Source organism: Desulfogranum marinum, from assembly GCF_016918565.1.
Lineage (GTDB): Bacteria > Desulfobacterota > Desulfobulbia > Desulfobulbales > Desulfobulbaceae > Desulfogranum > Desulfogranum marinum.
In genome coordinates, this window is sequence record NZ_JAFFQD010000004.1 from 57,672 (window position 1) to 115,342 (window position 57,671).

Here is a 57,671-nt window from a genome sequence, read left to right on the forward strand (position 1 = left end):
GTTCCTTCCTGGGTAGCGACAGCGTCTGGATGGAACAACAAACAGAGAGGTTCACAATGAAAATTCTTAAAATTAATCATCTTGGTATTGCCGTTAATAGCATTAATGAAGGAAAGAAATTTTGGACTGACGTTTTAGGCCTTGAATTCGAAGGAGCAGAAACGGTTGAAGAACAAAAAGTCACCACAGCATTTTTTCCTGTTGGCGAAAGTGAAATTGAACTGTTGGAGTCAACTTCTCCCGATGGACCAGTAGCCAAGTTTATAGAGAAGAAAGGTGCTGGTTTTCAACATGTTGCTTTTCAAGTGGAAGATATTGCTGCCGCCCTGGACGAATTAAAAGAAAAGGGTGTTAAGCTCATCGATCAAACGCCACGAATTGGCGCAGGAGGAGCAAAGATAGCATTTCTTCATCCTAAAGCTACTGGCGGCATTCTTGTTGAACTCTGTGAAAGAGGATAGCAAGAGCAATGCTCTTTTAAAATGTGATCATGATATTGCAGTACCCGTGATTCCGGTTCACTGTGAGTGTTAGTGGTAGTCTTTTTTTGAGTAGGAAGTCTCAGCAGGAATAAGCAGTGCACCACATGCATGTAACCTTTACCTAGGAGAATAGTATGGCAGAAGAAGCTGAAGTTGGATGCGCACGGCCAACCGGTGGCCCAGTGGGTGAAGAGCAAGTTGAAACGCAAGAACAACAACAAGTACAGCCAAGGGAGGAACGTTCAATGGTAATGGTCGGTCAAAAAGCCCCTGATTTTGTTGCCCCAGGGTATCAAAAAGGTAAATTTGTTAATGTGAAGCTCTCGGATTATCTTGGCAAATGGGTGGTCCTTTGCTTTTATCCGGGCGATTTTACCTTCGTCTGAGCTACTGAAATTTCAGCGGTCGCTGAAAAATATCCAACTTTCCAAGAGCTTGGTGTAGAGGTTCTTTCCATGTCCATCGATTCCATGTTTGTTCATAAAATGTGGGATGATAACGAATTATCAAAAATGGTCGACGGAGGAGTGCCCTTTCCGATGTTGTCGGATGCGGGTGGCAAGGTGGGTAAAATATTTGGTGTGTTCGATGAAACAGCTGGTGTAGAAGCCCGTGGCCGTTTTCTCATCGACCCAGACGGCGTTATTCAGGGATTTGAAGTGCTGACGCCACCTGTAGGCAGAAATGTAAGTGAAACTATCCGTCAGATACAAGCTTTCCAACTTATTCGCGAAACTAAAGGTGCCGAGGCAACGCCTTCCGGCTGGAAACCCGGCAAGAAAACCTTAAAACCAGGTCCTGAATTAGTAGGTAACGTGTGGAAAGAGTGGAACACAAGTATGGCTTTTGATTGATCAACTACTCTCCTAAAAATAAAGCCGGACATTCCTGCTCCGGCTTTATTTACTTTTTTTTATGTAGTTACAACTTGTTGAGCAAAATTACATCATTGCCGAAAAAGCTTACTTTGGCGCTGAAACGTTTTGCAATGTACTCAAAAGAAGAGCGGTTATAAAAACAAATATGTGTCAGGTCGCGGATATAGTGCCAACTCTGAAAAGCCTGTTTGTCGATTACCATCTTCGTCATAATACCCAGCCAGCCGTGTTGTTTTAGTACCTGAAACAATGAGGTAAACGTCGCGCTGGGGTTGTGTAGATGTTCCACGACTTCTGTGGCACATATAAAATCATACGACTTAAAAAAAAGAGAAGGATCATCGTAGTAAAAAGGGTCATATAAATCGACTTGGTGGCCTTGCTCTTCTAGAATGTACGAAAGAGTTGGACCTGGGCCGCAACCAAAATCCAACCCCTTTTGTTTTGAGTTGAGCCGTTTTAATAACGGATTGGTCAATCTCGATAAAAAAATCCGATACCCTTCATCAGATGGAAAATTCTGGTGCAAATCATAGATCGCTTTTTCATTAGCGGAATTAAGCCAGTAAAATTGAGGGACGAAAACGAGTTCACAGTCTGAACAACGCAGGTATTTTCTTGTGGTATCTTGGTAAAATAGGCTGCAGGTTTTACAGCCGCATAAAGGGCAAATGTGGGCGTTGAGTTGGTTTTTCATCAATATCGATCCTTCTTTTTATGACTGCATTTAGGATTTTATTTACTCAGCTCTTAGCCTTTATAGCAAACCAGCACGCCTTTTTTCTTAAAATGGCTATACGCTTCAGTTGCCTATCATATTTAATCCATCCTTTGGATGGAAATCTTGGCAGTTGCATAAGTGCATCGTTTCTTTTCTGGATTATAAGATGTATGTAGTTTTTGATGTAGCTATATCTCTCCTTTCATGCAGTCCTAGAACAATGCATTCCCTTACCATTCTGATTATGCTTTTCAATTATTTACTTTTGTCTTGCAACATTAACTGTTCTTGCTAAAGCGCTGAAATAATGTTTTTAATTTTATTCTTTTATAGTGAAAAAGTATCTCTTCTTGTAATGTTATTATCTTGTTGACAAAACCAAAAGGCTCCTTTATACAGGAAGCCATCGCTAGGGGTGCTGTCTCTGCTGAGAGGAATTTATCCAACCCTTACAACCTGATCCGGGTAATACCGGCGAAGGGAAGCGGCTTATAACGAATTTACAAAATTATTTTATAATTTTTTTATTTTTTCAAGCCACTTACCCTAATTGGGGTAAGTGGCTTTTTTCGTTTTAAGGGGTGAAATTATGCAGTTTTCTATCAATGGAAAAATTGAAACCAGTAATGCGAGCACTATTGATGAACTGGTGAAAGAGCTAGGACTCGATTCTAATTCGTTGGTTGTTGAACACAATGATCAAATAATTCGACAGGAACAGTGGCCAGCAACAAAGCTTCAGGAAGGTGATGGACTGGAACTGCTAAATTTTGTCGGTGGAGGGTGAACCATGGTGGAACAAGGGCTAAAAATCGGCAATAAAACCTTTACAAATCGTCTCTTTACCGGAACCGGAAAATTTTCGACAAACGCGCAGATCCCTGAGATGCTTGAGGCCAGTGGTTCCCAGATGATCACCGTAGCCTTGAGGCGGATAGATTTCGGTTCAAAAACAGAAAACATCCTTGATTTCATTCCTGATAACGTCATTCTTCTTCCAAATACCTCGGGTGCGAGAACCGCAGAAGAGGCAGTACGGGTAGCCCGAATAGCAAGGGAGGCCGGCTGTGGTGAATTTGTCAAAATTGAGGTGATCACCGACTCCAAATACCTGATGCCGGATAATTACGAGACGCTCAAAGCTACGGAGTTGCTGGCTAAGGAAGGATTTGTTGTACTGCCTTATGTCCTTCCCGACTTGCCCCTTGCCAAACGGCTTGAGTCCGCAGGTGCTGCTGCAGTCATGCCGCTTGGTGCACCGATTGGTACAAACCGTGGCCTGGAAACAAAACCGCTAATCGCGATGCTGATTGAAAACTGCACCGTCCCGGTAGTTGTTGATGCGGGGATAGGGATGCCTTCTCAGGCCGCGGCAGCAATGGAGATGGGTGCAGATGCGGTGCTTGTAAATACTGCTATTGCTACTGCAAACGATCCGAAGACAATGGGAAACGCTTTTGATTTGGCAGTTCGTGCTGGCCGAGCTGCTTACCTGGCAGAGGCCTCGGGTACGAGCACAACAGCTCGGGCATCCTCGCCATTGACAGGGTTCCTAAATTGATGAGGCTATTTTTACAATGTACTCATTTCCCTTTCACAGGAGTGAACCATGTCCTTCTCTCAAATAGTTGAGCAGTATAAAGAATTTCCTTTTCCAGATTTTTTTGCCCAGGTCACGGATGAAGAGATAGAGCGTATCGTTGCCAAAGATTCAATCCAACCCATGGATTTTCTTGCCCTGCTCAGCCCCAAAGCGGCTGAACATTTAGAGCTGATAGCTCACAAGGCGCAACGTCTGACAGTACAGTACTTTGGTAAAACTATTCAGTTGTTTACCCCGCTTTACATATCTAACTTTTGCTCTAACCAATGCATTTATTGCGGTTTTAATAAAACTAATCATATTGTCCGTCGCAAACTGTCTATTCAAGAAATCGAGAAAGAGGCCCAGTCTATTGCTGCAACAGGATTGCAGCATTTACTGCTGCTTACCGGTGAATCAAAACATGCGACCCCCATGGATTATTTGGTTGAAGCCGTTACCTGCCTTAAAAAATATTTTGCATCGGTTTCAATAGAAATTTTTCCAATGGATGTTGATGAATACAGGCAGTTGAAGCAGGCAGGGGTGGATGGGCTTACTATTTTTCAGGAAACCTATGACCAAGCGATTTATGCTGAGGTCCATTTGGCAGGAAAGAAAAGAGACTACCATTTCAGGCTCGATGGGCCTGAACGGGGAGCAAAAGCTGGTTTCAGATCTGTCAATATCGGTGCCTTGCTGGGTCTAGGAGAAAAGCGGAGTGAGTTTTTCTTTACCGGCTTGCACGCAGCTTACTTGGATGAAAACTATCTTGATACTGAAATTTCCGTATCCCTCCCCCGCTTTAACGAAGCTGAGTGTGATTTTACTCCTAAGTATCCTGTTAACGACAAGACCTTTGTCCAGTTTTTGCTCGCATTACGGCTTTTTCAACCACGCGCTGGCATTACTGTTTCCACTCGGGAAAATCAGCTTATGCGTGATAATTTAATCCAGCTTGGCGCCACTCGCCTTTCAGCCGGGGTATGTACCAGCGTTGGTGGTTATACGCAAAACGAAGAGACCGATACCCCACAGTTTGAAATTACAGACACGCGGAGTGTGTGCCAGGTCGCAGATGCTATTGCTGCCCATGGTTACCAGCCTGTTTACAAAGACTGGGACGCAAGTCTATGAAGATCGGGATAGCTGGTGCTGGCGGGATTGGGTCCAATGTTGCGGTGAACCTCGTTCGTAGCGGCATAACTGCATTGAAAATTATTGATTTTGATCGGGTTGAATCGTCCAATCTGGATAGGCAATTTTATTTTGCTGATCAGGTTGGAAAAATGAAGGTCGATATGCTGCGTTACAACCTGATGCGCATCAATCCTGACATCGAAATTGAAATAAGCACTGAACGCATTACACCTTCCAATATTGATCAGCTTTTTATTCACTGCGACACCATTGTCGAAGGGCTGGACAAAAAAACTGACAAAAAATTGGTGCTTGAACATTTCGGGCAAAGCAAACGGTTGGTTGTTTCTGCAAGCGGTATTGCCGGGAGCGATATTGCAACCATCCAGGTCAAAAAAATTGGCAACACACATGTTGTTGGCGATTTTATCACTGACTGCTGTCACGCAACTCTGTATGCCCACAAAGTTATTACAGTGGCTGCCGGCATGACAGCGGTCCTTCTTTCTTCTTGGAAAAGGCAATGACAAATAGAAACTTACTTCTTCCCTCAGGAATTTACGGCATTACAGCAGAAAAGTTTTCCTGTGGCCGTTCCAATATTCAGGTTGTTGAGGAGATGATCAAGGGCGGCATTAAAGTTATACAGTACCGAGAGAAAAGACACCTGAAAGATTATTGTGACATTTTATCAGAATGCCAGACGATCAGAGAAATGACCCGGGAGCATGAGGTGACCTTTATCATCAACGATTTTGTCGACATTGCCCTCCTGGTAGATGCCGATGGCGTCCATGTGGGCCAAGAAGATTTACCAGTGGATGCGGTTCGTCGTCTGCTCGGACCTGACAAAATTATCGGATTGTCGACCCATTCCCCTGAACAAATGCACAAGGCTCAAGAGGTGGGGGCAGATTATATCGGGGTCGGCCCGATTTATGCCACTCAGACCAAGGAAAATGTCTGCGCACCTACCGGGTTCGACTATTTGGAATATGTAGTGGAAAATGTCGCCATTCCCTTTGTCGCCATCGGCGGCATTAAACAACACAATATTGATGAGGTAGTAAAACGCGGTGCTCAGTCAATCTGTTTGGTAACAGAGATTGTCGGTGCAGACAATATTACCCAGACTGTGAAAAACTTAAACAATGCCTTTTCGGCCTGATGTATTTATCAAAAACGAGAAACATATACCTTTCGGAGTGAAAAAAATGACCACATACACAACCCAGATGGATGCAGCCAGGCAGGGTATTGTCACCAAGCAGATGCAGGACGTATTGGCTAGCGAAGCGATTACAGAAAGCGATCTTTTGACCAAAATGGCCAACGGTCATATCGTTATACCTGCCAATGTGAACCACACCAACCTTATTGGTTGTGGTATCGGCAGTGGGCTGCGGACGAAAATTAACGTCAATCTAGGTGTGTCTGAAGATTGCTGCGATGTTGAAGCAGAGCTGACGAAAGTTCATCGCTCGGTGGAACTCAAAGCAGACGCTATTATGGATTTAAGTACCTTTGGCGATACCCAGACGTTTCGTAAACGAACTATAGAAGTTTGCCCAGCTATGATTGGGACTGTACCGGTATATGATGCTGTAGCCCGTTATGGAAAAAATGTTGGTGCCATTACTGTAGATGATTTTTTTGATGTCGTTAAAATGCATGCAGAAGACGGGGTGGATTTTTTAACTATTCATGCCGGGCTGAATCGCACTGCTGTAGAGCGGTTGAAAAACAACCCACGTCTCACCCACGTAGTCAGTCGCGGCGGCTCGTTATTGTTGCATTGGATGGATGTTAATGATGCGGAAAATCCATTTTTTGAACACTATGATCGTTTGCTTGAAATGTGCAGAAAGTACGATGTGACCCTCAGCCTTGGAGACGGCCTGCGCCCCGGAAGCTTAAATGATGCTACCGATGCTGCTCAGATACAGGAATTGATTGTCTTGGGTGAGCTGACCAAACGATCATGGGAGGCCGATGTGCAGGTAATGATCGAAGGTCCTGGCCATGTACCGCTCAACGAGGTGGTTTCTAATATGCAGATCGAAAAAAAACTCTGCCATGGAGCGCCTTTTTATGTCCTTGGGCCCATTGTCACCGATATCGCCCCCGGTTACGATCACATCACTTCTGCCATTGGCGGAGCGCTGGCTGCAACCTATGGTGCAGACTTTTTGTGTTATGTTACTCCAGCAGAGCACCTGCGCCTGCCCGATCAGGACGACATGAAGGAAGGCATTATTGCCACTCGTATTGCTGCCCATGCCGCAGACGTAGCTAAAGGCATCCCCAATGCAATTGACTGGGATAACAAAATGAGTCATGCCCGAAAAGAACTGGACTGGGAAAAGATGTTTGATCTTGCCATTGATCCTGAAAAGGCACGTGCCTATCGTGCCTCTTCCCAGCCTATTGATAAAGATGTGTGCACCATGTGCGGCGATCTTTGTGCGGTCAAGCGCAGTCGTGAAATACTGGAGAAGGTATAGACTTAATATACTGCATTATGTAGGCAGGATAAAGCCACGTTATTTTGTTGAAAAGTGATGCTGCCGTAGATGTCTATTCTAAGCCATAAGAAAAGCGCAACATTTCGAGGTAGCAGAAATGTTGCGCTCAAAATAAATATAGGCTTTAGGAACTAATCCCTATTCGTTCCGCTGCTATTATGCTTTATTGTTTACCTTCATCTATGCAAGATCGAAACGATCAGCGTTCATAACTTTGGCCCATGCTGCGACAAAGTCCTGAACAAACTTTTCCTTGTTGTCATCTTGTGCATAGATTTCAGCATAAGCTCTGAGAATAGAGTTAGAACCAAATACAAGATCCACTCTCGTTGCCGTCCACTTAACTGTATCAGTCTCACGATCACAGATTTCATAGAGGTTATCACCGACCGGCTTCCATGTATAACTCATGTCAGTCAGGTTAACGAAAAAATCGTTCGTCAGGGTACCTTCACGATCTGTGAATACGCCGTGCTTTGTTCCACCATAATTGGAACCAAGCACGCGCATGCCACCAACCAGTACCGTCATCTCCGGAGCAGTAAGCCGCATCAGTTGCGTGCGGTCAAGCATTAGCTCCTCTCCACTCACCACATAGTTTCCCTGCAGATAATTACGATATCCGTCATGGAGTGGCTCCAGAACTTCGAAGGATGCGACGTCGGTCATTTCATCGGTTGCATCTCCGCGTCCGGGCGAGAAGGGTACACTAATATCAAAGCCGGCTTTCTTGGCAGCTTGCTCGACCCCGACGTTACCTGCCAGAACAATTACATCCGCAACACTTGCACCACTTTCAACTGCAATCGGTTCAAGTACGCCAAGCACCTTGGCTAGACGCTCGGGTTCGTTGCCTTCCCAGTCTTTCTGCGGGGCCAGGCGAATACGTGCTCCGTTGGCACCACCACGATAATCTGAACCGCGGAAAGTTCGAGCGCTATCCCATGCAGTAGAGATCATTTCGCTGATGGTCAAACCACTGGCAGCAATTTTTTCTTTTACAGCCTGTACGTCGTAATCGCTGCTTCCAGCCGGAACCGGGTCTTGCCAGATAAGTTCTTCCTGCGGCACATCGGGCCCGATGTACCGTGCTTTTGGCCCCAAGTCGCGGTGGGTCAGTTTGAACCATGCGCGTGCGAAGACTTTAGAAAAATATTCAGGATCTTTGTAGAAACGTTCAGCTATTTTGCGATACTCAGGATCCATCTTCATGGCCATGTCTGCATCGGTCATCATCGGGTTATAGCGAGTGGTCATATCCTCAACATCAACAGGCTTATCCTCTTCCTTGATGTTGACAGGCTCCCACTGCCAGGCGCCGGCAGGACTTTTCTTTAACTCCCACTCATAGTTGAGTAGTAATTTAAAATAGCCATTGTCCCATGTGGTTGGATTCGTGGTCCATGCCCCTTCGAGTCCGCTCGATACAGTGTCACGACCGATGCCGCGTTTTGTCTTGTTGTTCCAGCCCAGGCCCTGCTCTTCAAGACCGGCTGCTTCAGGTTCCGGACCAAGTAAAGAGGCATCGCCGTTACCGTGACATTTACCCACAGTATGTCCACCGGCTGTGAGTGCAACGGTTTCCTCGTCGTTCATCGCCATACGTGCAAAGGTTACACGCACATCATGAGCTGTCTTCAGTGGATCCGGGTTACCGTCTACACCTTCTGGATTAACATAAATCAATCCCATCATCACTGCGGCCAGAGGATTTTCCAAATCACGTTCACCAGAATAACGACTGCCTTCGCTGCCACTAGGGGCAAGCCACTCCTTTTCCGCCCCCCAGTAAGTGTCCTTTTCCGGATGCCAGATATCTTCACGTCCAAATGCGAAACCAAAAGTCTTCAGTCCCATGGATTCATAGGCAATCGTACCTGCATAAGCAATCAAGTCCGCCCAGCTGAGTTTATTGCCGTATTTTTTCTTGATTGGCCAGAGCAAACGGCGTGCTTTATCCAGATTCACATTATCAGGCCATGAATTAAGTGGCGCAAAGCGCTGGTTGCCGGTACCGGCTCCACCACGACCATCAGCGATACGGTAGGAACCAGCCGCATGCCACGTCATGCGAATCATAAGACCACCATAATGTCCCCAATCAGCAGGCCACCATGACTGACTGTCGGTCATCAGGGCATGCAGGTCTTTTTTGAGAGCGGCTACATCGAGTTTTTTGACCTCTTCACGATAGTCAAATCCAGTCCCCATCGGATTGGTCTTTACATCATGTTGATGGAGAATATCGAGGTTTAGAGATTTGGGCCACCAGTCCATGTTCGACATGCTGCTTTCTGTTGCACCACCGTGCATTACCGGGCATTTCTTTTCTTCGCTCATCAAAATACCTCCTATTGGTATGAAGAGTTTTGGGGTGTTTTTTCCGCAACGCAATTTGGGCAGACGCCATGCACCTCAAAATGAGTTGTTTTTATCTTCCCCTGTGAGTCAACGACTGCATCAGGCAGTGTAAAATTATCAAGTTCAGTACTGTAAAAGTCACGAATAATACCACACTGATCACAGACAAAATGGTGATGGCCGCTGAGATTGGCTTCAAAACGGGAACGCTCGCGGCCCAACCCAAGTGTTTTGATCAGTCCAAGATCGTTCAACAACCAAAGTGTCCGGTAGACAGTATCTAATGACACCGTTGGCAAACGTTCTCTGACTCGCTGAAATATCTTCTCGGCATCTGGATGATCACCGGAGCAGGCAACTTCTCGATATATCAAAACACGCTGTTGTGTCATCTTGATCCCTCTCTTCCGACAGATCGTCTCGAAATGGGCCATTCGCTTTTCTATTTCCTGTTTTTCGATTTCCATAGCTGCCTACGGTTAAGAATGAATTATTATCTAGTATCTAATCATCAATAATAGGCTGTCAACACCTGAACTCAATCATTCTGTTTAAGGACTTGACATTTATAACTGAGACAAAAATGATAAGGCCTTATTTCGGATATATCCATAATACGCACGGTCGTAGGTTGATGATGACCTTGGAAGTGACAATACTTTTCCTTACACCTTTGACATTCAAATAGTGTTATCGGATAATACCGAATAAGGGTACTTCACGGGTTGATAACTCTTTGATTTAGTATGTTTAAAGCTTTACCTACTTACAGGTGCTTCACGGAGTCTCTCGTTGGTCGCTTCTTATTTGGACAGCCACGATTTTCGCAGGAAGCGAAGACTCCGGTAGCCCTCTATGCAGGAGATCGTGACCGTCCGAAAGGTAAGCGGCCAACGAGAGACTCCGTGGGGTGCTTGTGAATAGTTATGACTAGAAATATTTGAGGAGAATGCAATGGCAAAAACAATAAGACTTGTACTTGACGTCCTTAAACCTCACCAACCAAATGCTCTTGATTTTGCATCCACTTTGGCTGAAATCGATACAGATTTTCGAGTGAAATTAACTGTTACTGAAGTTGATAAAAAAACTGAAAGTACGATAATTATCATAGAAGGATCAAATATCAACTTTACAGAAATCAAAAACTCAATTGAAAAAATGGGAGCATCGGTTCACAGTATTGACGAGGTTGAGATCGTTGGGGATATACAAGAAGAATAACTCACCCATCATTTAGAAACCAACTATAAAGTTTCCTTCAGCTGACGTGTAAGATTGTCCGGACCCGATAATATGATAGAGAATAAAAAATATATATTGTTGCACATCAGCAGAGCGAAAGCCATTGCCCGAAGATATTTCGTCACAAACGGCTTTGATGGAGCTTTGACGATGTTGGGCATGGTTACAGGGTTTCATATAAGTGGAATGCAAGAACTAACAACAGCTATTAGCGCCTGCGTAGGAGCCTCAATAGCATTATTTGTTAGTGGTTCGTGTAGTGCTTACTTGAGCGAGAAAGCAGAAAGAGAAAAAGAATTGCAAGAGATTGAACAGGCTTTGGTAAGCGAGCTCAAGGAAAGTTACTATGGAGAGGCAAAATTATTTATTCCAATATTTGTAGCGCTGGTTAACGGGTTATCTCCTTTATTGTTCTCCCTTGTAATCATTATACCAATTTTTTTAGCTGAGCATGGCTATCTTTTACCTCTTCCACCTTTTATTTGTTCTATTGTAGTTGCTCTTGTATGTATTTTTCTTCTCGGTGTTTTTCTTGGAAGAATCAGCAAAAAATTTTGGCTCTGGTCGGGTATCAGTACCTTACTCATTGCATTGGTTACAATAGCTGTTATTATCTTTTTAGGTGGTACCTATGATATATAGTTAATTTGTAAATCGTATGTGCTACCAGCCCTACCCTAGCTCATAGCGCATACATTTATTCGGAGATGCCAACATAGCGAGTGAATTATTTTCTCTTCCTATCTTACAACAACAAGCCAATCTACTTGGAGATACCCTTTTTCCTCTCTTCCTGATTATCGAAACGTTATTTGTTGACATTTCACTCTTTGTCGAAACCATCGACAACAATCGCTCCCATTGCTGCCGGCATTGATATTACAATCATTCTTTTTATTGCGATTAGTGGCTCTATTCTCAAGGGGAACTTATCGATTGAGAACAGTACAAGGGCAACGATGCACGCCGTGATCAAATAAGCTGCTACTATCCGAAAAACGAATACTGGTATCCGGTTTTTTATATCTCCTTGAAAGACGCTTTGGTAGGAAAAAAAAGAGAGAAATATCATTGATAAAGTAAAAATGAAAAGCAAATTGAACGTAGGAAGCGATTCCCCTAATTTCCAGGCCTCTTCTGAAAAGGATATAGGCACGGCTAATGCAAAAGCCCCTACGGATATCTGGCTTATATCCTCTAAGTTAAAATTTAGTTGCATTCGTTGTAACCCAAATTGTGTTTTTTAAGATACCCCTTATCCTTTACCCCCAAGTTTTTTTAAGGAAATTTTCCCGGCCGGAGCCAACGCGATACATTTTGTACCTGGTTGGGCTTTTGAGGTAGTAATCCTGATGGTAATCCTCTGCTGGGTAAAAAGCCGGAGCCGGAAGGATGGGTGTTACTATTGGTTTGTTGAAGACGTTTTGTGCTTCAAGTTGCTTTTTTGATTTTTCTGCTGCCACCCGTTGTGCTTCGTCGTAATAAAATATGGCGGTAGAGTACCCGTGACCGCGATCTACAAATTGTCCACCTTCGTCTGTGGGGTCAATCTGTTGCCAGAAAATGCCAAGTAATTGCTCGTAGGTTATCTTGTCAGGGTTATACACGACTTCCACTACCTCTATATGACCGTTTCTGTGGTAGTTCTCATAGGTTGGTTTGACGGTTGTGCCACCAGCATATCCAGCAACGGCTTCATACACGCCATTCATCTTTTCAAAAGGGGCTTCCATGCACCAGAAGCAGCCCCCTGCAAACATTGCTTTCGCCTGTTGTTGTGCGTCGTTTTGCATGGTCAATGTGTTCCCTCCCTATTACCTTTTCGTATAGATTTTAATCGGATTAAAAGTACTTATGTGGCGCATGGCAAATAATTTGCCTTAGACTCAATCTAAAACTGTTCGGGTAAACAATGCTCATTATCTGCTAACTGGCAAGGAGGGAGAGAGGTGTGTCGAAAAGGGCGACACACCACAAATTCACAATTGTGGAGTGTCGTGAGGGTGTTATTTGTCAAATCCGGGTAGTCCCGGTGCGGTGAGTGGTTGTTTACGGGGAGTGCCGGTGAGATTGCTCACCCGCCGTACAACCCGATTGGAAACGCGCTTGCCTTTGGCGTTTGCGCCCTTTATCAGGTAGTCGTCAAAATCCAGTTCCAGGCTGTTGTACTTGGCTCTGGAGGAAGGAACCAGGCTGACCCTGGCACGGATCTCTTTTTCCCCAGTCATCAAAAAAAGGATGGCAGAACGTTTATGGTCCTCAAAAAGGTGATACTCACGATTGAGAATAAACTTGGGCGTGGTGAACCTTTTTATATAGGTAAGGTTTTCCAGTCCGTTACGATAAATAAGATTAAAGGTCTGCTCCGGTACGACCAAACCCATCCAGACAAGATCACTACCGATAAAAAGTTTTTCCTGCACGCTGACAACCTTATACATCCCGTTTTTGAATATAAGCAAGATTCGATCGTATTCAGAACAACTCAGCTCAATGTCCTTACGTGGATTTTCAACTTTCAGTTTACAGCCGAGAAAACCACTTTCCTTTTGATAAACTAAATTAAGGTTGGAAAGGGCAGCTGCTCTGGCATCAACCTCACCCAGAATACCTAACTGACTTTTTCGCGGATATTCGGGGCCGTACTTATCAAGCAGTTTTTGAATATAGTTGATGGTAAAGGCCACAATATCTTTGAGATCATTTTTAATGAGTTTGATGTTCTTTTCGATCTCTTTAAGCTCTTTTTCCTGTCGGTTGATATCGTACCTGGAAATGCGGCGGATTTTTATTTCCAGCAGGCGCTCGATATCTTCGGTGGTGACTTTACGCTGCAGTTCCTCCGCAAAGGGGAGGAGTCCTTTGCGGACCACACTGATAACAGCCTTATAATTGGTTTGCTCTTCGATTTGCTTGTAGATCCGTTCCTCAATAAAAATCTGCTCCAGCTTGCGTGCGTGCCATTTTACAAGTAATCGCTCAAGCTCAATTTCCAGTTCCTTTTGCAGGTTGGTAACCAGCTTATCCGTATTTCTGCGCAAGGCGTCCTCAACTTTCACCACTCTAGGCATGTTGTCTTCAATGGCGATAAGGTTGGGTGATACGCTTATTTCGCAGTCGGTAAAGGCATAGAGTGCATCTATTGTCTCCTCTGCGTGAATGTTACGAGGTAGTTTTATTTCTACCTCAACTTTTTCCGCAGTATAGTCGTTGACCGAAGAAATTTTTAGCTTTTCGCTTTTGGCGGCTCTCTCAATGGACTCGATAAGCGAAAGGGTAGTGACGTTATAAGGCAGTTCCGTAATGTGAATAGTTTTACTGTCAGGTTGTTCTATCCGTGCCCGGCAACGTAACTTGCCGTTGCCATGGTCATAATCGCTGACATCAATGATACCGCCTCTGGGAAAATCAGGGTAAAGGGTAAAGTCCCTGCCCTCTAGATAATCTATCTGTGCCTTGAGCAGTTCGTTAAAATTGTGAGGCATAATTTTAGTGGCCATGCCCACTGCAATGCCTTCAGCACCGAGCAAAAGGAGCAAGGGTATTTTCACCGGAAGACTGACCGGTTCCTCCATCCGCCCATCGTATGAATCAATGAATTGAGTGAGATCCTTGTTAAACAGGGTTTCTCTGGCAAGCGGAGAAAGCCGACATTCGATATACCTGGGAGCAGAGGCCTGGTCGCCGGTGAAAATATTACCGAAATTTCCCTGCCTATCGATAAGGAAATCTTTATTGGCCAGGTTAACCAGGGCTGCAAAAATAGATTGATCCCCATGTGGGTGGAGCTTCATGGTTTCTCCGACCACATTGGCTACCTTATGGTAGCGGCCATCATCCATATTGTGCAGTGTTTGCAACAGTCTTCGTTGCACCGGTTTAAGGCCGTCGTCGATATCAGGAATGGCTCTTTCTCGGATAACGTAAGACGTGTATTCCAAAAAATTGGAATCAAAAAGTTTTTGCAGCTTACCGGGCTTTAATTCAAAGGATTCGGTCATACCGGCTCCAGAGTGAGATGATCCATAATATACTGACGGCGTTCAGGAGTGTTCTTACCCATGTAAAATTTGAGTACTCTGCCCACTTCGCTGAGCGAATCCATTCTAATTTGTTTTATGCGCATATCATCGCCGATAAACTGTTTAAATTCCGCCGGCGAGATTTCTCCTAAGCCTTTAAATCGTGTCACCTCAATACTTCTGTCCCCCTTGCCTTTACCCTTAAGCAAGCTGATAGCCTCGTCCATCTCTTTATTGGTATAGCAGTAATGAGTTTTTTGTTTATTACGTACCCTGAAGATGGGTGTTTCCAAAATATACAGATGACCGAGCTTGATCAGCGGTTCAAAATAATGCAGGAAAAAAGTAAGGAGCAGGTTACGGATATGGAGGCCGTCAACATCAGCATCGGTTGCAAATATTACTTTGTCAAACCGAAGGTTGGATATGGATTCTTCAACGTCCAGTGCTCGCATGAGAGAATACATCTCATCGTTTTTATACAGTACGTCCAGTCGTTGTCCATAGACATTCATCGGCTTACCTTTGATGGAAAAAACAGCCTGGGTCATGGGGTCTCGAGAACTGACAATGGATCCTGCTGCTGACTGACCCTCGGTGATAAAAAGCATGTTTTCCCTGCCGTCTTTTGACGGCTTGCCCCTTGAAGGGTGATATTTGCAGTCTTTTAACTGGGGGATTTTGAGAGCAACTTTTTTGGCCTTTGCCTTTGCCTCTTTTCTTACGGACTGCAACTCCTTGCGCACCCTTTCGTTTCGCTGTATTTTGTCGAGCACCAACTCCGCAGACTCGGGATGCATATACAGGAAATTGGCAACTGCATCCCTGGTGGCGTTGACAATATCGGAACGGATGTCGGTGTTGCCGAGTTTGTTTTTTGTTTGAGATTCAAAAACCGGTTCTTGCACCTTGACTGCCAACACAGCGACAAGACCGTCGCGAACATCCTGACCGGTGAATTTTTTGTCACTGAACTCATTGACTCCTTTTAAAAATCCTTCGCGAAAGGCAGACAAATGGGTTCCACCTTCACTTGTGTAGGTTCCGTTGACAAACGAAAAGTAGAGTTCCCCATAATCATCGGTGTGGGTAAAGGAAAACTCAAGGGCATTGCCGCTGAAGTAGCCCGGTTCGTATATCCTTTTGCTGTTGACTTCTTTTTCCAATAGATCCTGTAGACCTTTTTTAGAAAAATATTCAGTGTCGTTAAAGTACAGTTTCAGTCCTGCATTAAGATAGGCGTAGCGCCATAGTCGTTGGTCAACATATTCATGGTCAAAGGTGTATTCCGGAAACAGATCAGGATCAGGCAAAAATTCGATCAGGGTGCCGTTTTTTTCCTTTGTCTCCCCTTCCTCTTCTTCTTGAAGGTTGCCATGATCAAAAATCGCTTTTTTATATTTTCCATCACGAAAGGCACATACCGAAAAAAAGTTTGAAAGCGCGTTTACAGCTTTTGTCCCGACCCCGTTTAAGCCGACAGAGAACTGAAAGACATCGGTATTGTATTTGGCACCTGTATTGATAACGGAAACACACTCGACCACCTTACCAAGAGGAATGCCTCGACCATAGTCACGTATACGGCAGAGCCCTGATTGTTCAATGGATATGTCGACTGTTTTGCCGTATCCCATAATGAATTCATCCACGGCATTATCCACCACCTCTTTAAGAAGGATATAAATGCCATCATCCGGATGACTGCCGTCACCCAGTCGCCCGATATACATACCCGGTCTTTTTCTTATATGTTCAAGGGAACTGAGGGTTTTAATTTTTGATTCGTCGTACAGATGATTTGACATAGGCAGACTTTTATCCGGTGATCTTAAGATTTCAATCTCGTAGTTATAGAAGGTGCTTTTTTTGACAGCTGGGATATCGAGAAGGATTATTCCATCATGTGCACCCGTTCACAGTCCGGGCAAATCCAGGTGGGCCCATTGCTCATACCCCACTTGTTTTCGGCAAAGCATTCGGGGCAGATCTGGAAGCCACAGGTGCAATTCCAGCAAAATGGCTTTTCCTGTTTGCAGCAATGACACTTAAATTCCTTACGACGCCGTCTGCGTTTGTTTGATGGAGCGCTGTTACTCATTAAATTACTCTGTTCTTTTATATGAAAAAATGCTCAATATATTTATGCCGCATCCACATTCTGCAACTCACCAGCAAGCCAATCTAAGTAGGTTGCGGAGCCGAGTATGATTGGAGTTGCAATAATTTCAGGTTCGTCATAGGGATGGATCTGTTTAAGAGTCTCTTTTAGGCGGTTAAAAAGGCTGCTGTGCGATTTCATGGTACAGAGATATTCTTCCTCCTGATGTATTTCGCCCTGCCAACTGTAGACAGACATGCACTTGCTTATCTGGACACAACCGGCAAGCTTTTTTTTAACCACTTGTCCGGCGATTACAAGTGCGTCTGTTTCGTTGGCAACCGTTGTCTGTGCTTGAATATATGTTGACACTATTTACACCTCGTCAAATAACTGGTACAGAGTTTTCAAGATACGGGGAAGAGAGTCCACAATGTCGTTTTGCCAGAGGTATATTAACAACCTCGGTCAAAAAAAACAAATATTGCCCAAGGGTAAAGTAAACAGCTGGAGAGAAAATGCTTTTTACTGTTGATGTCGGCAACTCCCACACTGTCAGTGGGGTGGTGCACAACGACAAATTTATAGCCAATTGGCGACTGCAGTCCAATCAGGATAGAACAGCCGATGAACTTGCTATCCGTTACAATGCCCTCTTTCAGATGGCGAATATCGATCCTCGGCAGATTACCGGCTTTATTGTATCTTCCGTCGTGCCGACTTTGGAAACAAGCTGGCTCAATTTTGCCATGAGTTACCTGGTTGAACTCAAGCATCCGCCTCTTGCTGTTAATCATCTTTTGGATTTGGCCGGTTTAACAATTAAAATTGAAAATCCGGCTGAAGTTGGTGCAGACCGGATTGTCAATGCGGTGGCAGCCTGGGATCGTTTTCATTCGGCTTTTATAGTGGTTGATTTTGGGACAGCCATCACTTTTGACTGCATCAATGCTCAACATGAATATCTTGGCGGCACCATTCATCCTGGAATAGGTATTTCTCTGGATGCCCTGGCCTCAAGGACTGCAAAATTACCACGGCTGGATATTGATGTTACTCCGGAAAATCCCATTGGGACGACTACTGTAAAAGCAATACATTCCGGTATGTTATATGGGTTTGGCGGTTTGATAGATCGTATGACCGCCATTCTGGGGAAAGAAATTGCTCCTGAACAGGAAAAAGTGCAAACCATTGCCACCGGCGGGATGGCCGATGTTATACTGCCTTATGCCAATTCTCTGGACATTGCTGATAAGCAGTTGACCCTTTTAGGATTAAAACATCTGTATGCCATTAACACCAAATAGTATGAAACCTGTCCTGCCTCCCAGACTCAGAAAAGGTGACACCATTGGTTTGTTTTGTCCTGCCGGACCAGTCAGGGACATCAGAGCATTTGAGGGGGGAATCAATCTTATCAAAGAGCTCGGTTTTCAGATTAAACTACAGGGAGCCTTCCAGAACAATGACAATTACCTTGCTGATGGTGATGCGGCCCGCGCGCAGAATTTTCACGCCCTATGGGAGGATACTCGTGTACAGGCGGTTATGGCAATACGCGGCGGGTTCGGCTCGGTCAGGATGATGGAGCATATTGAGCTTGATCGACTGCAGCGCAATCCTAAAATGCTGATAGGTTTCAGTGATGTCAGTGCTCTTATCAGTGGAATGATTAGCCACGCAAATCTTGTGGCCGTGCATGGACCAGTTGTTACTTCCCTCACCTTGCATGATCAACAAAGTGTTCACCAACTATTCTCCCTGTTGACCGGCGAAGCAGAAGATTTGATTGCCGGTAAAGGTATGGAGATTTTACGCGGTGGCAATCGGAGAGGAAGAATTATGGGTGGTAATCTGACCACCTTAGTGCACCTAATAGGTACTCCTTGGGACTCTTCCTGGGAGAATGCTCTTCTTGTGCTTGAAGATACGAGTGAATCCTTATACCGACTGGATCGGATGTTAACCCAGCTTGCCTTCAGTGGCCGTTTGGACCGTTTGGCAGGACTTATTTTAGGCACTTTTGATCCTGGCAATTCTGATCGTCTGGAAACTCTGCGTTTGCAGGAACAGGTATGGCAACGTGCGCTGGAACTAACCCAGCGTTTTGATTTTCCTGTGTGGGCGAATTTCCCAGTCGGTCATCAAGCGGCTAATTTTGCACTCCCCATGGGGATGGAGGCGACCATGGATTCACAGACCGGCAAGCTGCGACTGCATACAGACTCTGTGCAGGTACTATGATGTTTTACTTTTTATGATAAAACGTTATTTTCTCACCATCATTTCCTTTCTATTGCTGTTGCTGGGATACGCTGTAACCTTGACACCCCTGGTCGTCATCGGAACCGGCCTGGAACAGCAAACCCATTTGCTTGCCTTTGGTATATGGGGGGTACTTGTATTTGGTTCACTGATACCGTTTCTGTCAATGATCATGCGCAAAATCTGGTTTTTTCGTGGACATGGAGAACCTGTGGCGCTGAAAATGCTGCAAGAAAAACTCCTTGCCGTTAATCATGGTAAAGGACCGGTCCTGGTGCAGGAAAAAAAGAAAAAATTTATCGTGACCTGGCACTACGCAAATCCTCAATGGTGCGAGTTGATGAACAGGATCGGTATGGATAGGCTTTATGAACTGCATCTGTTCTTTGACAATGCCACTAAAACAGTTGTTTTTTCTGACAAAAATCGTTCACTACGCTTCGTAGCTTGTCCTGAAAAGGTAAGGACTGGTTTTATAGCTAAGCCAAAGCTTTTTTTGAAAGTAAGTTTAGGGGAGCAATGGAGTGTCGATAATTATACCGGAGCGGAACCGCAGGACTACAGTTTTCTCCCGGGGGAAATTAAATCACCGGTCTTAGGAACAGTCCTGAAGTGCGGCTGGAATGTCCGGTTCAGTTTTTTTTAAGGGGTTTAAAGCTGCCTGATGCATGGCTCCGGACCAGATGAGCTGCCATCATCATTGACACCACTTTTTCGGTTTAAGCAATTGATTTTTTAGTATTTTTTACCTCTGCGCAGGCGTGTTTCTCGCAGGCAAGCGACCTGCAGGAGACTCCGTAGGGTGCCTGTGGCTTACGGTCTTGTTGAATGATGAGATATTGTAGTTCATTGCTATCATACAAACTGTATTGGACTGAGAAAACCCTCTGCCTGTGTCATTTACCAATCACCTGAAGCACCACCACCACCGAATCCTCCGCCACCTCCACTGAGCCCATCACTTTTCATTCCACGGTTGTTGTTGCTATTATTATCACCAATATTTCCAGGAAAGATCATTCGGGTTCCACTACGGCGAGTGTGACCTCTTCGCTTAACCACGTAACTGACAATGGCGCTACCTAACATCCCGAGCACTGCCACCAAAAGGAGCATGGCAATGGATTGGATAAAAGGAGCAGCAAGACCAAGCCCCAAACCATAGAACCCACCTGCCGCAGCCGCGATCTTTTGTTTTTTGCGGAAAAAAAGGCCTATAAAAAAGAAGCCGAACAAAGCGGCAATGATCCATCCGGCAGGATCAGTTTTTTGTGACGAATTCGCTAAAGAAGCAGCATCAAACTCTCCCTTGACAGAAGCAATAATTGCTGCAACCCCATTGATTATTCCTTGATCAAATAGTTTTTTTCTAAACTCCGGGACGATGATTTTACTGATAATCCTACCGGCAATAAGGTCGGTTAGTACACCTTCAACCCCGTAACCTGTTTCAATACGGATTTTCCTGTCATTTTTTGCAACTAACAACAACACCCCGTTATCAAACTGCTGATGGCCGATAGCCCATGTCTCTGCGACTTTGAGAGAGTATTGCTCCAGGCTTTCATTGCCAAGCGAGGTTATGGTGAGCACCACTATTTGGGTTGAATCTTGGGCCGCAACCATTCGCAATTGTTGTTCCAGTAATTGTTTGGTACCGGAAGATAAAAGATTGGCAGTATCATTCACATGTCCTTTTAACTCGGGAACAGGAAGCGCTGCAGCCTGGATAACACAAAAAAGTAGGCCTAAAGTAATTAAGCAGCCTTTTACAAGCGTGTTGGGAAAACTCAGTAAAGGCATGATATTATTTTTAAATTGATGTTAAAATTATATCTTGGGTGCATCCTTAGCCTTCCTTTCTTCTTTCAAATATTCTTTTTTTTCCAACCGGAGCAGATATTTATTGGTTTATATATGTAAAAAAAATGTACTGCCGTTTCATATTTTTGCCTCTTTGATGCATAAATGTACGATATTAAATCTGCTTGAAATCAAAACTCATTTTTGTCTGGAAATCGGCGACTTGAGCAAGTGCTTCCCTGAGCAATACCTGCTCCATTTCGGTCACCTGTTTTGGATTGATGTAATTATCAGGAATGTCGCCTGCTCTGAGGCTCATAATTTGGTGTTTAAACCGCAACTCAAGCAAATATTTATACACAAGGGTCAGTTCCTGACATTCTTTTTTGCTGAGATGGCCTTTTGCCTGCAGTTGGTTAAACCGGGCAAAGGTGTTGGTTTGAGCTATCCCATGGCGCAGTGCGTAAATGCGTGTGTAATCAACCAGTGGGGTCATCGCCTTTTTGATACTGAACATTTCTCGATGTTCACCACTGGATTCGACTACAATCTTTTTGAATAAATTTAATGGGGGTTTCGATTGGAGGCAGTTTTGCACCAGATGATAGAAAAAAAGTGGTTTTTTGGCGGTGAGATCATTGAGAAAGCTTCGTAATTCGCTTACAAGCCGCGGATCGCCGTGAACCCATCTGAAATCAAAAAATATTTTTGTATCCAGTAAATCAGCCGGCTCCATTGCTGATACCCAGGTCTGGAAATATTCTTGCCAAACATTAACCGGTTGACACCATTTTGGGTTTTTAGCCATGACATCTCCCTTGCAGAGAGCATAACCGGCCTCATCCAGCCAGGTGCATACCTTTTCCCCCATACTTTGAAAATATGATACTGTGGTATTTTCCTGTTCTGGATCGACATTTTCGTAGATAATTGCGTTATCCTGGTCCGTAACCAGAGTTTGCTCCTCTCGACCGACACTGCCAAGAGCCATAAAAGCATATTTGCAGGGAGGAGGACCAAGTTCCTCTATTGCCAGTGTGAGGCACTTTTTCATAAATGCTTCGGCAACGGCGGAAATTATACGGGTCAGGTTACGAGCATCAGGACTGCTTTCAAAAAGCCGTTGAACCAGCAAGGGTAGCTGGTCTTTCAAAGAAGAAATCTGGAGCGGCGATTCTACCTTGTTGATGTCGCTTATAAGTTTGGTCAGGATATACTGCTGGTTTTTCAAGAGATTTTTAGCGCTAATAACTTTAAAATACGCTCCCTGCGGGTCACGAATCAGGAGATGATCCACATTTTTCTCAAGCATTTTGACGATACCTTCAAAAATAAGAGCATCACCTGATATGCCAATAAGAGGAGCACTCATAATAGTGGAGACAGGATTATTACTACTTATACTCCCTGTAACCATCCGTTCACGGATATCGTTATCGGTAACAATACCAATAGGATCAGTGTCGGAATCCGGCTTGACCAGAATTGCACTTGATCCAGCATGGGTCATAAAACGTGCAGCAAGTTCTATGGACGTTGTCAACGTGCATGTCGGAACGGCAACCGAGTAGGCCCGGTGAATGGGTTCGTTTTGAAAAAGAAGGCTTGCCTGGAGTTCGCTTATTAGGCCCTCCCTTTCCAATTCCCGTTTGTGTCGTTTTGTGATGTCTTCCACAAAACCATCACAGTAGGTGAGCTTGCCATAGACATTTTTAACCAGCACGGCTGTTAAAGAAAGGGTTAACTGGTTACCGTCTGGCTGTTGATGGTCCAGGATCATGTTTTTAACAGAACCTTTGGCCCGTAAAGTTTGTTTAAAGAGCTGGTATTGCGAGGAACTGTCGAAAAGATCTTTTATGTGCAGTGCAAATAAATCGTCAACTGATTCGACCCCCAGAATATGCGCGGTTGCCGGATTGGCTTCTACAAAAACTTCGTTATCATCAAAGGTGGTACGAAAAACGCCTATGCTGACATTGGCTGTCAAATGTTCAAATTTCTGCTTACTTGCACCGAGCTCGCCATCAACTTGTTTTTGGGTGCTGATGTCCTTGATAATAAGAATGATACCCGACTGTCCGTTTATTTCCATTGGCGATATGGCAAGCAGTATATCAAATATTGCCCCGTTCTTGTGATGGAATAATGCCTCACATTGAGCCTGTACCTCCAGGTCCAGAATTTCATCAACCTGACTGAAGGGTTGGTCCACGGAAGGCAGCAAAGTTATAAAATCAGCAAGGGTCATGTCTGTCATTTCCCTTTCTGTATAGCCACTGATGTCTTCCAGTATTTTATTAGCGTAGACGATCCCCTGGTTGATAATCATCATTACACCCTCAGTGGATGCATCGACCAGGGATTTATATTTTTCACCAGCTAGACGCAGGCTGTGTTCTGTTTCCTGCCGCTTGGCTTCTATTTTCATGCTCTCCCGGGTCATAAAAAAAAGGAGTGCTGCTATAATGCCGGTTATAGCGAGCGATATGAGAAGAAGTCGGTTGGTAAGGGCTTTAATTTCTTCACGTACATCCTTCAAGTAAATGCCTGTGCCGATAATCCAACCCCAGGGTTTAAAGAGTTTTACATACGATAATTTAGGAACGGTTTGACTCGAATCATTTTTGTCCTCCCATAGATAGCGGATATAGCCATCGCCATTAGTTTGTGCTATATCAACAAATTCGGCAAAAAGGTGCCGTCCCTCTTGATCTCTGAATGTCTGCAGTTCCTGCCCTATAAGGTCGGTTCGGTAGGGATGCATGAGCATTTTAGGGGTCAGGTCCATAACCCAGAAATAATCCTTGATTTCCTCTCCATATCTGAGAAACTGGATGTATTGCAGAGCCTGCTTTTGTGCCTCTTCACGGTTTAAACTGCCCTCTTGCTCCTGTTTTGCCGCTTTATTGACAATCGACCAGGCGGCAAATGAGAGTTCTTTTATCGTTTCTCTTTTTCCCGCCATCATTGATCGTTCTAAAGACGGGATAATAAGCAAAAATATGACTGAAGCAAAAAGAGAGATTGCCAGGAGAGACGGCAGAATTATACGGATAAAAAAAGGTCGCCAGACTCGAACACCCTTCTCAGGTGGCATGGATATCCTCCTCAGGGAAGTGAGTAGTAGATAAAGACAGCAGCAGAGGTTGTAAGCTGATAGGTTCCGCAACCTGACTGGAAAGACAGTCTAACTAATGTGATGTTGGCATGGATTGAGGTACCAATGATTACAACAAAAAATAACAATTATAATATTTAATACTATAGCCTAATATATTTCCAGCTTATTATATTTTAATAGGTTAATTGAACCGAGATATTTGAGAGTAGGAAGTATATTCAAAAAACAGTCCATGGTATGATTTAGCCTGATGGACTATCTCAAATGAGGAGACTATGGCAAAAAGGACACAGAATTGTGATGTGAAAGGCGGCCGGATTCGAGTTGTTTGCAGCCGATGTAAATCAATCAGGTATGTGCCGGTTTCATCCTCAACCCGTCGCAAACCGGTTCGCTGTAAATGCGGAAAAGTTACGAGCTATATCCTTAACCATCGTGGTTTTGTGAGAAAAGCCCTGAGTGGTCAGGCAATGGTAACTCTCGGCAGCCACAATGACTTGCGGGTGCGGCTGAGTGATATTTCTCTTGGAGGTATTGGCTTTGTTGTCAGGCCTGGTCAGACAAGAAGGATGCGCCTTAACCAGGAAGTGACTTTGAAATACCGTTCCGCTTCTGGTGCGGCAATTCAACGAAAAGTTCGCTTGAAAAGTATAGCCGGGATGCGAGTGGGAGGTGAATTCATTGACAGTCTGGCGCGCCTGAGCAGGCTTTCCTTTTAGTCACGTCATTTTTTGCTGGATTATGATTTCCTTGGCTATGAAATATAGTTATCGTTGAATTTGCCGCAGTATCCAGCTGACGGCTTGCTGTAGGTCTTCCGCTGTATAGTCTGGTTGGATTTGTTGGTGGGGGCCGATATATTGCGCATCACCTCGCCCGTATCCAGTAAGAACCAGTATTGAAGTAGCGCCCACGGCTTTACCGCAACGTATGTCCGACCACCTGTCACCCACAACAAAAGATGCCGGCAGGTCTATTTTCAGTTCCGTTGCTGCCTGTTCAAGAAGACCGGTCTTTGGTTTTCGGCAGTTACAGGCACGGCGATATTTTTCCTCTTTTGCTTCCGGATGGTGGGGGCAGATATAGATGCCGTCCACATGGGCACCTGCATCTGCAAGTTGTTTTTCCATTTTTTGGTGTACCTGATCCAGGAGGGAGGCTGGAAAATACCCCCTGGCCAGACCTGACTGATTGGTAACCACGATTACCGGGATATGCAGCTCATTCAACCGGCGAATGGCCTCTCCAATACCTGGAAGAAGCTGAAATCTCGAAATATGATTGATGTATCCCATCTGTTCATTGATGGTGCCGTCCCTGTCGAGGAAGACAGCCGGTCGTAATGTTTCAGTCATGATGGTAAGCTTGTGTATGCAGCAAGTCGGTGACAGCTGTAAGAACTTCGTCTGGTGAAATTTCTCTTAAGCAACGCAGATGTTTTTCCGGACAGTGAGTCTGTTTACAGGGGCTGCAAGGCAATGGCTTTCTAATAATTACACTGTTGTTTGAAAAAGGACCGGTGGCAATATGATCGGTTGACCCAAAAATAGCTGCAAGGGGGACCTTGAGCGCGGCTGCCACATGCATGAGGCCGGAATCATTTGTGACAAAGGCATTGCATTGCTCTATCAGCGCCATGGCTTCTATCAGGTTTGTTTTTCCTGTGTAGTCCAGAATTTTGCTAGGATCCGGGACACTTTGTTTAATACACTGCGCTGCTTCGTTATCGGCTGCCGTACCAAATACAGCTATATAGGCCTCGTGATTACTACAGATAGCACCTGCCAGATCAGCATATTTCTGAGCAGGCCACCTTTTTGCCGGTCCATAGGCTGCGCCCGGATTAAACCCGATAAGCGGAGAGGTTTCAATTTTGCCGTTGGTGATGGAAAGGAGTTTTTCCCTCGTGGCTTGCTGAACAGACTGTGGGATAAAGAGCTCAAGAGCGTCATCACCGGGATGCAGCCCTAACCCTTGGACCATTTCCTGGTAATAATGCACTTGATGTTTTTTGTGTATGGCCGCACTTTTTCGCACCCCATGGGACAGAAGGAGACCTCGGGCATCGGTTGTATAGCCTCCACGGCAGGGAATGCGTGCCAGCGTTGTAATCAGGGCAGCTTCAAAAGCATTTTGCAACAGGATTGCACAATCAAAATTGTAGGCGTTGAGTTCCCTCGCTAGATGCCATTTCCCGGCAAGCCCCTGATGACGACCTTTTTTGTCGTAGGTAATGATGGTATCTACTCGTGGACTGCAGCGGAAGATATCACTTACCCAGGGAAGGACAAGGATCGAAATTTCGCTGTCAGGAAAGTTCTCGCGTATCGTCCGTACCGCAGGAGTGGTCATAACCGCATCACCAATCCAGTTGGTCGAACGAATAAGAATTTTACCGGGATTTTTGGGGAGAGAACGTTTCAAGGATTAAGCCTCTTTTGATTCCTGAAGCAGTTTTTCCAGTCGTTGCATTGCAAACTCGATGCTTGGATCCTGGCCAAGCGCAACCTGGTATTGTTCTATTGCTTCTTCGCGCTGTCCTGTTTTTTCTAAATTGAGGGCCAGATTGGCATAATCAATGGCCGACACTGGATTGAGCGCCACTGCCCGACGAAAATGATGAACAGCCTGATCATACTGGTCACACTTGTAGTGACAGACACCCATAATATTATGCATATCAGGTCGTTCTTCATCTGCAGCTAGTCCCTTTCTCAATGCTTCTATGGCTTCTGCATAAAGCCCCATATCACGCAAGCAGCTCCCTTTGTACGAATAGATATAAGGAATATCCTCTTCATTGGGATCGAGTTCCAGTGCCTGGTTAAAGTTGTCAAGCGCCTGGATGAGGTCACCATTATTATAGGCATCCCTGCCCCGATAAAACTTGAGGTAATAGGCCGTTGGCAGCACCTGCTCCATCGAGATAAGTTTATCTGTCAGATCCTGTGCTTCCAGCAGCTGTGACGCAAGTTTAGCTGCAAACATTGCCCCATTCCCTCCCATGGCTCTTTCACGAAAATGAGCTCCGGGAATGATGGTATACAATGCCGGTATATCCAGCTCCGGATGGGTGGTGTCTATGACGTAGATATCTGTATCCATTTTCCGGACTGCAGCAATACAATTTTTAATTTCCTGGTACATATCAGAATCATCAACATCTGCTATGTCGGCAAGGTCAATTTGTTTACTGCCCTTAAGTACGTGTTCAACTTCCTCAAGCTGAAGCGGCTTAGGGAGACCACTGGCCACGTAGTTTGAATTACTGTTAAAGTCTCCCGCCAATTGAGCAACTTCGGTTAGGGCCCGTATTACCGCTTTGGTGGCATCCGGCGTTGTTCCTGCGGTATAGACAATCTCGCTTTTTTCCGGAAATGTTTGCGGATCCCATGCCAGTGCCCCGATAGTCGGAATACCTGTGTCCAAAGAGAAATCGTTGAGACGGAGTTCAATGTTATTGGCCTTGAATTTTTCAATCAGATTTACCGCTACCGGGTCATGGATTGAGTCGAGGTCTATGGAAGGCGTTGAAACGTGATCCTTGGTTATGATGGCACAGACGTGTCGTTCTATGATTTCACAAATGCCCTGCATTACGGCTTCTTCGTACGTGTTACCCGCAGAAGGCCCGTTAAATTCGTTTATCGCATAAAACCAGCTGAACGGGATCAAAATTGATTCCATGTCAGAGAGACGGGTTGCCCAGGTCCAGAGCATGGGAAGACCTGTGAGCAGTTCTCTCAGGGCTTCATGGTCCAGCGTTTCATCATGTACGGACTTGAGCAAGATGGGCAGCGGTAGTACCGCGTGGCCGGCATCTTCCATGGTTTTGTAGTCGCCAACCAGGAAGTTCTCAGCGTTTTGCACAAAGCTGAAAAAAGAGAATCTTTCGCCGAGTTCCATACATGCGCTTGCCCGCGATTGTTCCGGCGTCGATCCTTTACCCATCTGTTTTTTGTTGCCGATCATCTTTTCGGCATCCGTGCCGCAAACGCTGAAGTAAACAGGAATATCCAACCGTCCGTTGTCTATTCGTTTGACCTCTTTTAAGATGTCGAGCTTGGTGGCTTTCAGTCGTTGGTGAAAGCGGTGTACTGTTTCGGTCGGAGAGCACGCCTTATCCTGGTCATAGGTGTATTTTTTTCTACATGATTGCAGAGAAAGTCTTTTCATAGTCATGAGTTTTTAAAAATGTTATTCGATAAGGAGATAGGCGGGTGATGGTGTTTGCGGGAAATAACGTTTTTTATGCGTTTAAAAGGTCTGCCCACCGGAGCGCTTCAAAATATAAATTGACCATTTCTTCAGGAGTAACGCCAATTAAGGCCAGTTGTTTTACACACGTGTTAATATTACCGTGTTCATAGGCTTCAACCGCGAGCAGAAAAGGCGCTAGCGGTCCTTCCCTTTCGCCGAGGGCCTTGTTCAAGTCTTTTGCCAGTGACATTTTAGCCAAGAGCTCCTGCATGGGCATGTTTAACATCGCATCAAGCATGGAAAACAGGCCTACCAGAAAAAGCTGTGATTCGTCATACCCTCCACTGCTTTTTTGGGCAAGTAATTTACACAACTGGGCCCGAATAATAGAGTGCTTTGTAAGTTCGGGAATCTTCTCCACTGCTAATTCAGAAGCAACTGCCAGGCACACAAATTGACAGGTTCCAGCTTCTCCAAGATAGGCCAGGGCGTGACGAATGGATTTAACCTTAGATACCAGTGAATAGTACGCCGAGTTTATATACCGCAACAGTTTATAGGAAAGCGCGACATCAGGGGCAATCATTCTTTCAACACGGGAAAAGCTGAAATCAGCCCGATTAACTTCTGCGATAAGTGCCAGCAATGTTACCTTGGTTACATCGAGTTTTTGTTTTTTTATTATTTCAGGTTTGCTGAAGAAAAAACCTTGAAAATAATCAAAGCCCATATCATGACATTGTTCAAACTCCTCATGACTTTCAATCTTTTCTGCCAGTAGCTCCAAAGGGTGATGGGGAGTAAAATATTTGAGTTTGTCGCGGATTTTTTCAACGGAAATGGCTTGGCAATCTATTTTGACAATATCAACAAGATCAAGCAAAGGAGCATGGGCGAAATCAAAGATATAGTCGTCCAGCGCCAATAGGTATCCTGCTGTTTTCAAAGCCTTACAGGCTGCTAGTACGGCATCGTTAGGTGCTACGTCCTCAAGGATTTCAACTATGCAATGCTCTTTTGGGAGCTGGGAAGGGGTGCCTGCCAAAAGATGTTTTTCGGTAAAATTAATAAGCGCTTTTTTGCCGTTGGTTACCCCTTCCAGACCAATGTTGAACAGAGTATGTGCAAGTACTGTGCTCGTTGCAACTTCCCCATCTGTCTTTTGCGGGAAATAGTTATTTACGTCGCCTCTGTATAAAATCTCGTACCCATAGAGCTGTTTTTTACGGTTAAAGATTGGTTGTCGCGCCAGGTAAATATCCATTATGCAATTTGCTGGTTCATTTGATCGACGATGCTGATGAGTTTGGAATGTCGTTTCTTCCAACTTGGCCCACAGGCAGTAAGGGTGAGGGTGCGGTGTTCACTATCCGGGATGTTGATTTCAATCAGGAGATAGTTGTCCGGCTTTTCCGTACCTAGTCTTTCCGGCCATTCAATCAGGCAGAGCCCGTGGTGCTCAAGGTAATCGAGTAATCCTGCGGCCTCTACGTCATCTTCGTCTGTCAGTCGGTAGAGATCCATGTGAAAAACCTGCAGCGTTCCGGAATATTCATGCAGTAGGGAAAAAGATGGGCTGGATACATATTGATCATTTCCAATTTCAAGATTGCCGGCGATGAACTGTACGAAAGTAGTCTTCCCTGCACCTAATCCCCCTTCCAATAAAAGCGTATCTCCCGGTTCAAACAAAGCGGATAATTTTTGAGCAAAGAATTTCAGCTGCCTGAGCGTAATTGGCTGTGTGCGTATGGGATAGGCTGATGACAAGGTAATTGTGAAAAATAATTGTAAAGGTGGTTAATGAATTAGCAGGAATGGTTGCACCAAAACCTGCTATTACTCTCTTGAGGAGATTGTAGGAGCTTTGACAGGTCTGAGCAAGTTTTAACTTTTCAGGTGGTTGATTAAAACGGTTTTCAAATGCTGTAAGTTTGGCATCGGAAGTTGGATAATGTAAGCAAAGAGCTTGGTTTATCGTAAAAATAGAAAGCCAAGGAATTTCCTCAACTGTAAACAATGTGTAAATATTTTTTTTTCAGGTTGTAAAAGTTTCCACGATCACCTTTATAATAGATCTAGGAATATCTTCTTATGAAACGTTCAGCTGCTGTAAATGGATTTGTAACTGCTCATCAGTACCCCAGTTCTTCACGATCTTTCCGCCCAGAATGCCGATGTATCGAAGTCGGGGCTTATCTGCTGATCAATCTGCTGATGAACATTTGGAGCACTGCTGATCAGGTACAGTTCGGGGTAGATTGACAATTTGTAAATCTTCGCTGAATTCAAGTTACGTGAATTTTTCCGTTCCTATTAGATACGAGGTGAGACGTGAACTTCACATTACCAACTTATACACCGCCTGATTTTACCTCTCCCCTTCTTGCTACTGCGCCGATCGTGACCTTCGATAAAGTTAAAAAGGACGGCGTAGCACCAACAAACTATCATGCAACAACTATCTTTCCTGAATATTTCAAGCTCGATATTGATAAATGGGAACTTGTTGCTCAATCCCGAATGGACAGTGTTGTGGTGTATACAACTGATGGGAGATTGGACGTCAGGGAATTTAGAAGATTAAAAAAAGGTGATTGTGTTGTTGTGGGTCGATCTGTGAATGGCGAAGAAGGCATCTATGTTCATACCCAAGGTTTTCATTTCCCTGAAGAGGAACGTGGTAAGTTCTCATTTCGATCAAGTCGAAGCAGGGAAACAGCGTTTAGTATAGATTATGACCAGCTTTACGGCTTACTTGAGCATGATAGAAGAGAAGGACGGATTATTTGGGTGGTTGGCCCTGCGGTTGTCTTTGACCATGATGCCCGGGAGGCCTTTGCAAAACTGATCAGACAGGGCTATGTACATGCTCTTTTAGCTGGTAACGCCATGGCAACCCATGATATTGAAGCAACTTTTTTTGGGACGGCATTAGGCCAGCAACTGTACCATCAAGCAACTATTGCCTCTGGGCATTATCATCATCTTGATGCTATCAATACTATAAAGGCTGTAGGCAGCATTGAGCAGGCTGTAGAAAATGGGGTACTGAAAGAAGGGGTAATGCATAGCCTTGTAACTAATCATGTCCCTTATGTGCTTGCTGGGTCCATTCGTGATGACGGTCCACTGCCGGGTGTTATTGGTGATGTGTATGAGGCACAAGACAGAATGCGCGCTCACACGCGACAGGCTACTACCGTCATTGGGCTGGCAACCCAACTGCATACGATTGCCAGTGGCAACATGACCCCTTCCTATAGTTTTGACAAACAAGGAAATGTGCGTCCGGTGTATTTTTACCTGGTCGATATGAGCGAATTCGCTGTGAATAAACTTGCTGATCGCGGCTCCCTCATAGCCCGGTCGATCCTTACCAATGTACAGGATTTTATTGTTACACTACAAAGAGGGTTGAAAAAAAGAGCTTCGACCTCTCCCGAATGATTTTCACTTATGATATTTATGGCCGGCTTGGATAGTACATGCTCGATACAGTTGCTCGAGCAGCAGCATGCGGGTCATTTCGTGGGTAAAAGTCATCTTTGAGAGAGAAAGCACATGGTCGGCACGGGTAAGGACGGATTGGTGTAAGCCTAGGTGACCACCAATAAGAAAGGCTGCCGTGTCAACACCTCTATCCTGCCAGCGACCAAGAAGGGTTGCGAGCCCTTCTGAATCAACCATCTTTCCATAAGGATCCAGAGCGATGACTATTCCTTGTTTACATTGGTCAATTTTGCCCAGTAACTGCTCTGCCTCAAAAAGCTTTATTTTATCATCAGGTGTTTTTCCGGCTGCCTTTTCTTTAAGGACAGGGGTCTCAACCTGAGCAAAGTGACTGAGCCGATCAGCATAGTCACGGATCCCCTCATCGAGATACCCCTTTTTTGTTTTTCCCAAAAAGGGAAGCACAAATCTCATGGCTGATCATCTTGTTTTTTGTTCTCCAGAATAGCCTTCAATTGAATACAAAATTCCTCATAGCTTAACTCGCGGTTAAGCCCTGGACATGACTCAACGATAGTTGTGTAGTTATTTTTGTCAAAAAGCATGCTGGGGTGCAGTGGCCATTCACGACAACGTTCCGGTCTGCCCTCGTGAACAGAGCAACCCATGAGTTCGGAATCATAAAAAATGCAGTGCCCGTCAACAACCTTCATCTGCACCACATTGTCTGTGATGCGCCAGTATGTCTCTTTAACCTCCTCCAGTGACATATCAAGTGCTGCAACCATACGCTGCTGGTCAAATGGGGTTAAAGAGACTGTTGTTTCACCATGGCAGCAAAAGCCGCATCTAGTACACTGAAAAATAGTTTCTGAGGTATTTATATTGTGTTTTTGCATAATTGTAAAAAAAGAGCACTGGTGGCAAAGCACAGCGCCGTGGAGGAAAGTGTATGTGTTGTTTCAGGCAGAACCTATGGTATCACCCAGCATGGAAATGTCGATACCTAAACGCGCGGCAGCTTTTTTCCATTTTTTTTCATCAGGTGTGTGAAAAATTACGTCAATATGGCCTGGTACGGTTAACCAGCTATTATCAAGCAGTTCTGTTTCCAGTTGCCCTGCTCCCCAGCCGGCATAGCCCAGCAAAAAAAGATATTCCTGAGGACCCTTGCCAAGGCTTATGTCTTCCAGCAAGCGCGTATCACGGGAAAGAGAGACCTCTGGAGTAACTGCCAGCGAAAAAGGGTCTTCTTTGGTGGAACGATATAAAATAAATCCAGCATCCATCTCAACCGGTCCGCCGATGTACACCGACGGTAAAGGTCCTTCTGGGATAGGTAGATTGGCTCCATGAAACACTTCCAGGAGGCTAATTTCATCGTTGGGGTTGTTGATCACGAGTCCCATCGCCCCTTCTTCATTATGGGCGCACATGTATATGACCTGTTTTTTGAAACGAGGGTCAGGCATCTGCGGAGTGGATATGAGAAAATGACCAGCTAGACTTTCCATGATATCTCTGTTTAAGGGTAACTACTCACTGGGATGATAACTACTTATTTTAGTATCTTTAAAACCTGTAACTGCTTACAGGTGCCTCATATTTGGACAGTCCCGATTTTTTGCTATAACCAATCTATGCGGGTAATCGTGACCGCCCGAAGAGGTAAGCGACCAACGGGAGACTCCGTGGGGTGCCTGCAAGCAGTTACGTTTAAGGTTCTTTTAAGGAAATCCTATCACCCTTCGGTTCAAACAGTCAAGGATGATGATTGGGTAAGAAAAAAGAACCGTTTCAATGGTTGCTACCCTCTTTTGTTTTGTGCTATGAGTCAGAGGCAGAAAAAATGTTTTTATACACAATAAGGTAACCAATATGAATGATAATACCTCTTTATATTCTCGTTCCGATAAAATTAAAAAGGCTTTGCTCTGGTTAAGTGAAACTCAAGAAAAAAAACCAGGTGCCAAGAGGCAGAAGCTTCTGCAGGAGGCTGAAATCCGTTTTGACCTTTCTCCTGCCGATTGTACTTTTTTGGATAAAAACTTTTCAAGCTCAGAGTCCTGTGATACCTGATAAATCCCTAACCATTCAAAACAGTTGTATATTGATTTTGTGTAACTACTCAACAGGTTGGTAACTCTTTGATTTATTATACCTAAAAGCTGCAACTGCCCACAGGTGCCTCAGATTTGAACAGGCGTGATTTTTCGCGGGTAAACGAAGACTCCGTTAGCCTCTCTATGCGGGGGATAGTGATCTTCCACAGAGGTAAGCGAGCAACGGGAGACTCAGTGAGGTGGCTGTGAGTAGTTATGTTTTTGCGTAAGAGCAGTTTTCAAATAACAAGATCACGATTGTCCACCGAGGGTAACTGGATAGTAACCACCGTTCCCTTGCCTTGCTGACTAGCTATGCTAATAGAGCCGTTATGGTCTAAAATTATTTTTTGTGAAATAGCTAGTCCAATTCCTGTACCTTGCTGTTTAGTTGTAAAATAAGGGTAAAAAACTTGCGAAAGAACATTTTCGTCCATCCCTGTTCCTGTGTCTGAGATAGTGAGTTGTACAAAATCATCAGATGCACTGTTTTCAGCTTCAATTGTTATTAGCCCCCCGTCCGGCATAGCCTGTATACTGTTGAGTAAAACGTTCATGAGCAACTGGGTGAGCCTGTCCTTGTCACCTTTAATTTGCTTAAGGTCATCACTTGTAGTGAGTAACACTTCAATATTATTTTCAAGCGTTTCCGCTTGTATTAACTCTACTTCTTTCTCGAGAAGAGTGGTGACATCCACAGGTTGAAGTTTGAGAGAGATTGGGCGAGAAAAGCTGAGCATCTCGGTGATGGTTCTGTTCATTCGCTCTGTTTCCTGGATCAACAGCTGGGCCGTGTCACGCTCCTTACTTCCAGCTACGAATTTGTTTTTGAGTAACAGAGCCAGCCCTTTAATAGAACTTAAAGGATTCCTGACTTCATGCGCTACCCCACCTGCCATTTTTCCTATGGCAGCGAGTTTTTCACTTTCACGCATTTTTTGTTCAAGCTTTTTAACCTTGGTAATGTCGGATAAAAGCAAAACGTCTCCCATATATGTTTTGTTTCTATCAAATATCTGTATTAAACGGCAAAGCAGTACATACATGTCGCCTGCAAAAGCAATCCGGATTTCTCTTTCATCTGGCGCAAGGGGAGACTTCGGCTTGTTTTCATCAAAAAAGGCGGCGAGTTCTTCATGAAGTATTTCCTTAGGGGTCTTGCCAACGGCATTCGATTCTTTTATGCCGGTTATTTTTTCAATAGCCTGGTTCCATGTTTCAATCCGACCAGATTTGTTTGTAGCAATAATACCGACAGGGAGTGAGGTTATGAGCAAAGTGGTAAAGGCTTGTATTTCGTTGAGGGTTTTTTGTGAGACCCTGTAACCCTGTACTACTGAGAGAGAAAACCAACCGGCCAGGCCGACCAGGAGCATGGCGAGCGAAAGTATGAAAATTTGAGCCCTGAGGCGGCCAAGAGTATGATCATATTCTGTCATATCAAGCCCGACAACAATAAAAAAAGGTTTGTTGAGGTCACTCTCACCAGGTGTCCTGTCAATGATGGGTGGTCCTGTATCCCACCTGTTTTTGCCCATGAAAAAATTTCGATGCCCTGAGTGCTTCATGGTCATTGAAATACGCGAATGGCTGGGTACAAACGGTTTAAAACGACGTGTTGTCTCAAAAAGGCGTTTTTTCCCTTTATCTGTAACAATAGAGTAATACAACCTTGATCCATCATCACGTTGAAGCTGGCTTTTTATAATGGGGGAAGTTGGCAGGGTGTTGCCAATCTGTTTTTTATCATTGTGGGCTATGATTCTACCCTTATCGTCAATGAGAGCTATTTCACGTATGTCGGGGTCTTCAACGAGGTGATCTATCATTTTTTGGACATGACTGTACCATGAATCACTTTCCCAAAAATTTCTTCTTATATCAGAGATGTATGACGCTCTCGCTCCAGATTGTACAGCTTTTATCAAAGTGGCTCCCTTTTGAAGCATGGCATTCGTCATCAAACGTTTTTCCAGCCTAAGATTATGAAAGGCAAAGGTAACAACAATGATGATGAGCAACCCAGCTGCTGCAGTCAGGAGCCAGGGTGATGCAAAAAGTAACCTGGAGCGGAGAAGAGATATCACTTTATTCATACTTTAGGGAAAGCAATAAAGGGGCCATTATGCCATGTTGAGCAACATTCGAATACCGGCTGCTGTTTACGAAGCATCTCAAGTGATGAACAGCCTAGGCAGGATTTGTTCCGGGTATTTTTTACCCAGTCTTTTAAAGCAAGGTGGGTAAAAAGTGAACACTCGTATATCGGGAAAAACATATTTAGAACAGTTGCCTTGTTGTTTGTAAATAAAAAATAAATAAATTCATTATGTTAATTTGTTTGTCGCTAGTTTGGCATGGTCTTCGCATGTTTGAGAGTGCAACAGGCGAACACCATAAACTTTACAGTTAGGAGAATGCTATATGATGAAAAAAATGAACACAAAAAGCATGGTACTTGCTGCAATTCTCACCAGTGGTATTTCATTGGCGATTACTCAAGCAGCAATAGCGAGTCCAAATTGGCATGGAAAAAGCCTAGCACCTTGCCAGGTACAACAGTTGGACAGTGTAACACAAAAGGCACAGCAAAAATTTTTACAAGAAACTGTTGAACTCCGCAAACAAATGATGGAAAAAAGAGCTGCCATGCGCGCTATCATGGGTGCGGGCACACCCGATGCAAACCAAGCCTCAAAAATTGCAGGAGAGCTTTTTGATCTCCGTGAGAAACTGCGTGTTAAAGCAGATGAGTACGGGCTGGCAATACCTGGAATCGGATCGCGCGGCACCTGTATGTCCATGGGCGGTTCCAGAGGTATGAAGTACAAAAACTATTAATTCTATCTTTTCTCTTCCCCTCTCCCCTGGCAGGCTTCCCTCCTTTTTTCCTGCTGGGGGAGTTTTTTTCTTTTCAACACCCTTTGTTTGACTACATCATATTTTCAGGGTCGACATCTACAACCATTCTTACATTCGACAAGCATAGAGAACGTCTTTCGTCTAATATACGCGTACAAACAGCATGGAGAGCCCTCGCGGATGCACTCTTAAGCAATAACTGCCACCTGAATTTATCTTTTATTTTTCCCACCGGGGATGGAGATGGACCTAACAGATCGATATGATGCTGTTTGCAATCTTCATGTATGAATGCAGCTGTTTTACGGGCAGCTTTTTCTACCTTGGTTTCGTCAGTTCCGTTAAATTTGATATTGATCATTCTTGAAAATGGTGGAAACCCCATGGGGGAACGAGTTGTTATCTCCTGTTCATACAGTGCTTCATAATTATGATCTTGGGCAAACCTGATTGCATAATGGCTGGGTTGATTTGTTTGTATAATAACTTTTCCTGGTTGATCCCCCCTACCCGCTCTACCTGTGACCTGAGAAAGTAGGGAAAAGGTTCGTTCACCGGCTTTATAATCGGGGATTGTAAAACCAGCGTCTGCCCATATGACACCAACCAGAGTAATATTTGGAAAATGCAGTCCCTTTGCTATCATTTGGGTGCCGACCAGGATGTCTATTTCTTTGTTCCTGACTGACTGGAGAATCTCGAGATATTTTTTTCTTTTTACAGCAACATCGCTGTCTAGCCTTGCCACTCGTGCAGCAGGAAAAAGCTGTTTTGCTTCTTCTTCAATACGTTCAGCCCCAATGCCTACTCCTGCAACATTTTGCGAACGACAACCGGGGCAGATGATTTGCGAAGGCATGGTAAATCCACAGTAATGACAGAGTAGTCGCCCTTTACTTCGGTGATAGGTAAGAGAAACCTGGCAATGGCGACACTGGAGAACATGCCCACAATCTCGGCAAAGCATGGTAGAGGAAAAACCTCGTCGATTAACAAATAACAGCGCCTGTTGTTTATTATCCAACGTGTTACCAATTTCTCGAATCAGTGTGTCGGAAAAGAAAAGGTCGCGCCGGCTTCTTTTTTTGGTTGAAAGATCGACCACCGCCACCGTGGGCAATGGCTTTTCCTGCACTCGCTTTGTAATGGTCAATAATTTATACTTTTCCTTAATGGTGTTATTGTAGCTTGTTACCGATGGAGTTGCTGAGCCAAGTATAACGGGGCATGAGGTGAGTTTAGCGCGCATGACAGCGACGTCTCTTCCGTGATACCTGGGACCGTCTTCCTGCTTATAAGCAGGTTCATGTTCTTCGTCTACAATAACTACTCCCAGCTTGTCCATGGGGGCAAATACGGCTGAGCGGGCTCCAAGAACCACCTTTGCCGATCCATCCCTTACTCGCTGCCATTGATCCAGTCTTTCTCCTTGGGAAAGACCACTGTGAAACAGGGCTAGTTGATCACCGAAACGTGTATAAAATTGGGCCTCCAGTTGTGAGGCAAGCGCAATTTCAGGCACCAGTACCAACGCTGTTTTACCCTGTTGCAAGGCTGCCTCGGCTGCGCGCAGGTAAACCTCTGTTTTCCCGCATCCGGTTACACCAAAAAGTAAAAAAGGTTGGAACTCCCCTGCTGCGATGCTTGGTGTAATTTCTTGTAAGACTTTTTTCTGTTCTGCGGTAAGCTCAAGAGGTTGGGCGGTAGTGGTAATGGTGTTGCCAAACGGATCTCTATATACCCGCTGATCATGTTTGCTGAGAATACCTTCCGCGCAAAGAGATGATAATGCTTTGGAGCAGTTGGGGTACAAGCTGAGGAGAACTTTTCTCGCTACCGGTTTGGATCCCGTATTGAGATACTTATCTAAAAAAAGAGTAAGGGCTTTTTTTTCAGAGGGCTTTAAAATTTGTGCTAAGCGATGCTCATCTTCTGGTTGTAAAATTGAAAGGGGATCGGTTGTTTCGAGTCCCGTGTTTTTAAAAAAGGTGGGTGCCAAGACATAGACTGTTTCTTTTTTCGCCTTTACCTGCGATGCAATTAACTCCGGCACCAACTCGACAGCGCCGCTCTTGATTAATATTTGTAATTGTTTGTTTTGAGCTTTATCCTGACGGATTTTTGCAATCTGAGCTGGAGGAACTTCTTGAAATTGCAGCAACTGCTGAAACCAAGGAAGGATGGTAAAACAATATTTTTCGGGCGAAACTTCATAAAGTTTCAAGGTTTCGATATCGAGTACATTTACCCTGTAGCCGCTTTTCGCTGAAGGTGCCATAGGAAGAGCTGTTTTTATAACTTCACCCAAGGGATGATGGTAATAAGACGAAATCCAACGGTACAGTGGGATAAGAAAGGGTGGAAAAAAAGGAGCCGGTGCAAAGACATCAAGGATAGGCTTGACAGTAAAATCGGTTTTTTGGACCCTTTTTAGAGGGGATGCTTCCAGGACATATCCGGTCACTCGCCTTCTTCCGAGTGGCACCAACACACAACTGCCGACCGGAATAGCATCTTTTCGGTCGGCAGGATGGCCGTAGGTCAATGTCTGATCGACAGGGGCGGCGACGGCCACCTCATAAAGGGTCATTAATGAGATACACTCATATTCCACATCCATTGCAGATGCTTTCAAGATGTTTTCTGAACGGCTCGCCCAACGTACTGTGTTGCAGAGAAAAATCAACAATGGCTTTCAGGTAGCCGAGCTTGTCACCGGCATCATAGCGTTTGCCCTCAAACTCATAGGCATACATGCCCCTTAAGTTGGAAAGGGCTAACAAGGCGTCTGTCAACTGGATTTCTCCGCCATGACCAGGCGTGGTTTTGCCCAACAGATCAAAAACTTCAGGCATTAAAAGATAGCGACCAATAATAGCCATATCCGAATTGGAGGTGCCAGGCGCAGGTTTTTCAACCATCCGGTTTACTTTAAAGGTTCGCTCTTTTTCGATAGCCTCTCCCTCAACGATTCCATACTGGTAGGTCTCATTCATTGGTACACGCTGGACGGCAACAATAGACTCGCCAACATCCTTGTACAAATCAATCATCTGTTTACAGCAAGGTACATCGCTCATAACAAGGTCATCACCCAATAGAACCAGGAATGGTTCATTGCCGATGACATTACGAGCCATCCATATGGCATGGCCCAGGCCGAGCGGTTTTTTTTGGCGGACAGAGACGATATCAATCAGGTTGGAAATATTTGTCAGTTCTTCGCTCAGCTCGACTTTATTTTTTTCCTTCAGCACGGTATCAAGCTGGAAGTCATAATCAAAATGGTTTTCTATAGCTGACTTGCCTTCACTGGTAATGAGAATTACCTCTTCAATACCTGAAGCGACGACTTCTTCCACAATATATTGAATGGTTGGTCTGTCTACAATGGTTAACATTTCCTTGGGGATGGCTTTTGTAGCCGGTAAAAAACGAGTACCAAGTCCAGCAACCGGAATAACGGCTTTTCTTATTGCCTGCATTGTCGCCTCAATGAATGTATAATGGAAATTGTAAAATACCCTACAAAGATAAGCTTTAAAATACTCAGCAATAAACTATACTCGTATTCCCCTTTTCCTCTCAAGTATTAATCTATTTTTTATGCACATTACATATCCACCCACTCTTCCCATTTCAGAACATAGACAAGAAATTCGCTCAACCCTGGAAAATAACCAGGTCATTGTTATTGCAGGTGATACTGGTTCGGGGAAGACGACGCAATTACCAAAGATATGCATTGAGGCCGGCTGCGGAACCAAGGGAAGAATAGGTTGTACACAGCCAAGGCGTATCGCCGCTGTTTCGGTAGCGGAAAGGGTAGCTGAAGAAACACGATCAGGTGATGAGGTCGGATATAAGATCAGATTCCAGGACCGTGTTACAGAAAATACCATCGTCAAATTTATGACTGATGGTGTTTTACTTGCAGAGACCAGAAATGACCGATTGCTGAAACAGTATGATGCCTTGATTATCGATGAAGCGCATGAGCGGAGCTTAAATATTGATTTTCTGCTTGGATATATTAAACAACTGCTTCCTACAAGGCCGGACCTCAAGGTTATCATTTCTTCGGCCACCATTGATACCGAAAAGTTCAGTAAACATTTTTCCAATGCTCCTGTTGTTTCCGTTTCAGGACGGTTGTTTCCCATTACGACCATGTACCAGGAAGATGAAAATGATGATAGCTTACAGGAAGGTACCTATGTGGAGCAGGCGATTCGGGTCATTCACGATTTAGCAACCGACCCTTTTGGTGGTGATATTCTTGTTTTTATGCCCACTGAAAGAGATATTTTTGACACCATTGATGGGCTGGATGAATATATACGCGAAAGTAACCTCATCTTACCCCTTTTCGGCAGGTTACAGGCTGCAGATCAGCGCAGGATATTTAAGCAATCTTCCAAAAGAAAAATTATTGTTGCCACCAATGTCGCTGAAACCTCTATCACTGTCCCTGGTATCCGATTTGTAGTGGATACCGGACTAGCGCGTATCTCAAAGTACAATGTTCGAACAGGAACCACCAGTTTACGGATTTCTAAAATCTCCCAGGCAAGCTGCAATCAGCGTCAGGGGCGATGTGGCAGGACAGGTCCCGGCACCTGTATCAGACTGTATCCGGAACAAGATTTTTTAAGTCGCGACCAATTTACATTGCCCGAAATTCAGCGATCAAATCTTGCTGAAGTTATCTTGCAGATGGTTAACTTAAAGCTAGGCAAACCAGACCAATTTCCGTTTGTCGACGCGCCGCTGCCACGTGCTATCCGAAAAGGGTTTCAAACCCTGATTGAACTGGGAGCATTGAAGAAAAGCCATGCCCTCACCCAAGATGGGAGGTTAATGGCAACTTTACCGCTAGATCCCTGTATCTCGAAAATTGTTATAGAAGGCGGCAAAAGAAACGCTCTCAAGGAGACCACTATCATTGCCGCCGCGCTCTCTGTACAAGATCCCCGGGTTCGCCCCATTGACAAAGAACAGAAAGCCGATGAAGCTCATCGGCAGTTCCTTGATAAACGCTCTGATTTTCTTACCCTGCTCAATATCTGGAACGAATTGTTTCAACAGGAAAAAAAGATCAGTTGGTCCAAATTGTCAAAATTTTGCAAAAACAGCTATCTTTCCTGGCAGCGTATGCGCGAGTGGATAGATGTCTTTGAGCAGATATCACGGCTTCTTAAACAAAGAACCGATTTCAAAACACTTGATGAGCCTGCCGGCTATGAAGCTATTCACATGGCATTGACCAGTGGATTTTTACGTAACATTTGTCGAAAAAAAGAAAAGAAATTGTACATTTCCAGTGGCAACAAGGAAATTTCTCTATTTCCTGGCTCCGCACTTTACAAAAGTGGTGGTGAATACATCGTTGCAGCACATTTTATAGAGACAACCCAACTTTTTGCTCGTACAGCTGCAAATATAAAAGCAGAATGGCTCGAAGAGCTTGGTGGTGAGCTGTGCAAGCGTTCATGGACCAATCCCCGCTGGGAAAAAAAGAGTGGCAGGGTTGTTGCCGATGAACATATCAATCTCTTTGGTCTACCGGTAATTAGTGGTCGCAAGGTTAACTACGGCAGGATTAACAGTGTAACGAGGCAGGAGGCAAAAGATATCTTCATCAGGGAAGCACTTTTGCATAATCGACTAGGCAGAGGGTATCCTTTTTTAGAAGCTAATCAGCAGTTGCTTTGTCGGTACCGGGAAATCGAAGAGCGGATTAGGCGTCGCAATGTTGTGGCCGATGAAGAGCATTTTTTCCGATTTTATGAAGGTCGGCTTGGAAATGTCTATGACAGATTCACCCTGAACAGGTTATTGCGGCGTAAAAAAAGCGATACGTTTCTGCGGATGACAAGCGATGATATTGTGATTGACGCGCCTGTTGAGGATGAACTCTATCAATATCCACCGACGTTACAGGTAGGGGAGTTAACATTTGCATTGCAATATACCTTTGTGCCGGGTGACGAAAAGGACGGCGTGACGGTGTCTATCCCTTGCCAGGTTATTGATCACATTAATCCAGCTGTTTTTGAATGGCTTGTTCCCGGCCTGTTGCCGGAAAAGCTTCTTTTTTTACTTAAGCGTCTGCCCAAGAGGATTCGTAAAACCCTGGTACCGCTGCCGGATGCTGTCGACCGGATTATGGATTCTCTGGAACTGTACAAAGGATCCCTTTATCAAAATATTGAAAAAATACTGCTCAAATCCTATCGGCTGAAAGTGGAACGGACTGATTGGCAACCTGATGCTTTGCCGCTTTTTTTAAAAATGCGGTTTGACTTCCTGGATGAAAAAGGAAAAAGCTGCCTGGTTTCAAGGTCTTTTAAAGAAATTCATCACCATCTAAAAACCGAAGTCACTTCTTCTACAAACAAAATTGCAACTGATCTGCCTGAGATGAGTAATATCACAGCCAATGATCTGGATACTATTCTCCCACAAATAAGTGTAAATGTAGGCCCCTCAGCATCCATTCGGGTCTTTTCTCCACACCTGGAAGTCGATCCCATAAAGGACCAGGTCCATCTTAAATATGGCAAAGAAAGTGCGAATAGCCAGGCAAACAATAGAGCCGGAGTGGAAGCATTGTATTGTCAGCAATTTCCCCAAGAGGCAAAACAGCTGAGAAAAGAGTGTAAAGTACTGGTGTCGAGCAACTCGGCAAGTTGGTTGTCTCTTGGCGGCAAAGTGTCGGCCGCTAAATTGAAAGACCGTCTTTTTTCCTATGTTATGAGTAGCATTTTTGACATATCTGTAAGAGAGCTTCCCTCTGCTGCAATATTTACAGAAAAAGTCGATGAAATACGAAAAAAAGGGCTCTTAAGAGCAGCTGCCCCTGTTACTAAATTGTTTTTAGAGAGTCTGCAAAAGCGCAAGCAGGCAAAACAAAAAATTAACGATTGGGCCCAGAGAGCGAGAAAAAGTAGAAGTTTTGATCAAAAGCTATATGACCAATACCTATTGACCCTTGAACAAATATTACCCCACGATTTTCTGTTTCAACCCGGATATTCTCTTTCGCTCCACACTATCAGGTATCTACAGGCCCTTATAGTGCGCGTTGAGCGCGCTGAGCATTCACCTGAGAAAGACCGTAAAAAGGCAGAAAGGCTAACCAAGGCTCTTAACCGTTTAGCCCAGTATAAGGAGTTTTCCGCTCCTTCCAAGACCTGTTTGGAATGCCTTGCTGTATACAAGGAGCTTGTTGAGGAATTCCGTGTTTCTGTTTTTGCCCCTGAACTGGGGACAGCCGCACCTGTGTCTGAAAAGCGGTTGCAAACCTACTGGCAAGAGGTCGAAAACAATTGCCGGACAGTAGAATAACTTTTTTAACCCAATTTTCCGTTCAAGTTTGATTGAAAACACACTTGCTTGCGCAGGATGGCCGTAAGTTAACATTTCTTTGATGGTAGCTGTCAATATTATCGATAGCAATGAGTTATACAGCGCTTGAAATAGAGTGAAAATAAGTGCTATTATCATTATTAAAACGAGTGTCAAAAATAAGAATAAACTAGTTATTGTAATCCCCTTGGATATTGAAAAATCGTATGAGGGGCAGCAAAGAGGAAGACCATTACATTTGTAATTCCATGAAAAGGAGGGAAAAGGTGTATAAAAAATTTATTAAATTGTTACCTGGTTTGCTAATTATCGGCCTCTTGAGTTTTGGCTGTGCACAATCACCGGATGTCAAGCAGGAAATGACGCCAAAAGCCTCGCAGACACAACAGCAGGCAGAAAAAAATGTCTATAAGGGAACAATCGTCGGCAAATCCAATAAAGCCAAAACTATTTCAATAGAAGTCGGCAAAGGAAAGCAAGCCCAAACCATGATGGTCAAATTTGATGACCAGACCAAAGGGGTTGAACACGCTGTTAAAGGGCATGCTGCGATCATTACTTTTGAAAAACGCGGAAATGATGTTTATGCAAAAGTCATTAAACAAAAATTAGCTAAACTTCCTCAAGGTGTTACAGAAATCAAGACCGAGGAATTAAGTGCCTTAGTGACCAATGCGCATAAGATGTACTTGGTTGACTCCAGGCCGGCCAGTCGATATGGTCAATCGCATCTCCCTGGAGCAGTATCCATCCCTGTCCCCATACTAAAAGAAAAACAGGCAGCCTTACTTCCAGTTGACAAGAATGAGCTATTGATTTTCTACTGTGGAGGGCCCACATGAGGCATGTCAACTGCCTCCGCCGGTCTGGCGAAGAAATTTGGTTATAAAAATGTTCGCGTTTATTTAGATGGTGAACCAGCCTGGGCTAAGGCTTATTTACCAACATATGCCACCCATGATTTTATCAAAAACGGCAATGTCGTTCTCGTAGATGTTCGCCCCAGTGAAGAGGCTGTCAAGGGACGTATCAAAGGCGCATACTCCATTCCGTACGAACAACTAGATGATCGACTTGATGATATCCCCCGTAATGCACCTGTCATACTATACGGTGATCAGGAAGTCCTTGATGCCATGGAAGACATGCGAGACGATGGATTCAAATTCGTCTCTCTTGTTCGGGGCGGCTTTGCAGGTTGGATAGCTTCAGGGGAAGCGATTGAAAAAGGACCGATTTTTAACACTGAAATACGCTGGGTGCGCAAACTTGGCAAAGGTGAAGTGTCTTTAGATGATTTCAGGAAAGCGGCTTCAGGCGAAGACAAAGATGCTATTATCATTGATGCTCGAACCAAGGAGGAAGTTGCAGAATTAGGAACATTCAAGAACACGATCAATATCCCGCTGGACGAAATCCCTGCTCGTATGAACGAATTACCCAAAGATAAAAAGATTTATGTCCATTGTTCAACCGGAGCCAGGGCGGATATGGCTTATAAAGAGTTGATAAAAAGTGGCTACAATGCAAAGTTCTTACTACTTAACATTGCTGACGCTGAATGTGATTGTGAAATTATAAGACCGTAATTTTTTTCACAAGTTACCTGCAAATGGCAGGTGAGGTATCGCCACACCTGCCATTTGCACTACAAAACACTCCGTTTTTTCTTACAAAAGTAGATTAAACTGCACGAGTAATTCACCCAACCCAGCCACTTTTTCTTCGATGGGCTGCGCCTCGCGGGCATATTCCTCTATCTCCAGCGCCAATATACGGATGCCTTCAATACCCAGGCTTGAAGCAGCCCCCTTAATGCTGTGAGCGGCTGTGAGAATACCTTCAATGTTGCGGGCTGTTGTTGCCTCTTCCAATTGTTGATAATCTGCAGCAGCAGAATCTCTAAAAAGAATAAGCAGTTCATCCAAAAGTTCTTGGTCACCAGCTGTCTGCTCCAGAGCAAATTTTTTGTCCCACTGTAAAGATGCCATGCTTACCTCCTATTCGTTGAGCCTCTGTTTATCACCAACTGAGGTTGTTCTCTTTTATGGTCTGAAAGTCAATCATTCCCTGGCGGATGCATTCAATGGATTCATGTTCACATTTGACAAGAGTTGATCCTTTTGTACCTGGTGTCTCTCCGCCATCCAGGATAATATCGATGCCTTGTCCAAAGAAAGACGCAACCTGTGCCGCAGTGTTTGCGGGCGCACCACCAGACAGGTTAGCACTTGTAGCGGTTATCGGTCTACCAAAAACTTGGACAAGTTGCTGAGCTACGTGATGAGAAGATTGGCGCATCCCAATGGTTGCGGTGCCACCGGTGAGCTCGGGTGCTAGTTCTGGTCGAGCCGGGCATACCAGAGTAAGAGGTCCTGGCCAAAATTGGAGGGCAAGTCGAGTAAAACTCTTCGGCAATGGAAGAACTGCTAACCTTTCTGCTTGGTTGATATCCGCAATTAAAACAAGAATAGGTAAATGCGCGGCTCTTTTTTTGATTGCGAAAAGTTTTCTTAAAGCTTGCTGATTGTAAGGGTCTACGCCTAAACCGTAGTACGTCTCAGTGGGATAAGCAATCAAACCACCGGACCGTATTATATCAGCGGCCTGGCGGATTGATTGCTCGTCGGCAGGTACGATGATCATGTTTTTAAAGCATTATTTTTTTCCAATACTTGCTGTTCCATATCCAGGGCATGCTGTGTCAGCTTTTCCTGCATCTCTTTGTCGGTAATTCCAAGTATGCGCGCAGCCAATACGGCAGCATTTTTAGCGCCTGCTTTTCCTATGCCCATGGTCGCAACGGGTATTCCTGGAGGCATTTGGACTGTTGAAAGTAATGCATCAAGCCCATTAAGCGATGATGCGTCAATGGGAACGCCAATGACAGGTACCGTTGTATGTGCAGCCAGAACACCAGCTAGGTGAGCGGCCATTCCTGCACCGGCAATAATCAATTTTATTCCTCGTTCAAACGCTGTTTGTGCATATTCTGTAGCTTGAGAAGGCGTCCGGTGTGCCGAAGCAATACGAATTTCATATGATATATTAAAACTTTTCAAAACGTCTACAGCACCTTGCATCACAGGGAGATCGGAATCGCTCCCCATAAGAATTCCTACCGATGGTCCATCCTGCTGTTTTAGTCGCTTTAATGCACGGTGACCAATATCCCGCCGGTAATAGCACTCTGACCAGGTAATCTCGTCCACTGCCTGGTAAGCGAGTTCAATCGCTTTTTCAATATCTTGACCTATTGCTGTAACACCAAGCACTCTACCACCGTTGGTGACTGTTCGCCTATTGGCAATGGTTGTTCCGGCATGGAAAACCTCAACGTTTTTGACTCTGCTCGCCTTGATCAAGCCAGTGATAGCCTTGCCCTTTGTATACTCTCCGGGGTAGCCACCGGATGCCATAACAACACAGACTGTGGGACGTGGGTCAATATCAAGCTCTATTTCGTCAAGGGTTTGGTCTATACAGTGTTCGAATACGTCAACCAAATCACTCTTTAAACGCATTAATAATGGTTGGCACTCGGGGTCACCGAAGCGGCAGTTAAATTCGAGAACGTTAATTTTGTCGTTCTCAATCATGAGGCCCGCATAGAGCATGCCTTTATAGGGACGTCCTTCTTCCGCAAGCCCCCTCACCGTGGGAAGCATAACTTCATTCATTACCCGCATGGTCAGATGGTCGGTTAGGATGGGAGCGGGTGAATAAGCGCCCATACCACCGGTATTGGGCCCTCTATCTCCTTCAAAAGCGGCTTTGTGATCCTGTGAAGAGGGTAAAGGCAAGACGGTTTTACCATCAGTAAAGGCAATAAATGAGGCCTCTTCACCACGCAAAAAACTTTCGACAACAACTTTTTCTCCGGCAACTCCAAAACGTTTTTCTTTCATGATGGAGTCAACAGCTTGTTTTGCTATATCCTTACTCTCTGCAATGATGACTCCTTTACCGGCAGCTAGGCCATCTGCTTTGACTACACAGGGGGCACCGATTTTATCTATATATTTTTTGGCTTGTCCCGGCTTGCTGAATACTTTGTAGGACGCACTGGGAATATTGTATTTTTTGAGAAAATCCTTGGTAAAAGCCTTGCTTGCTTCAAGTTCAGCCGCAGCTTTTGATGGACCAAAAATACGGAGACCTTTTTCTTCAAATATATCTACTATTCCATTTGTCAGAGGATCTTCAGGGCCTACCACTGTAAGATCTATGGACTCTGTGAGCGCAAATTGAAGTAGACTTTCCACATCGCCGGCAGCGATATCAACGCATGCCGCAATTTTACTTATGCCTGCATTGCCGGGTGCGCAGAATATTTTACTTGTCCGCGATGATTGTTTGAGTTTCCAAACTAGAGCGTGTTCGCGACCGCCACTACCGATTACCAAAATTTTCATTATCCAATCTCCTAAGCCAAAATTTTAGGCTGTTGATTATTTTCCTGCATACCTAATAAAAAGATATAGCATTCGTCCAGTAAAAAACAGGTTGGTTGCACTGGAAATGCTTGTTTAAATAATAAATTGTGTACTAAATTCTATGAATTAAAGAAGGCATTTCTCTTGACACTCAGTGTCACTGTTGTTACGCTCAAGAATGAGGGCTCATTCATTTTAAGGTCAATTCCCGTTAAACATATAAATGAAATCAGCTGACAAGCATCGAAAAATTATTCGTGCTGCGACCAAGGTCTTTGCAAAAAAGGGGTTTTTTAATGCCCGAATTTCTGACATTGCAAAAGAGGCCAAGGTTGCAGACGGTACTATATATCTCTACTTTAAAAATAAGTTTGATATTCTTATTTCTGTTTTTGAACAGGAAATAGGCAAGCTCATCGAGCAAATCACCGAACTTATAAATAAAGAAAACGACCCCAAGGTCAAGTTGGAGATTTTTATTGGTAAACATCTTCAAGAGATGAAAAAAAATAAAAATCTTGCTGAGGTTATTCACATTGAACTTCGGCAAACCAATAAACTTGTCCGCGACTATAGGAAAAATAGTTTTAGTAATTACTTAAACATTGTCTCTTCCATTATTGAGGAAGGCAAACAGAAAAATATTTTCCGTCAGGATATTCAACCAGATATTGCGAAACAAATACTCTTTGGCGCATTGGATGAGATTTCCCGCATCTGGGGCTCGGGTAATGAAATGGGAATGGACTTCTCTGTTGAAGACGTAACCGAACAATTAACAGCTATTTTTCAGCAAGGGGTTTTGGAAACCGACCATGAGTCGTAATTTTTCTGTTTAGTAAAAAACAAACATTTCACGCATTCTGCAAACGTCTATCGAGTTAAACAACTCGATTTAAACTAGACAAAGTATTGACAGCACTCTTCGCTGTCTTAAGTGGACAACAGCTCTGAGGGCCCCATCTCTAGAGCTGTTGATCACTAGACATCAAAACATTATGTAGGTTAGTGTAGGTTAGGCTCTTATTGGATTGTGCCAACAGCTATATCGACCACCTCAAATTCACGAACTCCGCCAGGTGTCTTGGCTATTACTTCATCTCCTACTTCTTTACCAAGCATGGACCTGCCAAGTGGCGATAAAACAGAAATAGATCCTTTTTTTACATCCGCTTCTTCCGGTCCCAGGAGCTGGTAGGTCATTTCTTCATCGGTCTCCATGTCCATAAGCGTAATAACGGTGCCGAAAATGGCCCTTTCTATGGGCACTTGAGAGCAGTCAATAACCTCAGCTCTTCCGAGTTTATCTTTTAGCTCCATTATTCGGCCTTCAATCATGCCCTGTCGTTCTTTTGCAGCATGATATTCGGCGTTTTCTTTAAGATCTCCATGTTCCCTCGCGACCTCTATAGCCTTAACTATTTCGTGACGCTCCACTCTCTCAAGTTGATCGAGTTCGTTACGAAGTTGTTTGTTTCCTGTAAGGGACATAGGTATACGTTCAACCATTACTTCTTCCTCTAACTATAAATTGTTGTGTTTGAAGGTACATTTTCATTAAGCAATCCATGGAAAAAATCAGTGCGGAAACTTTCCTGTTTTTTTCAGGGGTACTGTGTCTAACCTTGATTTCTCTTCAGTTCGGGCAGTGCCGGATTTAATCTTTACTGAAAATGACAAAATGCTCATGAAATATTCGTGTTAATGGATGTGGCCTAACCCAAATTTCTCATGAACTTTTTGATTTTAAATTCAATCAATTGATATTATTGCTTAAAGAGTAATTGTGCAATTAACAGCCTGTTTTTCGTTTTCAATCAAAAAGTTCTCCCTTGGGGGCAATATATTTTTCCGCGGGATCTACATCACAAAACACTTGCAGTAGTTTACTGACCGAGTCTTCGTTACCTGGTGCGCGGCTTGTAGCTTGTTCCGTGAAAAACGTTATTGATGAGAAATTCGGGCTAACCCTGCTATTATCATCAAATAGTAGTAGGTAATTCAACGAAAATCTAAAAGCTGTAAATCTGCCCGAAACTGTGATTGTTCAACAGTGCTCCAAATATTCACAAGCAGACCGATTTAGCAGATAATCCCCGACCTCGATACATCGCAGTGTTGAGCGGACAGTTCGAGGAGATTTTGGGTACTGGTGAATAGTTGCAACTGTTAATTGAAACTCTGGCCACCACTTTGCTGAAGTTTTTTATGCAAAGCTGCGAATTCTTTGCCCCTGCCCTGAGTTTTAAGCAGTCCTTCCAGTTCCTGCCACACGGGATCACTCTCTGGTACCTCTTTGGCAATAAGGAGTAAAATGTCTGCCAGTTCGTTGAGTTCTCCCTTTTCTCGTAGGAAGTCTGCCATAATTTTATAGACTTCCACTCTGTAATAGGTAACCTTTAGCAGGTCTTCCCACAGGAGTTTTGAACCACTGTTTTCGACAAGTGCAAGCAGGTCCGTGGCTAAGGCAACTAAAGAGGATCTTCGCAGGCGGAGCAACGATTGATCATCTGGATATGTAGCTGTAAGCGAATCACATATTTCGAGCGCCCTGTCGGCCCGACCTTTTTTGAGAAATATTTCAGCTTTTCGCTTAGAGAGCGAAATATCCTGGTCACTGGTCTGTAGTAATCTTTCCAGATGGATTAACTCCATGGAAAGATTACCCTGGAGTTGATAATAACTGACCAAGGCAGAATTGGCTGCGTTGTCATAGGGCTTTACAGCTATGAGTTCCTGCCAAAAACGTGCTGCTTTTTCTTCATCACCTTGTTGCCCTGCAACTTGTGCGCATCCTTTTATCACTTCTGCATCAGTGGGATAAGCTTCATATACCAGGGACAATAGTTTGTCTGCCTTGTCATAGCTTTTTACTTGAACGTATAAAAGAGCTGCACGGCGAATATATACCTGGTTATCTGGCCTTTTGGCCATTAACTTTTCAACGACCGGCAAAGCTGATTGATGCTTTCCTTGTTCGATAAGTGCTCTACTTAAACCGTCGAGCGCTTTAATATTATTTTGTCCTGCTGGGAACAAAGTCAGAAGTCGTCTATACAGCTGTTCCGCCTTTTGTTGGTTGTCGGTATGGAGGGCAATTTTTGCTTGGGCAAAAAGATATTGCGTATTTTTTTGCCCTTTAGCCAATAAAAGATTCAATTGCTTTTCCGCTTGGTACCACTTTTCCAGATGAAGCAATACTGATATATACTCCCACCTAGCTTCGTCGAGGTTTGGTTTGTTGTTCAGTAAAACGGCGAAATTAGCAAGTGCCTTCTGATAGTTCCCATTGCGGGACATTTCACGCGCCTTGTCCCAAGTGAGCTTCCACACCGGAACTTCTTCTGAAGCATATGAAATGTCCCGTGCAGGTACCAAATTATTAATTTTATTGCCGCTGGTCATAGCCTTTGCTGACAGGTTGTTTCCTGTCAGCAGGGCTGCGGCAACCGGAAGTAAAACTGCACTTTTCCAGAATGTTTTGTTTATCATGGAAATTTCCCCGATATAGGAGGGGATTTATTGATAAAAATTCTTTATTGTGCGAACAACATATTCCAACTGTTCTCCAGAAAGTTCTGGGTAAATCGGCAACGCAAGAGATGTCATGGCCGCTTCTTCGGCAATTGGAAAATGTTGCTTAGCAATGCCCGGCATCCCAGAAACACATTCCTGCTGGTGCAAACATAATGGGTAGTAGATTTCACTACCTATGGAATTGTTTGCTAGGTGTTCCCGTAATGCATCCCTTTTGGGAACCTTTATGACAAATTGGTTGTATATATGGTGATTATGCTGCTCATGGTCAGCATATTTACCATATACAGTGTGTGGTAGCTCTACCGGTTCATTTACTAAACCTGCATCTGTAAACAAAGAACTATAGGTGGCCGCATTTTTACGCCTTGCCTGATGCCATTTTTGGAGGTGCTTGAGTTTTACGGATAGTACAGCCGCCTGGATAGTATCGAGCCGAAAATTTCCTCCAACCCTGGCATGATAGTATTTGGGCTCTGCCCCATGATTACGGTTATAGCGCAATATGGCTGCATATTCCTTGTCAGAGGTCGTAACCATACCACCATCGCCTATTCCACCTAGGTTTTTGCTTGGGAAAAAAGAAAAGCAGCCTGCAATCCCCATGCTCCCCGCCCTGTGCCATTCAATGGAGCCATCTTTTTCTAATGGATATTCAGCGCCAATGGCTTGGGCCGCATCCTCAATGATTGGAATCGAATATTGCTTACTCAGGTCTAATAATGGTTGCATATCTGCACACTGACCATAAAGGTGTACAGGTAAAATAGCTTTAATGGGATTTGAGCTGCCGACAGCTTCTTCAAGCGTTTCTGCCGCCAGGCGCGGGTCAACGTTAAAACTATCTTTTTCTATGTCCACAAAAACTGGAGTAGCGCCTGTGCGGAGAATCGTCCCCATCGTGGCGAAAAAAGTATACGGGGTCGTTAAAACACGATCACCTTCACCAATATCCAGCGACATCAATGCGGCCAACAGAGCGTCTGTCCCGCTTGAAACGCCAACTCCGAATTTTGTGCCGGTATACTCAGCAACTTCATTTTCGAAGCGCTCGACAACAGGTCCTAAAATATAACCGGTAGAATCAATCACGCCTGTAACGGCATCAAGAATCTCGGCTCGAAGTACCTCAAGTTGAGGCTTCAAATCAAGTAATGGTACGTTCATAAAATATAAGTCTATAAGAAATTAAAAAATAATAGAAAAGAAGGACAGAATTAGGTCGTTTCTTTGATGGGCTTACTGGCGAGAATCATGCTTTCACCGGTAAAAAAATCATGGATGTCGGGCATCTCTTTTTCCAGCTGTTTACGCAGCTTTTTAAGAAGATTTGCTTCAATCTGGCGAACCCTTTCCCGTGAAATATGGAATTCGTCGGCAATGGTCTGCAATGTCTTTGGCTCGTCGCTTAGAAGGCGAGTACGGAGAATAACCTGTTCTTTTTCGTTTAATTTGTCGTTAAGGCCTGCCAGAATTTCCATTAAACGCTCACGCATTTCCTGACTGGCAACAATTTCCTCAATACCGGGACCATCTTGCGGCAGGAAACTCTTTTGTTCATCTTCAGAGTCACTTCGTACTGGTGCTTCAAGAGATACATCCCAATTATCCATTCGCTGCCCCATTTCAATGACTTCGCTTTCTTTGACATTGAGCCTTTCGGCGAGCAGTTTAACCTCTGGTTTAAACCCCTGAGCTTCTAGAAGTTTTTTCTCTTTGTTTAAACTGAAAAATAACTTGCGTTGCGCCTGTGTTGTGCCGATTTTTACCAGGCGCCAGTTGTCCATAATAAATTTAAGAATGTAAGCTCTGATCCAATAGGCGGCATAGTATGAGAATTTTACTCCTCTATAAGGATCAAATTTTTTGGTTGCCTGTACCAACCCTACATTGCCTTCCTGGATAAGATCCATGAAGTTTTGCATCCAGTATTTTTGGAAATCCATGGCAACTTTGACGACGAGTCGTAAGTTTGCAGACACTAGTCTATACGCGGCGTCCGGGTCACCAGTTTCTTGAAAACGAGTAGCCAGGTCCTCTGTTTCCTCGCGACTTAACAACTCATACTGACTAATCTCCTGGAGGTACCTGTGTAATGCAGGATTGCTCAATGCCGGCAGGTTCTCTTCGTTGGAGCTTACCACCAGTGGATGATGCTGTGCGTTATTGGGATCTAGTGAAGCTTTCTCTCGTGATTTAGTCATATATAATAAAAGCGGTAAGGGCTTGGTATTGCGCAACCTATCATGTACTTGCCTTTTAGGCGGCACTTCGTAAAAAGTATTCTTATAATTACTCTGTTACGTTGTGGAGAATGAAGATAATGACAATTAGTGCAATATGCTGTGAATATTTCTTTATAACAACTGTACTATATTAATTATTTTTTTTCACTTTAATATAGTGAGAATTCGCAGAAGAGTTTTTTTTTATCGTAAACTATGCTATTTATAGCCGCTTCTTTTTCAAGTAATCCCTAACCTAACAGATGGCAGATGGATAATATAAGAAATTTCAGCATAATAGCTCATATAGATCATGGCAAGTCCACTCTTGCTGATAGGATAATCCAATATTGTAAGATGGTAACGGATCGCGAGTTTAAAGATCAGTTACTCGACAACATGGACATCGAGCGTGAGCGTGGAATTACCATCAAGTCGCAAACAATATGCCTTCCTTTTACCGCAAGTGACGGCACAGAATACACCTACAACCTTGTCGACACTCCCGGGCATGTTGATTTCAGTTACGAGGTTTCCAGAGCTCTTTCCTCTTGTGAAGGAGCATTGCTGCTGATCGACGCAGCACAAGGTATTGAAGCCCAGACCCTTGCCAACCTGTACCTTGCCATGGAGAATGATCTTGAAATTATCCCCGTGATTAACAAGATAGATCTACCCGCAGCAGAGCCTGAGAAAGTAGCAAAACAGATAGAGGATGATTTAGGCTTGGATGGAGACAGTATCCAGCTCTGTTCAGCTAAGACAGGAGAAGGAGTACAAGAGCTGCTTGAATCCATTGGCCGTATTTTACCGCCCCCAGAGGGTAAAGTAGATGCACCACTGCAGGCCTTGGTTTTTGATGCAAATTACGACCCTTATCGTGGTACGATCATTTCCGTCCGTATCGTTAATGGTACCCTCAAACCAGGTGACCACATCCTTTTCATGTCCAATGAGGCGAAATACAGAGTAGAGGAAATCGGTATCTTCGGCCTTAAGCGAGTTCCGCAAAAAACGCTGAGCGCCGGGCAAATTGGATATATTATCGCTGGGGTAAAAACTGTTTCCGATACGCGCCCAGGTGATACTATTACCCTGACAAATGAACCGTGCGCTACTGCTCTACCTGGATTTCGCGAAGTACAGCAGGTTGTCTTTTCCTCTATCTATCCTATTTCCACAGAGGATTACGAAGACTTGGCCAATGCGCTTGAAAAACTCAAACTCAATGATGCCGCATTGACCTATCAAAAGGATTCTTCTGCCGCTCTAGGGTTTGGTTTTCGTTGCGGTTTTCTTGGGCTGTTGCACCTGGAGGTGGTTCAGGAGAGGCTTGAACGTGAATTTGATATTTCGCTGATTCTCACGGTGCCCACTGTGAAATATATTTTTTACCTTCAGGATGGTTCCGTTGTCAATGTGGATAACCCGGCCTACTTCCCTGATCCAGGTTCAATTTCCAAAATTGAAGAACCTTTTATTAAAGCCACTATCCATATACCCGAGCGTTATATGGGGGCTGTCATGAGCCTTTGTATGGATCGGCGCGGTGAAAATACCAATTATCATTACCCAATGCCTGGGCGGATTGAGTTTACATGTGAACTACCGTTGGCTGAAGTTATATATGATTTTTATGATAAACTGAAATCAGTTACGCAAGGATACGGCTCTTTTGATTATGAGTTGCTTGATTACCGTATTAGTGATCTGGTGAAGTTGGACATTCTTGTCAATGGTGAACAGGTAGACGCCCTCTCTCAGTTAACTCACCGGATCAAAGCACGTGAACGTGGTTTAAATGCCTGTGACAGGCTGCAAGATGAAATTCCTCGCCAGATGTTTAAAATTGCAATCCAAGCTGCTATTGGTGGCAACATTGTCGCACGGAAGAATATCTCAGCACTGAGAAAAGATGTTACTGCAAAGTGCTATGGCGGTGATATATCGAGAAAAAGGAAATTGCTAGAAAAGCAGAAGGCAGGAAAAAAGCGCATGAAAACCGTTGGTAACGTAGAAATTCCACAAAGCGCCTTCTTGGCAGTGCTCAAATCTGAGCAGTAATATTCCTATCCAATTTTGGCGCGCTCGGTAAGCTCCTGCTTGAGCGCGTCAAGCCCCTGTCCTGTTTTTGCAGAAAAAACAATTCTGTCATTCGCAGTAATCGACAATCCCGCATCCAATGCTGCTGCATTTTTTATCTGTCTGTTTTTGGGTAGCTTGTCGGCCTTAGTGTATACGAGCTGGCAGGCAATATCATGGTATCGCAACCAGTCAACAAGATCTCTGTCGAGTTGCTTGAGCTCATGACGAATATCAATAATAACCACAACCACTTTTAGCGGTTCTCTGTTTTCAAGGTAACCGTTAATCAGCGCCAGCCACTGATTTTGTACTTGTTTGGATACCTTGGCAAACCCATAACCGGGAAGGTCGACCAAGTAAAGCTGGTCGTCAATAGTAAAATAATTCAAGCTCTGGGTTTTTCCCGGCTTAGAGCTTGTTTTCACCAAACTTGTTCTGCCAACCAGACGGTTGATCAAACTGGATTTCCCTACATTGGATCTCCCGGCAAAGGCTATTTCAGGATAACCAGTATCCGGCAACTGCTTAAGCGCGAACGCGGAAATAAGAAAAGCAACCTTGTTAAAATTAACCTGTTGTATCATGTCTTGTCTGGTTGGCATTTGCCACTATTTTTAGATAACTTTATTAAGGGTGTACTCAATTATACCCTCTGCCCCTGATTTTTTTAACTGCGGCACCAAATCTCTTACCTGGTGCTCAGAAATGACTGTTTCCACAGAAAACCATTCCTGCTTGTAAAGTTGTGCAATCGTAGGTGCGTTCAGGCTGGGCAAGAGGCTTATGACCGTGTCAAGCTTATCAGCGGCGACGTTCATTTTAAGGCCAACAATCCGGTCTGCGTTAAGTGCCCCCTGGAGCAACATGACCATGCTGTCAATTTTGTCACGTTTCCACGGATCTGCGAGCGCGCTTTTGTTAGCGATCAATTGTACGTTCGATTCCATGAGCTCATGGATAACTCGAAGGCCGTGTGCTCTGATTGTTGATTCTGTTTCAGTTACCTCAACAATAGCATCTGCAAGCCCTGATACCGCCTTTGCCTCAGTTGCCCCCCAGGAAAAGGAAATATCTACATTAAGCCCTTGTTGATCAAAAAATCGGCGGGTGACGTTGACAAGTTCGGTGGATATCCTTTTGCCGTCCAGTTG

The 57,671-nt window shown here is 44.3% G+C and carries 53 protein-coding genes and 1 riboswitch (1 of these 54 only partly in view); of the genes, 22 read left to right on the forward strand and 31 right to left on the reverse strand.

Going from position 1 to position 57,671, the window contains the following annotated elements:
* Positions 1 to 56 precede the first annotated feature (56 nt).
* Both mce and prxU read left to right on the forward strand, forming a co-directional pair.
* A complete protein-coding gene (mce, locus tag JWH17_RS04175) occupies positions 57 to 461 on the forward strand; it encodes a methylmalonyl-CoA epimerase (RefSeq protein WP_205221314.1) in 405 nt (134 codons plus the stop codon).
* 155 nt (positions 462 to 616) lie between these two features.
* A complete protein-coding gene (gene prxU / locus JWH17_RS23635) occupies positions 617 to 1,336 on the forward strand; it encodes a thioredoxin-dependent peroxiredoxin (protein ID WP_232370887.1) in 720 nt (239 codons plus the stop codon).
* A gap of 67 nt (positions 1,337 to 1,403) precedes the next feature.
* Here prxU and JWH17_RS04190 read toward each other — a convergent pair whose 3' ends face one another.
* Positions 1,404 to 2,057 carry a class I SAM-dependent methyltransferase gene (locus tag JWH17_RS04190; RefSeq protein WP_205221317.1) on the reverse strand — a complete coding sequence of 218 codons (654 nt, stop codon included), beginning with the start codon at positions 2,055 to 2,057 and terminating at the stop codon, positions 1,404 to 1,406.
* 425 nt (positions 2,058 to 2,482) lie between these two features.
* Positions 2,483 to 2,581: riboswitch (TPP riboswitch) on the forward strand.
* Between the two features lie 89 nt (positions 2,582 to 2,670).
* Between JWH17_RS04190 and thiS the strand changes: the two genes are divergently transcribed.
* The 6 genes from thiS to thiC are packed head-to-tail and all read left to right on the forward strand — an operon-like array spanning position 2,671 to position 7,307.
* The gene (thiS, locus tag JWH17_RS04195) at positions 2,671 to 2,868 is read left to right on the forward strand and encodes a sulfur carrier protein ThiS (RefSeq protein ID WP_205221318.1); all 198 of its coding nucleotides are present in this window, start codon (positions 2,671 to 2,673) and stop codon (positions 2,866 to 2,868) included.
* A 3-nt stretch (positions 2,869 to 2,871) separates the two neighbouring features.
* Entirely contained in the window at positions 2,872 to 3,642 is a 771-nt protein-coding gene (locus JWH17_RS04200; RefSeq protein WP_205221319.1) for a thiazole synthase, read from the forward strand.
* A 48-nt stretch (positions 3,643 to 3,690) separates the two neighbouring features.
* A complete protein-coding gene (gene thiH, locus JWH17_RS04205; protein WP_205221320.1) occupies positions 3,691 to 4,800 on the forward strand; it encodes a 2-iminoacetate synthase ThiH in 1,110 nt (369 codons plus the stop codon).
* On the forward strand, positions 4,797 to 5,330 hold the full coding sequence (thiF, locus tag JWH17_RS04210; protein ID WP_205221321.1) for a sulfur carrier protein ThiS adenylyltransferase ThiF: 534 nt from the start codon (positions 4,797 to 4,799) through the stop codon (positions 5,328 to 5,330). Before thiH ends, thiF begins: the two co-directional genes overlap by 4 nt.
* The gene (thiE, locus tag JWH17_RS04215) at positions 5,327 to 5,971 is read left to right on the forward strand and encodes a thiamine phosphate synthase (protein ID WP_205221322.1); all 645 of its coding nucleotides are present in this window, start codon (positions 5,327 to 5,329) and stop codon (positions 5,969 to 5,971) included. The genes thiF and thiE overlap by 4 nt, the downstream gene beginning before the upstream one ends.
* A 46-nt stretch (positions 5,972 to 6,017) precedes the next feature.
* Positions 6,018 to 7,307, forward strand: coding sequence for a phosphomethylpyrimidine synthase ThiC (thiC, locus tag JWH17_RS04220; protein ID WP_232370888.1), 1,290 nt, complete (start codon positions 6,018 to 6,020; stop codon positions 7,305 to 7,307).
* A gap of 201 nt (positions 7,308 to 7,508) precedes the next feature.
* Here the strand turns inward: thiC and katG are convergent, their stop codons facing one another.
* Positions 7,509 to 9,668 carry a catalase/peroxidase HPI gene (gene katG, locus JWH17_RS04225; protein WP_205221412.1) on the reverse strand — a complete coding sequence of 720 codons (2,160 nt, stop codon included), beginning with the start codon at positions 9,666 to 9,668 and terminating at the stop codon, positions 7,509 to 7,511.
* 11 nt (positions 9,669 to 9,679) lie between these two features.
* Entirely contained in the window at positions 9,680 to 10,156 is a 477-nt protein-coding gene (locus tag JWH17_RS04230; RefSeq protein WP_205221323.1) for a Fur family transcriptional regulator, read from the reverse strand.
* A gap of 487 nt (positions 10,157 to 10,643) precedes the next feature.
* Between JWH17_RS04230 and JWH17_RS04235 the strand changes: the two genes are divergently transcribed.
* Both JWH17_RS04235 and JWH17_RS04240 read left to right on the forward strand, forming a co-directional pair.
* Positions 10,644 to 10,913 carry a DUF211 domain-containing protein gene (locus JWH17_RS04235; RefSeq protein WP_205221324.1) on the forward strand — a complete coding sequence of 90 codons (270 nt, stop codon included), beginning with the start codon at positions 10,644 to 10,646 and terminating at the stop codon, positions 10,911 to 10,913.
* 72 nt (positions 10,914 to 10,985) lie between these two features.
* Complete coding sequence (locus JWH17_RS04240) at positions 10,986 to 11,576, forward strand: VIT1/CCC1 transporter family protein (protein ID WP_205221325.1); 591 nt, start codon at positions 10,986 to 10,988, stop codon at positions 11,574 to 11,576.
* Between the two features lie 181 nt (positions 11,577 to 11,757).
* Here the strand turns inward: JWH17_RS04240 and JWH17_RS04245 are convergent, their stop codons facing one another.
* From JWH17_RS04245 to cutA, 5 genes are all read right to left on the reverse strand, one after another.
* Positions 11,758 to 12,153, reverse strand: a complete 396-nt coding sequence (locus JWH17_RS04245; RefSeq protein ID WP_205221326.1) for a DUF2391 family protein — start codon at positions 12,151 to 12,153, stop codon at positions 11,758 to 11,760.
* 43 nt (positions 12,154 to 12,196) lie between these two features.
* Positions 12,197 to 12,727, reverse strand: coding sequence for a peptide-methionine (S)-S-oxide reductase MsrA (gene msrA, locus JWH17_RS04250; protein WP_205221327.1), 531 nt, complete (start codon positions 12,725 to 12,727; stop codon positions 12,197 to 12,199).
* Between the two features lie 213 nt (positions 12,728 to 12,940).
* The gene (locus JWH17_RS04255; protein ID WP_205221328.1) at positions 12,941 to 14,935 is read right to left on the reverse strand and encodes a DNA topoisomerase IV subunit A; all 1,995 of its coding nucleotides are present in this window, start codon (positions 14,933 to 14,935) and stop codon (positions 12,941 to 12,943) included.
* Positions 14,932 to 16,764, reverse strand: a complete 1,833-nt coding sequence (locus tag JWH17_RS04260) for a DNA topoisomerase IV subunit B (RefSeq protein ID WP_205221329.1) — start codon at positions 16,762 to 16,764, stop codon at positions 14,932 to 14,934. The genes JWH17_RS04255 and JWH17_RS04260 overlap by 4 nt, the downstream gene beginning before the upstream one ends.
* Positions 16,765 to 17,099: 335 nt before the next feature.
* The gene (gene cutA / locus JWH17_RS04265; protein ID WP_205221330.1) at positions 17,100 to 17,429 is read right to left on the reverse strand and encodes a divalent-cation tolerance protein CutA; all 330 of its coding nucleotides are present in this window, start codon (positions 17,427 to 17,429) and stop codon (positions 17,100 to 17,102) included.
* 146 nt (positions 17,430 to 17,575) lie between these two features.
* On the opposite strand from cutA, the gene JWH17_RS04270 reads away from it, so the two are divergent.
* From JWH17_RS04270 to JWH17_RS04280, 3 genes are read left to right on the forward strand one after another with little or no spacing between them, the layout of a single operon-like run.
* A complete protein-coding gene (locus tag JWH17_RS04270) occupies positions 17,576 to 18,367 on the forward strand; it encodes a type III pantothenate kinase (protein WP_205221331.1) in 792 nt (263 codons plus the stop codon).
* A gap of 1 nt (position 18,368) precedes the next feature.
* Positions 18,369 to 19,304, forward strand: a complete 936-nt coding sequence (locus JWH17_RS04275; protein WP_205221332.1) for a S66 peptidase family protein — start codon at positions 18,369 to 18,371, stop codon at positions 19,302 to 19,304.
* A 13-nt stretch (positions 19,305 to 19,317) separates the two neighbouring features.
* On the forward strand, positions 19,318 to 19,971 hold the full coding sequence (locus JWH17_RS04280) for a hypothetical protein (RefSeq protein ID WP_205221333.1): 654 nt from the start codon (positions 19,318 to 19,320) through the stop codon (positions 19,969 to 19,971).
* Between the two features lie 254 nt (positions 19,972 to 20,225).
* Here the strand turns inward: JWH17_RS04280 and JWH17_RS04285 are convergent, their stop codons facing one another.
* Positions 20,226 to 21,128 (reverse strand): TPM domain-containing protein, encoded by a 903-nt coding sequence (locus JWH17_RS04285; protein ID WP_205221334.1) that lies wholly within the window; start codon positions 21,126 to 21,128, stop codon positions 20,226 to 20,228.
* A 175-nt stretch (positions 21,129 to 21,303) separates the two neighbouring features.
* Positions 21,304 to 24,225, reverse strand: coding sequence for a DUF294 nucleotidyltransferase-like domain-containing protein (locus JWH17_RS04290; protein WP_205221335.1), 2,922 nt, complete (start codon positions 24,223 to 24,225; stop codon positions 21,304 to 21,306).
* A gap of 299 nt (positions 24,226 to 24,524) precedes the next feature.
* On the opposite strand from JWH17_RS04290, the gene JWH17_RS04295 reads away from it, so the two are divergent.
* The gene (locus JWH17_RS04295) at positions 24,525 to 24,968 is read left to right on the forward strand and encodes a PilZ domain-containing protein (protein ID WP_205221336.1); all 444 of its coding nucleotides are present in this window, start codon (positions 24,525 to 24,527) and stop codon (positions 24,966 to 24,968) included.
* Positions 24,969 to 25,016: 48 nt separating this feature from the next.
* Here the strand turns inward: JWH17_RS04295 and gmhB are convergent, their stop codons facing one another.
* The 6 genes from gmhB to JWH17_RS04325 form a co-directional block, all read right to left on the reverse strand.
* A complete protein-coding gene (gene gmhB / locus JWH17_RS04300; protein WP_205221337.1) occupies positions 25,017 to 25,604 on the reverse strand; it encodes a D-glycero-beta-D-manno-heptose 1,7-bisphosphate 7-phosphatase in 588 nt (195 codons plus the stop codon).
* Positions 25,597 to 26,673 (reverse strand): lipopolysaccharide heptosyltransferase II, encoded by a 1,077-nt coding sequence (gene waaF, locus JWH17_RS04305; protein WP_232370890.1) that lies wholly within the window; start codon positions 26,671 to 26,673, stop codon positions 25,597 to 25,599. Before waaF ends, gmhB begins: the two co-directional genes overlap by 8 nt.
* Before the next feature lie 3 nt (positions 26,674 to 26,676).
* On the reverse strand, positions 26,677 to 28,431 hold the full coding sequence (locus JWH17_RS04310; RefSeq protein ID WP_205221338.1) for a YcaO-like family protein: 1,755 nt from the start codon (positions 28,429 to 28,431) through the stop codon (positions 26,677 to 26,679).
* Between the two features lie 67 nt (positions 28,432 to 28,498).
* Complete coding sequence (locus JWH17_RS04315) at positions 28,499 to 29,713, reverse strand: EAL and HDOD domain-containing protein (protein ID WP_205221339.1); 1,215 nt, start codon at positions 29,711 to 29,713, stop codon at positions 28,499 to 28,501.
* Positions 29,713 to 30,114 (reverse strand): tRNA (adenosine(37)-N6)-threonylcarbamoyltransferase complex ATPase subunit type 1 TsaE, encoded by a 402-nt coding sequence (gene tsaE / locus JWH17_RS04320; RefSeq protein WP_232370891.1) that lies wholly within the window; start codon positions 30,112 to 30,114, stop codon positions 29,713 to 29,715. The genes JWH17_RS04315 and tsaE overlap by 1 nt, the downstream gene beginning before the upstream one ends.
* 19 nt (positions 30,115 to 30,133) lie before the next feature.
* Positions 30,134 to 30,469: a hypothetical protein gene (locus tag JWH17_RS04325; RefSeq protein ID WP_205221341.1), complete on the reverse strand. Its 336-nt coding sequence runs from the start codon at positions 30,467 to 30,469 to the stop codon at positions 30,134 to 30,136.
* 314 nt (positions 30,470 to 30,783) lie between these two features.
* Here JWH17_RS04325 and JWH17_RS04330 point away from each other — a divergent pair, with 314 nt between their 5' ends.
* Positions 30,784 to 31,899 carry a putative NPN-dependent ornithine cyclodeaminase gene (locus tag JWH17_RS04330; protein ID WP_205221342.1) on the forward strand — a complete coding sequence of 372 codons (1,116 nt, stop codon included), beginning with the start codon at positions 30,784 to 30,786 and terminating at the stop codon, positions 31,897 to 31,899.
* 3 nt (positions 31,900 to 31,902) lie between these two features.
* Here the strand turns inward: JWH17_RS04330 and JWH17_RS04335 are convergent, their stop codons facing one another.
* The 3 genes from JWH17_RS04335 to JWH17_RS04345 form a co-directional block, all read right to left on the reverse strand.
* On the reverse strand, positions 31,903 to 32,376 hold the full coding sequence (locus JWH17_RS04335) for a 23S rRNA (pseudouridine(1915)-N(3))-methyltransferase RlmH (protein WP_205221343.1): 474 nt from the start codon (positions 32,374 to 32,376) through the stop codon (positions 31,903 to 31,905).
* Positions 32,373 to 32,801 carry a YkgJ family cysteine cluster protein gene (locus JWH17_RS04340; protein ID WP_205221344.1) on the reverse strand — a complete coding sequence of 143 codons (429 nt, stop codon included), beginning with the start codon at positions 32,799 to 32,801 and terminating at the stop codon, positions 32,373 to 32,375. Before JWH17_RS04340 ends, JWH17_RS04335 begins: the two co-directional genes overlap by 4 nt.
* 63 nt (positions 32,802 to 32,864) lie before the next feature.
* The gene (locus JWH17_RS04345; protein ID WP_205221345.1) at positions 32,865 to 33,416 is read right to left on the reverse strand and encodes a YqgE/AlgH family protein; all 552 of its coding nucleotides are present in this window, start codon (positions 33,414 to 33,416) and stop codon (positions 32,865 to 32,867) included.
* Positions 33,417 to 33,780: 364 nt separating this feature from the next.
* Here JWH17_RS04345 and JWH17_RS04350 point away from each other — a divergent pair, with 364 nt between their 5' ends.
* Positions 33,781 to 33,981: a hypothetical protein gene (locus JWH17_RS04350; RefSeq protein WP_205221346.1), complete on the forward strand. Its 201-nt coding sequence runs from the start codon at positions 33,781 to 33,783 to the stop codon at positions 33,979 to 33,981.
* A 262-nt stretch (positions 33,982 to 34,243) separates the two neighbouring features.
* Here JWH17_RS04350 and JWH17_RS04355 read toward each other — a convergent pair whose 3' ends face one another.
* On the reverse strand, positions 34,244 to 36,100 hold the full coding sequence (locus JWH17_RS04355) for an ATP-binding protein (RefSeq protein ID WP_205221347.1): 1,857 nt from the start codon (positions 36,098 to 36,100) through the stop codon (positions 34,244 to 34,246).
* A gap of 328 nt (positions 36,101 to 36,428) precedes the next feature.
* On the opposite strand from JWH17_RS04355, the gene JWH17_RS04360 reads away from it, so the two are divergent.
* Complete coding sequence (locus tag JWH17_RS04360; RefSeq protein WP_205221348.1) at positions 36,429 to 36,845, forward strand: periplasmic heavy metal sensor; 417 nt, start codon at positions 36,429 to 36,431, stop codon at positions 36,843 to 36,845.
* A gap of 91 nt (positions 36,846 to 36,936) precedes the next feature.
* On the opposite strand, the gene priA is transcribed toward JWH17_RS04360, so the two are convergent.
* Positions 36,937 to 39,501, reverse strand: coding sequence for a primosomal protein N' (gene priA / locus JWH17_RS04365; RefSeq protein ID WP_205221349.1), 2,565 nt, complete (start codon positions 39,499 to 39,501; stop codon positions 36,937 to 36,939).
* Positions 39,470 to 40,351 (reverse strand): UTP--glucose-1-phosphate uridylyltransferase GalU, encoded by an 882-nt coding sequence (galU, locus tag JWH17_RS04370; protein ID WP_205221350.1) that lies wholly within the window; start codon positions 40,349 to 40,351, stop codon positions 39,470 to 39,472. Before galU ends, priA begins: the two co-directional genes overlap by 32 nt.
* A gap of 121 nt (positions 40,352 to 40,472) precedes the next feature.
* On the opposite strand from galU, the gene hrpA reads away from it, so the two are divergent.
* From hrpA to JWH17_RS04385, 3 genes are all read left to right on the forward strand, one after another.
* On the forward strand, positions 40,473 to 44,216 hold the full coding sequence (gene hrpA, locus JWH17_RS04375) for an ATP-dependent RNA helicase HrpA (RefSeq protein ID WP_205221351.1): 3,744 nt from the start codon (positions 40,473 to 40,475) through the stop codon (positions 44,214 to 44,216).
* A gap of 287 nt (positions 44,217 to 44,503) precedes the next feature.
* The gene (locus JWH17_RS24305; RefSeq protein ID WP_205221352.1) at positions 44,504 to 45,079 is read left to right on the forward strand and encodes a rhodanese-like domain-containing protein; all 576 of its coding nucleotides are present in this window, start codon (positions 44,504 to 44,506) and stop codon (positions 45,077 to 45,079) included.
* 3 nt (positions 45,080 to 45,082) lie between these two features.
* A complete protein-coding gene (locus JWH17_RS04385; RefSeq protein WP_205221353.1) occupies positions 45,083 to 45,826 on the forward strand; it encodes a rhodanese-like domain-containing protein in 744 nt (247 codons plus the stop codon).
* A gap of 81 nt (positions 45,827 to 45,907) precedes the next feature.
* Here the strand turns inward: JWH17_RS04385 and JWH17_RS04390 are convergent, their stop codons facing one another.
* The 3 genes from JWH17_RS04390 to purD are packed head-to-tail and all read right to left on the reverse strand — an operon-like array spanning position 45,908 to position 48,652.
* Positions 45,908 to 46,228 carry an Hpt domain-containing protein gene (locus tag JWH17_RS04390; protein WP_205221355.1) on the reverse strand — a complete coding sequence of 107 codons (321 nt, stop codon included), beginning with the start codon at positions 46,226 to 46,228 and terminating at the stop codon, positions 45,908 to 45,910.
* Between the two features lie 31 nt (positions 46,229 to 46,259).
* Entirely contained in the window at positions 46,260 to 46,883 is a 624-nt protein-coding gene (locus tag JWH17_RS04395) for an L-threonylcarbamoyladenylate synthase (RefSeq protein ID WP_205221357.1), read from the reverse strand.
* Positions 46,880 to 48,652, reverse strand: a complete 1,773-nt coding sequence (purD, locus tag JWH17_RS04400) for a phosphoribosylamine--glycine ligase (protein ID WP_205221358.1) — start codon at positions 48,650 to 48,652, stop codon at positions 46,880 to 46,882. The genes JWH17_RS04395 and purD overlap by 4 nt, the downstream gene beginning before the upstream one ends.
* 244 nt (positions 48,653 to 48,896) lie before the next feature.
* Between purD and JWH17_RS04405 the strand changes: the two genes are divergently transcribed.
* Positions 48,897 to 49,499, forward strand: a complete 603-nt coding sequence (locus tag JWH17_RS04405; RefSeq protein ID WP_205221360.1) for a TetR/AcrR family transcriptional regulator — start codon at positions 48,897 to 48,899, stop codon at positions 49,497 to 49,499.
* A gap of 197 nt (positions 49,500 to 49,696) precedes the next feature.
* Here JWH17_RS04405 and greA read toward each other — a convergent pair whose 3' ends face one another.
* The 4 genes from greA to JWH17_RS04425 form a co-directional block, all read right to left on the reverse strand.
* A complete protein-coding gene (gene greA / locus JWH17_RS04410; protein WP_205221361.1) occupies positions 49,697 to 50,182 on the reverse strand; it encodes a transcription elongation factor GreA in 486 nt (161 codons plus the stop codon).
* A gap of 660 nt (positions 50,183 to 50,842) precedes the next feature.
* Positions 50,843 to 52,165 carry a tetratricopeptide repeat protein gene (locus JWH17_RS04415; RefSeq protein ID WP_205221362.1) on the reverse strand — a complete coding sequence of 441 codons (1,323 nt, stop codon included), beginning with the start codon at positions 52,163 to 52,165 and terminating at the stop codon, positions 50,843 to 50,845.
* A 27-nt stretch (positions 52,166 to 52,192) separates the two neighbouring features.
* A complete protein-coding gene (locus tag JWH17_RS04420; protein WP_205221363.1) occupies positions 52,193 to 53,377 on the reverse strand; it encodes a DegT/DnrJ/EryC1/StrS family aminotransferase in 1,185 nt (394 codons plus the stop codon).
* A 50-nt stretch (positions 53,378 to 53,427) separates the two neighbouring features.
* Complete coding sequence (locus JWH17_RS04425; RefSeq protein ID WP_205221364.1) at positions 53,428 to 54,414, reverse strand: sigma-70 family RNA polymerase sigma factor; 987 nt, start codon at positions 54,412 to 54,414, stop codon at positions 53,428 to 53,430.
* 291 nt (positions 54,415 to 54,705) lie between these two features.
* Between JWH17_RS04425 and lepA the strand changes: the two genes are divergently transcribed.
* Entirely contained in the window at positions 54,706 to 56,499 is a 1,794-nt protein-coding gene (gene lepA / locus JWH17_RS04430; protein ID WP_205221365.1) for a translation elongation factor 4, read from the forward strand.
* A gap of 5 nt (positions 56,500 to 56,504) precedes the next feature.
* On the opposite strand, the gene yihA is transcribed toward lepA, so the two are convergent.
* Both yihA and hisG read right to left on the reverse strand, forming a co-directional pair.
* On the reverse strand, positions 56,505 to 57,122 hold the full coding sequence (gene yihA / locus JWH17_RS04435) for a ribosome biogenesis GTP-binding protein YihA/YsxC (protein WP_232370892.1): 618 nt from the start codon (positions 57,120 to 57,122) through the stop codon (positions 56,505 to 56,507).
* A gap of 12 nt (positions 57,123 to 57,134) precedes the next feature.
* On the reverse strand, positions 57,135 to 57,671 hold the 3' portion of the coding sequence (hisG, locus tag JWH17_RS04440; RefSeq protein ID WP_205221366.1) for an ATP phosphoribosyltransferase. 336 nt of this gene lie beyond the right edge of the window; the window shows 537 of its 873 coding nt (coding positions 337-873); the start codon falls outside the window, past its right edge — the gene reads right to left on this strand; the stop codon is at positions 57,135 to 57,137.

Coding starts and splice junctions, on each gene's coding strand:
- mce (WP_205221314.1), top strand. CDS start 57: ATGAAAATTCTTAAAATTAATCATCTTGGTATTGCCGTTAATAGCATT.
- JWH17_RS04190 (WP_205221317.1), bottom strand. CDS start 2,057: ATGAAAAACCAACTCAACGCCCACATTTGCCCTTTATGCGGCTGTAAA.
- thiS (WP_205221318.1), top strand. CDS start 2,671: ATGCAGTTTTCTATCAATGGAAAAATTGAAACCAGTAATGCGAGCACT.
- JWH17_RS04200 (WP_205221319.1), top strand. CDS start 2,872: ATGGTGGAACAAGGGCTAAAAATCGGCAATAAAACCTTTACAAATCGT.
- thiH (WP_205221320.1), top strand. CDS start 3,691: ATGTCCTTCTCTCAAATAGTTGAGCAGTATAAAGAATTTCCTTTTCCA.
- thiF (WP_205221321.1), top strand. CDS start 4,797: ATGAAGATCGGGATAGCTGGTGCTGGCGGGATTGGGTCCAATGTTGCG.
- thiE (WP_205221322.1), top strand. CDS start 5,327: ATGACAAATAGAAACTTACTTCTTCCCTCAGGAATTTACGGCATTACA.
- thiC (WP_232370888.1), top strand. CDS start 6,018: ATGACCACATACACAACCCAGATGGATGCAGCCAGGCAGGGTATTGTC.
- katG (WP_205221412.1), bottom strand. CDS start 9,668: ATGAGCGAAGAAAAGAAATGCCCGGTAATGCACGGTGGTGCAACAGAA.
- JWH17_RS04230 (WP_205221323.1), bottom strand. CDS start 10,156: ATGGAAATCGAAAAACAGGAAATAGAAAAGCGAATGGCCCATTTCGAG.
- JWH17_RS04235 (WP_205221324.1), top strand. CDS start 10,644: ATGGCAAAAACAATAAGACTTGTACTTGACGTCCTTAAACCTCACCAA.
- JWH17_RS04240 (WP_205221325.1), top strand. CDS start 10,986: ATGATAGAGAATAAAAAATATATATTGTTGCACATCAGCAGAGCGAAA.
- JWH17_RS04245 (WP_205221326.1), bottom strand. CDS start 12,153: ATGCAACTAAATTTTAACTTAGAGGATATAAGCCAGATATCCGTAGGG.
- msrA (WP_205221327.1), bottom strand. CDS start 12,727: ATGCAAAACGACGCACAACAACAGGCGAAAGCAATGTTTGCAGGGGGC.
- JWH17_RS04255 (WP_205221328.1), bottom strand. CDS start 14,935: ATGACCGAATCCTTTGAATTAAAGCCCGGTAAGCTGCAAAAACTTTTT.
- JWH17_RS04260 (WP_205221329.1), bottom strand. CDS start 16,764: ATGTCAAATCATCTGTACGACGAATCAAAAATTAAAACCCTCAGTTCC.
- JWH17_RS04270 (WP_205221331.1), top strand. CDS start 17,576: ATGCTTTTTACTGTTGATGTCGGCAACTCCCACACTGTCAGTGGGGTG.
- JWH17_RS04275 (WP_205221332.1), top strand. CDS start 18,369: ATGAAACCTGTCCTGCCTCCCAGACTCAGAAAAGGTGACACCATTGGT.
- JWH17_RS04280 (WP_205221333.1), top strand. CDS start 19,318: ATGATAAAACGTTATTTTCTCACCATCATTTCCTTTCTATTGCTGTTG.
- JWH17_RS04285 (WP_205221334.1), bottom strand. CDS start 21,128: ATGCCTTTACTGAGTTTTCCCAACACGCTTGTAAAAGGCTGCTTAATT.
- JWH17_RS04290 (WP_205221335.1), bottom strand. CDS start 24,225: ATGCCACCTGAGAAGGGTGTTCGAGTCTGGCGACCTTTTTTTATCCGT.
- JWH17_RS04295 (WP_205221336.1), top strand. CDS start 24,525: ATGGCAAAAAGGACACAGAATTGTGATGTGAAAGGCGGCCGGATTCGA.
- gmhB (WP_205221337.1), bottom strand. CDS start 25,604: ATGACTGAAACATTACGACCGGCTGTCTTCCTCGACAGGGACGGCACC.
- JWH17_RS04310 (WP_205221338.1), bottom strand. CDS start 28,431: ATGACTATGAAAAGACTTTCTCTGCAATCATGTAGAAAAAAATACACC.
- JWH17_RS04315 (WP_205221339.1), bottom strand. CDS start 29,713: ATGGATATTTACCTGGCGCGACAACCAATCTTTAACCGTAAAAAACAG.
- JWH17_RS04335 (WP_205221343.1), bottom strand. CDS start 32,376: ATGAGATTTGTGCTTCCCTTTTTGGGAAAAACAAAAAAGGGGTATCTC.
- JWH17_RS04340 (WP_205221344.1), bottom strand. CDS start 32,801: ATGCAAAAACACAATATAAATACCTCAGAAACTATTTTTCAGTGTACT.
- JWH17_RS04345 (WP_205221345.1), bottom strand. CDS start 33,416: ATGGAAAGTCTAGCTGGTCATTTTCTCATATCCACTCCGCAGATGCCT.
- JWH17_RS04350 (WP_205221346.1), top strand. CDS start 33,781: ATGAATGATAATACCTCTTTATATTCTCGTTCCGATAAAATTAAAAAG.
- JWH17_RS04355 (WP_205221347.1), bottom strand. CDS start 36,100: ATGAATAAAGTGATATCTCTTCTCCGCTCCAGGTTACTTTTTGCATCA.
- JWH17_RS04360 (WP_205221348.1), top strand. CDS start 36,429: ATGATGAAAAAAATGAACACAAAAAGCATGGTACTTGCTGCAATTCTC.
- galU (WP_205221350.1), bottom strand. CDS start 40,351: ATGCAGGCAATAAGAAAAGCCGTTATTCCGGTTGCTGGACTTGGTACT.
- hrpA (WP_205221351.1), top strand. CDS start 40,473: ATGCACATTACATATCCACCCACTCTTCCCATTTCAGAACATAGACAA.
- JWH17_RS04385 (WP_205221353.1), top strand. CDS start 45,083: ATGTCAACTGCCTCCGCCGGTCTGGCGAAGAAATTTGGTTATAAAAAT.
- JWH17_RS04390 (WP_205221355.1), bottom strand. CDS start 46,228: ATGGCATCTTTACAGTGGGACAAAAAATTTGCTCTGGAGCAGACAGCT.
- JWH17_RS04395 (WP_205221357.1), bottom strand. CDS start 46,883: ATGATCATCGTACCTGCCGACGAGCAATCAATCCGCCAGGCCGCTGAT.
- purD (WP_205221358.1), bottom strand. CDS start 48,652: ATGAAAATTTTGGTAATCGGTAGTGGCGGTCGCGAACACGCTCTAGTT.
- JWH17_RS04405 (WP_205221360.1), top strand. CDS start 48,897: ATGAAATCAGCTGACAAGCATCGAAAAATTATTCGTGCTGCGACCAAG.
- greA (WP_205221361.1), bottom strand. CDS start 50,182: ATGGTTGAACGTATACCTATGTCCCTTACAGGAAACAAACAACTTCGT.
- JWH17_RS04415 (WP_205221362.1), bottom strand. CDS start 52,165: ATGATAAACAAAACATTCTGGAAAAGTGCAGTTTTACTTCCGGTTGCC.
- JWH17_RS04420 (WP_205221363.1), bottom strand. CDS start 53,377: ATGAACGTACCATTACTTGATTTGAAGCCTCAACTTGAGGTACTTCGA.
- JWH17_RS04425 (WP_205221364.1), bottom strand. CDS start 54,414: ATGACTAAATCACGAGAGAAAGCTTCACTAGATCCCAATAACGCACAG.
- lepA (WP_205221365.1), top strand. CDS start 54,706: ATGGATAATATAAGAAATTTCAGCATAATAGCTCATATAGATCATGGC.
- yihA (WP_232370892.1), bottom strand. CDS start 57,122: ATGCCAACCAGACAAGACATGATACAACAGGTTAATTTTAACAAGGTT.